This is a genomic window from Lewinella sp. W8 (assembly GCF_004375085.3).
GTDB lineage: Bacteria > Bacteroidota > Bacteroidia > Chitinophagales > Saprospiraceae > Neolewinella.
Genome location: NZ_SNAQ03000011.1, coordinates 1 through 57,671, shown reverse-complemented (window position 1 = coordinate 57,671; position 57,671 = coordinate 1). Strand labels below are relative to the sequence as shown.

Sequence of the window (57,671 nt, the reverse complement as noted above, 5' to 3'; positions counted from 1 at the left end):
CTTGCTCCGCGGATTGGACACCTCCATCGGCACCATCTACACCCACGGAGCGGTGGAAAATACCAATGAAGTGATTCGCCGCCAGGGCATCGATTTACCGGATACGGTTCGCGTGACCCGGGAGATTGATAAAAAGGCCTATCCCGGCAATCTGGTGCTGACCACTCCGGGCTCCATCGGTCAGCCCTGGATCAAGAAGTTTACCGGCGCGGTGGTGGGGTCCGCTTCGGGCTGGATGACCCTCCGCGGCGCCCGGCGCCGCCGGGGCGCCGACCGGGGCTTCGTCTTGTCGGATCACGCCGACTGGTCCGGACTACTTGCCGCCATCGAAGCGACGGGGGCCGAAAACGTCTACGTGACGCACGGGTATACGGCCATTTTTAGCAAGTACCTTCGCAGCCTGGGGCTCAACGCCGTCGAGCTGGAAACGGAGTACGAGGGAGAGGACGTGGCCGAAGAAGACAAACTGGCCGAAAAGGAAGCAGAATCATGAAGCATTTCGCCGACCTTTTCCGCAAGCTTGACCGCACCACCAAGACCAACGCCAAGGTGGAGGCGCTGGCCGACTATTTTCGGATCGCTCCGCCGGACGATAAACTCTGGACCATCGCCCTGCTCAGCCACCGGCGGCCGCGGCGCACGGTGAATTCCCGCTTGTTCCGATCCTGGGCGGCGGAGTTGTCGGGCGTTGACCTCTGGTTGCTGGAAGAAAGTTATCACGTGGTGGGAGACCTGGCGGAAACCCTCGCGCTGGTCCTTCCACCCCCCACGGAGCGGAGTGATCACTCCCTCAGCTACTGGATGGGCTACATCCAGGGGCTGGCCAACTACGACGACGAAGGAAAACGGGAAGCGGTGATGGCTGCCTGGCGTGGGTTGGACACCACCGAACGGTTCCTCTTCAACAAACTCATCACCGGCGGATTTAGAATCGGGGTCAGCCAGAAGCTCATGACCCGGGCGTTGAGCAAGGCGACCGACATCGAAGAAAACAAACTGGCGCACCGCCTGATGGGTAACTGGACACCGGACGATACGACCTTCGAAGATTTGGTCATTAATGCTTCCGAGGGCGACGATGACAGCCGACCCTATCCCTTCTACCTCGCCTACCAATTAGAGCAGGAGTTGGTTGAATTAGGCGAACCTATTGACTGGCAGGCCGAGCATAAATGGGACGGCATCCGGGGACAACTGATCGTGCGGGGGGGCGAGGTATTCGTCTGGTCGCGCGGAGAAGAACTCGTCACGGACAAATATCCCGAATACCACCCCCTGGCGGACCTCTTGCCCGACGGCACCGTGATCGACGGTGAAATTTTGCCGTTTGCGGAGGGGCGTCCGCTGGGCTTCAACGTACTGCAAACCCGGATCGGACGGAAGAAGGTCAGTAAGAAGCTACTACAGGATGCCCCCGTCATATTGATGGCCTACGACCTGCTGGAATGGAACGGGGAAGATATCCGACCGCGGCCCCTGGCGGAACGACGAACATTGCTGGAGCAGCTGGTGGACCAGGTGGATACCGACGGGGTACTTCAACTCTCGCCCGTTGTGGACTACACTGACTGGAACGAACTGGCCGCCGAGCGGGAAACGGCCCGGGAGAAAAACAGCGAGGGCCTCATGCTCAAGCGTAAAGACAGCGCCTACCGGCAGGGAAGGAAAAAGGGAGACTGGTGGAAATGGAAGGTGGATCCGCTCACCATTGATGCGGTGATGATCTACGCCCAGCGCGGCCACGGCCGCCGCGCCAACCTGTACACGGACTTCACCTTCGGCGTGTGGGACGGCGACCAACTGGTGCCCTTCACCAAGGCCTATTCCGGGCTGACGGACAAAGAGTTTAACCGTATCACCGCCTGGGTGCGCCGCAATACGGTGGAGCGTTTCGGCCCGGTGCGCAGCGTGAAGCCCCAGCACGTTTTTGAAATCGGCTTCGAGGGCATCCGCAAATCCACGCGCCACAAGTCAGGTGTCGCCCTGCGGTTCCCCCGCATGCTGCGCTGGCGGGAAGACAAGCCGGTGGAAGAAGCCAACACGAAGGAAGACTTGCTCCAGCTGCTGGAGCAGTATGGGGGCGGGTAATTATTCTGGTAGGTATTCCTTCGGGATTGGGTTGTCTTTCGTTTCTCCCGTCCAGTAGATGTTGATGATCCACCAGCGTTTACCGTCATCCATCAATTGGATGCTGTTGATGCCCCGGGCGAAAGGTTGATCATCTGCTTCACTGCGGTAAGATTCGTAGGTGCTAAAGATTTGGGTGATGTTGCCAAAGGTGTTCTCCACCCGGTGGATTTCCTTTTCAAAGAAGCCGTTTTCCACCAGCCATTTTCCCGCGCGCTCGATGTATCCATCCGGCGTAAGGAAGGTCGGGCGATAGACGCCGGCCTCATTTTTCTGGGTGGGAATCAATTTGGCGTCCGGGTGAAAGAGGTACTTGAAGAGCTCCCAGTTTCTGGCGACTCCCTTCTCCCCGGAGATCACGGCGTAGAGATTTTCGATGGTACTGTCTAGGGTAGCTACTTTTTCCTGGTACATCATTTCTTGATTGGACTGGGCGCGGACGCTAAAGCTTAGGCAGCAGAGCAACATCCCGAGATAGAGGACCTTATTCATTAGGGTATATTTATTTGGATTTACGGGGATGACAAGGGAAAGCTTTACCTAAGGTCGAACATTCCTTTATCTCCGTGTAATTCTTTCGGCAAATTCTTCATAACTGCCACTTTCTTCAAGAATCCTTTCAACCTCTTCTATGCGTATCGATAATTGGTTTCTTCCGGTTGGGAAAAAGGTATCGATGGACAGGTCGTTCCCTCCGAGATGCTGACCATAGTAAGTCACTCCATTTCGCCTGGCCAAGAGTCCCCCGCGCCTTCGCTGCCGCCAACTTTGCCGATCCGTGGGGATAGCTTGAAGAGCGGCCCGGTAGGATTCCTCATCCCGAAAAATGGCTACGTGGGTTGCGTGATCAGTTAGCACGGTTCCGGCTCGCCAAATACCCCTAATGGTGTGACGAACGTCAGCGTGGTTAGCATTAGTGAGGATGCGGTAAGGGCCGTTATTGAGCTGCTGTGCTCCCGGGCGACGCCCCGGAGGAACGTAAGGCGCGGGGCGTTGCCTTTCCAGGAAGGCATTCAGGGCATCCGGACCAAGCGCTGCGGCCATTTCCCTTAGGTCTTCGGGAACCGGAGGTGCTTCTTCGGATGCCTCCTCTTCAGTTTGTTCGTCTTCAACTACTGCCTGGTCCTCCTCTGCGGGGATCTGCCCCGCCAGAAAATCATCAATTGCGGTGGCATTTAGTCCACGGGCCATTTCCACCAGATCCTGGGGTGATCTTTCTTCTTGGTCTGCTTCGTGCCAGTTTTCCAGATTCCCAATTTCATAGTCACCGAAAAAGTGTCCGCCCGGATTAAGCCAGTTCATTAACCGATCAAAACCGGCGGCAAGCAGGTTGGAGAATGGGGCCGCCCATTCTCCCTTGGCCTGAATTGGTGCACCCTTAGTGCTGGTAGGACCATGATTAGCGAGGGCGTGAATTTTCTGCTGCAGCGCGGCCACGGGACGATGGTCTTCAAAGGACGGATAATCCTTCCCTTCTGAATCCTTTGCCCTAGCCTTTCCACCAACGTGATGGGCGGCGGCGAGAGAATTATTTAGCCTTTCTTTTTCTTCAAAGGATTTCACAAGGACCATTTACTGGATACGGAAGATAGTCTTTCCGTGAGGAACTTAAAAGAAGTGGCCGGCCCTCCAGATCAGGGAGCTAATGGATAGCCAGTAATTCTCCTCGCCCGGATACCATGAAAAATTACGGGGACTTAAGCGTATACTTGTTCACGGCGAATACCGCCCCAAGCCGTTATCTCCTCTACCGTTATGCTCACCTCCCCACTTTTTGTGCTCGCCGCCCTTTGCCTCAGTGTGGTCATCTCCGAATACCTTGTCCGGACTACTTTTTTCCGTCACTTCGGAACGGCGCTGGTCGTGATTCTCCTGGTGGCCATCATCGCCAACCTCGGGCTGGTGCCCTCGGCCTCCACCGGTTCCGTCGTGTACGACGGGATTTTTACCTACCTCGCTCCCCTGTCCATTTTTTATCTGCTGCTGGACGTGAACCTTGCCAGCATCCGGCGGGCCGGCGCCCCCATGCTGATCCTATTTCTGCTGGGTAGCATCGGGACGGCCATCGGCGTCATCATCGGCATGAGCATGATCGACGGAAGCCGGCACTTCGGGGAGTTGTATCCGGCCATTTCTGGGATGTTCACCGGAACCTACTCGGGAGGAAGCGTGAATTTCAACGCTGTGGCGATCCACTACGACGTGATGTCGGAGGGCGTGCTCTACGCTGGTATGACCGCCGTGGACAACATCATCACTGCCCTCTGGATGGTGGTGACCATCGCGGCCCCCCTGGGCCTCCGGCGCCTTTGGCCACGAGCCAAACAGGAAACGAAAGAATTATCGGCCGAGGAGTCCGGAGAACGATCCCACGAATCCATTTCCGTTTTTGACCTGGGCGTTCTCCTCAGCCTGGGCTTCATCACGCTGCTGGCCAGCGACGTCCTGGCGGAAATGACCAGTGTTCCGTCCATCCTGATCCTGACCACCATCGCCCTCCTGCTGGCCCAGATTCCGGCCATCCGCCGCTTGTCCGGCGGACACATTCTTGGCCTGTTCGCTGTCTACCTTTTCCTGGCCGTTATCGGTGCCTACTGTGAACTGGCCGCCCTGGGCCAGATCGGTGCCCTCGCCCTGCCACTCTTCATCCTCGTACTGGTCACCGTGCTGGTGCATGGGCTCCTCCTCTTCGGTGCCGCGGCCCTGGGAAAGCTGGATTGGGACGTAGCGGCGGTGGCCTCCCAGGCCAACATCGGTGGCTCCTCCTCGGCCCTCGCGCTGGCGAAAAGCCTCGACCGGATGGACCTTTACCTGCCCGGCATCCTGGTCGGTGCGCTGGGCAACGGACTGGGTACCTACCTGGGCTTTGCCGTGGCGGCCTACCTGGGCGGTTAATCGATTATCCGGAGCATGGCCATGACTTAGGGTGTTCCGTGAATTAACCCTTTGGCCATCAAGTCATTGAATTTTCCAGTAGCGGCAAGGCATGCCTTGTCGCTACCGTTTGCCCCTCTGAACTGCCGCGATTCCGCAGGAATCGCTGATGAAACCTCACGGAACACCCTAGGCCTTGACTTACAGGATTTTGATGTCGTAGCTCATCTCGTACACGCAGTTGGGGTCCAGCTTAATAATCCCTTCCTTATTGATGAACTCCCCGTCGCTGTCGTGGGGGTCACTCAGGCCCATCCAGGGCTCGATGCACACGAAGTCCCCGTTGGGTTTGGCCCAGATACCGAGGTGGGTCCACCCGGCGTAATCCATCTTTAATACTGGTCCTCTTCGCACGGATTCCAGCACGACCGAAATGGAATTGAGGTCCTTGAAAACCAGGGCGTCCTTTTCAAAAAGCTCGTGGCTCAACGGAAGAATATTTCCGTTTTTCCAGGGCACCGGCCGGGTGTTGGGGCCGATGGTGCCGTCGGCCAGTACCTCGTGGCTTTCACTGTCCTCGTCGTTTTCGAAACGGAGTTGATAATCGTCGTATCGCTCTCCCTGGAAAGCCGGAACGCGAAACGCGGGGTGGCCGCCGAGGCAGAAGTAAATTGGCTGGGTGTCCTCGTTGTAAATCTCGTGGTAAACGATCACGTGTTCGTTGCGCAGCCGGTAAGTAACCAGAAATTCAAAGTCGTAGGGGTAGTGCTTCTGCGTCTCCTCATTGCACTTGAGGCGAAAGGTAATGCGGTCCTCCGTCTGGCTGTAGAATTCCAGGTCCTCGTTATGACGGATCATGCCGTGCTTCGGGATGTGATATTCCTCTCCGTTGATGCGCGTTTTCCCGTCCTTCAGTACGCCAATGATGGGGAAAAGCACCGGGGCATGACTGCCCCAAATCGCCGGATCCGCCTGCCACATATATTCCATCTCGGTGGCGATTTTAACGAGGCTGGAGAGCTCTGCTCCTTTCGATTCGACTTCAATACGGAGCAAATGATTTTTCAGACGGTAGCGCATAGGTTTTGCTTGCGGGCTTTCGCGCAAGATAAGAAACTTGACCGTGGCGGCGATCGACAAATTGACCGAAAAAAGATAGTACCTTGTTTGCGTAGTCTATTCCCTGAATTTTGCGCCACCTCCTCCGAATCCCCCTATTGCTGACCTCGTTTTTAGCCATCATCTGTTTTGGCGAGGTCGCAGGTGCCGCGGACGATCCGATGGCCGTGGCCGTCCCAACAATTCAGCCCGCGGCCGGCTTTTACGCCGGCCCCCAACGCATCACCCTGGAGGGAGAAGGCAATTATCATTATACCCTTGACGGGAGTACCCCCACCGCCAAATCGCCCCGCTACACCGGTCCACTCACGGTGGAGACCACCACCCTGCTGCGGGTGGCCGCCTTCGGCGAAGACGGCAAGCGCAGCAGCTACATCGTGGGTGCCACCTACTTCATTGATGAACCCGACACCCGCTTGCCGACCCTCTCGGTGGGTATCGATCCCTGGCGACTGTTCGACCAGAACAGCGGCTGGTTCCTCGCGGGACCGGGGGCCGACCCCGGCCACTGGAAGCAACCCGGCGCCAACTGGTGGACGAAGCGGGAGCACCCCGCTCATTTCGACTACATCGAGGAGGACCGGGCGGTATTTTCCGCTACGGTCGGCTTCCGGATGTTCGGGGGCATGAGTCGTCTGGCCCCCCAGAAATCCTTTTCCGTTTCGGCCCGCTCCCGCTACGGCAAGAAGCGGATTAAGCACCCGGTGTTCGGCGATGAGGGCAACGATTCCTTCCGGTTTCTGGTGGCCCGCAACGCCGGCTCCGACTGGGGCAGGTCCTACATCCGGGATGCCCTCCTGACGGGACTGCTGCGGGACGAGAGCTGGGACCTGGAGCGGCAGGCGGCCCGACCGGTGCAGGTCTACCTCAACGGCAAGTACTGGGGCATTTACCACCTGCGGGAAAAGATCAACCCCCAGTTCCTCGAAGACCGCTCGGGGGTAGATAAGGACTCCCTCGACCTGCTGGAACACCAGGAAAGCGTCAAGCATGGTTCCGTCCGGCAGTACCGGCAGTTGTTGCGTTACCTCAAGCAAAATGACCCGGCCGATCCGGCGGTGTACTACGAGCTGGAAAAGCGTATGGACGTGGATAACTTTCAGCGCCTTCAGATCGCCCAGACCTACTTTGACAATCGGGACGCGGGCGGAAACATCCGCTACTGGCGGCCCCACGGGCCGCACGGTCGCTGGCGCTGGATCCTCTACGACGTCGACCAGGGTTTCGGCCTCCATCAGGATAGTGCCTACCTACGCAACACCCTGGAATTTTACACCGCCCCGGACGGGCCTTCCTGGCCCAACCCTCCCTGGTCAACCTTATTTCAGCGGCGGTTGCTGCGCAACGCGGACTACCGGAACGCCTTCGTCAATCGCAGCCTCGAATATCTGGCCACCGACTTTGCCGCCGAGCGGGTGCTGGAGGCCATCGAGGAGCGTCGGCGGGCGCTGGAGTACGACATGCCCCGCCAGTGGCAGCGGTGGCGGGGAAAGGAGCAACACTGGCGCATTCACCTGGAACGCTTGCGGGAGTTTGCCCGTCACCGGCCCCATCATTTGCGGGAACAGCTGCGGCAATTCTTTGCGGCGGGGGAAGACCGCCGCGTGACGGTCACGGCCGGCGACGGTGGCTGGGTGGAACTGAGTGGAAGCTTGCGGGTGGGCAGCGCTGGACAAACGGTCGACTACTTTTCCGGAATTCCGTTGCACCTGCGCGCCGTCGCAAAAAATGGCTACCGCTTCGCCGGGTGGGAGGGCCTGGACCATGACCGCCCCGAAATCATCCAGGATTTGCGCCGGGACCTACCCTACCGGTTTCACGCCAACTTTGTGCCCCACGAACACGATCTGGCCGATCGGGTGATCATCTCCGAAGTGCACCCCTCTGGTGGTGCGGCGGGGGACTGGCTCGAGTTCCACAACCGCAGCGAGGAAGCCGTGGACCTGCGCGACTGGCTACTCACCGATGGCGGCGGTGGGGAGATGCGGCTGCCGGCCGTGGTCCTGCCTCCCGATGGCTACCTAGTCGTCTGCGAGGATCGAGCCGACTTTTTAAACATCTTCCCCTGGGCCGACGAGGTGGTGGGCGGACTGCCCTTCGGACTGAACAAGCGGCGGGAAACCCTCGGCCTATACAGCCGGCGGGGTGCCTACGTGAATGTCGTCACCTACGCCCTGGACGGCACCCAGCCGGAGGACTTTAGCTACGTGCTGGCCCTGCCCGGACTCGATAATCGGGACGAACGCAACTGGATGGTGCTGGCGGGAGCAGGATCACCCATGGAGGCTAATCCGGAGGGCGTCAGTACCGCCGTCATTACGCCCCGCGACTACTGGACGCGCATCATCGTGGGCCTGAGCGTGCTGCTGCTGATCATCTACTGGCGGGCCCGGCGGACGGAACAGTAGATAATTCGACCAGGGTTTAGAAAAAAAATTGACCCTCAGTATATTTACGTTGATGCAAGACAGCAAAGTAGTACGGCAGATTGCGGCCATGGACGGCCGGGAACGGGAGCGGCTCCGGCAGTTCGTGGACAGTCCCTACTTCAACCGTCACAAGGCCACCCAGCAACTGTTGGCCTTCATCCTGAAGGAGCTGGGCAAGACCCGTCCGCGCATCACCGAGGAGCGGGCCGAGGCGGTGCGCGCCAGGGCGAACACGGGGCAGTCATTGAGTGACCTGCAGTCCGGACTGATGAAACTCGTCAACCGCTTTCTGGCCGTGGAACAGCTCCAGGAAGAGCCCTTCCGGGAAGAGGTGCTCACCCTCAAGCGTACCAAGGAGTTGCACCGCTATCGCCTGCTGGAGAACCGCGGTAAACGGCTGGACAAGCGGGTGGATCGCCACCCCTACCGCGACGGAGACCTGCACCTGGCGGCCTACGAATGGAAGTCCATCAACGGTTACTACCAGGGCAACGTAAACCGTTCGGATACCCGAGAGATGCAGGCCATGTTGAACCACCTGGATCGCTATTTCATCATTGAAAAACTACGGCATGGTTGTCAGTTGACCTACAACATGCTCCTGATGAACACGCAGTATGATTTCTTTCTGTTGAAGGAAATCATGGAATACCTGCGGGGCGAAGAAGGGGCAGCAATGCGGGCGTCAGAGCCCTCCATCGACTGTTACTTCCACATCATGCTGAGCCTATGGGAACCCGAGGAGGAGCAGCATTACGAAAGGATTCGGCATTACCTCCAGGAGGGGATGAGTAAGTTGCCCCTGAAGCAACAGAAAGATATATTTAGTTTCGCCAGTAACTACTGTATCCGGAGAATCATGAGCGGGCACGCCGCCTACCGGATGGAGCTGCTGGAGCTCTACCGCCGTCGCCTGGACACGGGCATCATCTACGACGAAAGCGGCGAGATCAGTGAGTGGGAATACAAGAACATCGTCACGTTGGGCTCGGCCACCGGAGAGTTCGAGTGGACGGAAAACTTCATCGAAGACAACCGCGAACGCCTGCCCGAGAAAAAGCGGGCCAACGCCTACGCCCTCAACAAGGCTCAGTTTCTCTACACCACTAAGCGCCTGGACGAGGCGGCCAAGCTGCTCATTACCGTGACGGACTCCGACGTGAAGTACCACCTGGCCCGGGTGCTGCTGGAAGTCCGGATCGCCTACGACCAGGAAGACCAGGAGTACGCCCTGAACCTGCTGGAGACCTTCCGACTTTACGTGCGCCGGAACCGCAACATCAGCACCAAGGACAAGCGGAGCTACAGCAACTACATCCGCTTCACGAAGCAGCTGGTGAACCTCAAGCACCAGTTCGACTACATCGACCGGGAGACCTACGACAAGAAGATGACCAACCTGCACCAGACGGTGCAGGACACCGAGCTGCTCGTGGCCAGGCAGTGGCTGATCAAGGAGAGCACGCCGATGGCGATGGCGTAGGGGGGGCTAGTTGCTGGTTGCTGGTTTGCTGGGGTTAATTCTCGAGCCTTTGAGAGGGTGTTTTGAGAATAGATTAGTCCTTCAGTTTCCTTAATTACGCGGCTATTTGATTCCGGAGAATCATGCCCAACCGTTGAAACTTTGTGATGGTTAAGATGAACTAGCCCTTAACGGCCCGCCGCACTACCTATCTTTACCCCGATGAAAAAACAGAGAGAGGATCTGATCTACGGTCGGCATCCGGTGCTGGAGGCGCTGGGGAGTGACCGGCCGGTGGATAAGGTATTCCTGCAGCAGGGCACACGGGGCGACTTTGAGAAGGAGCTGCGGCACCTGTGCAAGGAAAAGGAGGTACCCTTTACGATCATTCCGCAGGCGAAGCTGCAGCGGATGGTGCGGGGAAACCACCAGGGGGTGGTGGCCCAGTTGGCGGCGGCCGCCTACCAGAAAACCGAAGACCTGCTGCCCCTGATCTACGAGCGGGGCGAAACGCCCCTGCTGCTGTTGCTGGATGGCGTGACCGACGTGCGTAACCTGGGGGCCATCGCCCGCTCGGCGGAGGTCTGCGGGGCCCACGGCATCATCATCCCCCAGAAGAACAGTGCGGGCCTGACGGCCGACGCGGTGAAGAGCAGCGCCGGGGCGCTGCTGCGGCTGCCCGTCTGCCGGGAAAAGAGCCTCGTCAATACCGTGGAGTTACTGCGGATGAGCGGCGTCAAAGTGATCGCCAGCGACCTCCAGGCGGATAGGTACCTGCACGAGCTCACGCTCACTGAGCCGCTGTGCATCGTGATGGGGGCGGAGGGAGACGGTATCTCCCCGGGCGTAGCCCGGGCGGCGGACGTCACCTTCAAAATCCCGCAGGCCGGTACCCTGAACAGCTTCAATGTCAGCGTAGCGGCGGGTATCCTGCTGTGGGAGGCGATGCGAGCCCGAATGGGGAACTAGGACATTAACTTCCTTTAAACTGCTGGATAATCCATTTCAGGCTACTCCGCTTCTTTGGAAGGAAAGATTTCACCAGGCTGATGAGGGCCTTATTACCCGTTCTCCTGGCCACTTTGAGTGGGCTATCCGCGCTGAAGCCCGCCCGCAGGGTGGGGTCCGCGCCCTGCTCCAGCAGATATTTTGTGATTTCAAGTCGTTCCTGGGTGATGCTCTCCAGCAGGGGGGTAGTTAGGAATTCCGGGTGCTGGTAATTGACGTTCACCCCACCCTCGACGTGGTATTTGACGAGCGCGAGATCGTTCGCGAAGATGGCGTTGAGGAGGTCTTTCCAGTCGCCAGCGGCCATGGAGGGGGAGGGTTAACGGTTTACGTGGTTGGTTTGCAATGATAAGCCATCTCGCCAAGAAGGGGGGAATAGGTGAGGTTCCCTAGTTAAAGGGACCGTGAATCAGCGGTTTGGGGTCTTTTTGGAAAGGTGTGGATGCCGCGGGTCTCGAGAAGAACTTTTTCTGGTGGAATTGACGTAAAAACAGTAACTTTGAAAAACAAAGTACTTTTAAATGATTATTGCCGTCATCATCGCCTACATCCAACGCTACGAATTCGGACACGAGAAGGACTTTGTGCCGCCGATCACCGGTATTCACCTCGCGGCCATCACGCCAGCGCAGCACGAGGTGCGGGTCATTCACCAGCAGGTAGACGCAATTGATTATGATACTGACGCCGACTTAATCGCCATCTCCTTCTTCAGCGGCTTCGCCAATGCGGCTTACCACCTGGCGCGGGCGTTCCGGGAGCGGGGAAAGATGGTGGTGGCCGGAGGTCCCCACGTGACCTATAATGAAACGGAAGCCCTGGAGTTCTTCGACGCCGTCGTGACCGGGGAGGCGGAGAACGTTTGGGAGCAGTTACTGCAGGACGCCGAGTTTGGGGTGTTGCGGAACATCTACCGGGGAACACCCTGCGACATGCAGGATCTTCCCACCCCGCGTTACGACCTACTGCCGGATAAGTTCTTCATCAAAAAGGTACTGCAGGCCACCAGGGGGTGTCCCTTTACCTGTTCCTTCTGTACGGTGCCTTCCCTCAATCCTGGCTTTCGCTTACGGCCCGTAAAGGACGTGGTGCGGGATGCGGCCTACGACGACTTTCCGTACTGGTGGCAGCGGAAGATCGTCTGGTTCTGGGACGATAACCTGACGATCCGGCGACCGTACATTCGGTCGCTGCTGCAGGAAATGATTCCCCTGAAAAAATGGTGGTTGACGCAGGCCAGCATGGACATTGCCAAGGATCCGGAGTTGCTGGACCTGATGAAGGCCTCGGGCTGCATCGGGGTGTTTCTGGGCATCGAGTCGTTCGGCAAGGAGTCTTTGCGGGACGCCAACAAACGACAGAACAAGGTGGAAAACTATCAGGCCGCGATCAGGGCCATCCGGAGCCGGGGAATTGCGGTCATGGCGGGATTCATCGCGGGCTTCGATAACGACGACCGCGAGAGTATCGTGGACATGGCCGACCGGCTGATGGAAATCGGCGTAGACGTCCCCTTCCTGAGCATCATGACGCCTTTCAGGGGTACGAGTTTGTACGAAAAACTGCGGGAGGAGGACCGGATCCTCACGGATCGCGACTGGAACTACTACAACGGCTACAACGTAGCCTTTCAACCCAAAAACTTAAGTCCCGAAGGCTTACTCGACGCCCACCGCACGCTGTGGAAACGGAGCTTCGGGCCGGTAAACTCGCTGAAGCGGATCTTCCGGGCGCTGCGCCTGAGGAGAGGAGCGCTCCTCATGGTCTTGTTCATGAACGCCTTTTACTGCGCCAAGCGTATCCGGGGGAATTACCCGGTGGATATGTCGAAAAAGAGACCTGCGGTTCCCCTTCGGGACTATGCGTTGAGTGGGGAGTGAGTGACGATGAAGTGCGGGGGAATTTTCCTTGGTTTTGGGCAATGAAATCATTGATTTGGATTGCATATCTGTATGGAAAAAAGTACGGCCCTACACCGCTTGCACACCAATCTGATCAATGCGGTAGCGCCGGATTTATCCGGCGAAAGGCCTCTCTTCAAAAAGAAACCCTCACCCCTAACACCTACTTTTTCACCCGGTCCTCATTCGCCTTGATGAAGCCCTCCCAGCCGCTAAATTTCTTCCCCTTCCCGAGGGGGGAGCGACTCTGGTAGTAGTGACACAGGGCGGCGCCGAGGGCGTCGGTGGCGTCTTCCAGGTAGCGGGAGGTGTCGAGGGAAAACTCACCGGAAAGCATGGCGGCCAGCTGCTCCTTGCTGGCGTTGCCGTTGCCGGTGATGGACTGCTTGATCTTGCGGGGAGCGTACTCGGTGACCTCCACCCCGCGGCCCATGGCCGCGGCCATGCACACCCCCTGCGCCCGACCGAGCTTGAGCATCGACTGGGGGTTTTTGCCGAAGAACGGACTCTCGATGGCCATCACCGCCGGCTTATGAGTGTCAATCACCTGGGTGAGGCGACGGTGGATGGTGGCCAGGCGCTCGGCGTGATCCTTGAGCTTACCCAGCTTGAGGGTGCCCAATTCCACCACCCGCCGCGACTTGGGGTGCACCTCCACCACCGCAAAACCCAGCACCACGGTGCCGGGGTCAACGCCCAGGATACGGTAGGTGGGCTCAACGGACTTTTTAGGCTTGGCGGAAGGCAATGTCGTAGTTTTGGGTGAGGAATTAACGGCAGGTTGTCCTTACTGAAAGGCTGGGGTTGAGGGTTACCATTCTGACAATCAAAAGATCATTGAGGTCACCCAAAATGACCGCTTGCGTCCTCGAAGCGTCCGAAAAATCGGAGATTTTGAGGTCCTTTGCGTGTCGCTAAGGCCTAACCCCACGTTACGGGTATTAACAAAGAACCGACGGCGACGCCGAACCAACAAAAAATTTGAGCAAAACCGCGAATAAAATTTTTTTAAACGTCCGTACGTCCACCTGGATGCGGGCGCTGACCGTGGTGGTGATGCTCGGATTCGGGTGGCAATGCTACCACCTGGCCCGGCGGGTGGACTTTGGGGAACTGCTGGCCCGCCTGGGTAGTCCCTCCGTCTGGCCCTGGTTCGTCTTGGTGCTGGCCATGATGCCACTGAACTGGTGGCTGGAGGCCCGCAAGTGGCAACTGCTGCTCCGGCCCTTCCTGGCCTGGCCGTTTGCGAAAACCCTGCGGGCGACGATGGTGGGAGTGAGCCTGAGCGCGGCCACCCCGAACCGCATCGGGGAGATCGGTGGGCGGATGCTGATGGGCTCCCGCGAAGAAGCGGGCAGCATTCTGACCTCCAGCCTCCTGGGCAGTGCGGCCCAGTGGGTGGCCTTCCTCCTCCTGGCCTGGCCGGCCCTGATGTGGACGGCCGGTGATCTCCTGGCCGACCGCATACCCTTCCCCGTCGCGCTGCTCTGGCCCCTGGGGCCGGGGGTATTATTGCTGCTCTGGTTCGGGGGGAAGCCCCTGCTGGTGAAGATCATCCGTTGGGTCAGTCGGCGCTTTTCCTGGAACAATGCCCCCCTGCTGGAAGGTATCCGGGAGGTTAAATTTGGTTTAATGATGCGGGCGGGAGCGTACGCTTGCCTGCGTTTTTGCGTTTACTGTATGCAGCTCCATATTTTGCTGGGCTGCTTCGGATTGGAACTCCCCCTGCTGGAGGGCATGGCCGGCATTGCGGCCATTTATCTCGTGCAGGCCGGGATTCCCCTGCCGCCGGGGCTGAATCTGGTAACCCGAACCGAGCTCGGTTTGTTACTATGGAATACGGAGCCGGGGGCCGGAATCGCAACCGTACTGGCCTTTGGCAGTTTATTTGCCATCAACGTGCTCTTGCCCGCCCTGCCGGCCTACTGGCTTTTGGTGAGAAAAAAGAATTTGAGATGACAACCCTACTTACGAGACTTAGCCTACTCATGGCGCTGGCCCTGACGGCCAGCCTGGCGACGAGCATCGCTCCGGCTACCTCCCCAACCGCATGGCTCTCCCCCGAACGCACGGCACCTGCGACCTCGCCCAACGCCTCCACCGCTCCGGATTTTCATCCCCCCATGTCCCTGCCGGACATCTGCGACGCTGATAACCTGACCTTCAAACCGGGAGAGCGGATCGTCTATAAGATCTACTACAACTGGAATTTCGTCTGGCTGCCGGCCGCCGAAGTGACCTTCCTGGTGCATGATCTGCCGAACTATTACCACGTGATGGTGCGCGGTGAGACTTACTCGAGCTACGAGTGGTTTTACAAGGCGGCGTACAACTACGAAAGCTACCTGGATAAGGAGACGCTGCTGCCCAACATCCACATCAAAGAAGTAAAGGAAAAGACCTATTCGCGCTACGATCGCACCACTTTCTACCAGAAGGAAGGCCGGGCGGTGAGCGAACGGGGTAAGACCCGTGACGACCTCACCGAGAAAACCATCCCCCTGGAGGGCTGTATGCACGACCTGATCTCCATCGTCTACTACGCCCGCAACCTGGAGTACGATGAGATGAAACTGAACCAGGAAATTCCCATCGAAATCCTCATGGACCAGGAAGTTTACCCACTCAACATCAAGTACCTCGGACCGGAGGAAGACAAAAAGGTGAAGGGGCAGGGACGCTACCGCACCCAGAAATTTAGCCCCCAGCTCATCGCCGGAGAGGTATTTAAGGAAGGGGACGAAATGCAGATCTGGGTGAGTGACGACGAGAATAAAATGCCCGTACTGATTGAATCGCCCGTAAGCGTGGGTAGCATCAAAGCCGTGCTGAAAAGCTACGAGGGACTGCGGTATCCGATGACGGCAAAAATCGAATAGCGTATGTTTTCCCGTCTCGGAGTCACCCTGATTGTTGCCGCACTCGCCTTTTTCCTGGGCGGAGCCGTGTTTTGGGGTTTTAACCAAGATAGACACACGGAAAAGGAGTCTTCCACCGTGTTACTGGAGCGAGTGCGCAACGTGCTCAAACTGGTGACCGTGGAGGGGGACGTCAGTGAACTGTATCATTCCGATCAGGCGCGCGAAGTGACCCTGTACCTGCCGCTGCCGGCCCGGTTTTCCTTCCGGAAGCAGGCCTCCGTAGAGGTGCGGGGTACGGTGCTGGTGGGCTACGATCTGGAGCAGTTGCAACTGCGGGTAGACGAAAGCCAGCAACGGGTGTACCTGCAAAACCTGCCCGAACCCGAAATTCTGGCCGTGGACCACGAGCTCATTTACCGGGACCTCAACGAAAGCTGGTTCAACAGCTTCACCGCCGAAGACTACAGCGAGCTCAACCGGAAGGCGAAGGAAAAGCTCCGTGAAAAAGCTCTGGAAAGCAAGCTGCTGGAGGCCGCCCGGGAGCAGGGCGACGGCGTGCTGGAAACGGTAGCCTACCTGGTGGAGGGTGCGGGTTATGAATTGGTGCTGGAAGGCCAGGCCCCGCCGCGGGAAGTGGAGTAATGGTGGGCCCTGAAAGGGTCCTCCTACCTGAGCAAGGTCTGCAGTCGAGGCGTTAGCCACGAACCAGGACCTTGCGGGCACCACCGCAACATCCAAAACCACCCCACCCCCCGCCCAGAAGTTTTATCTTCGCGGCATGGCTGCAAAATCTCCCTTTCCCCGAATCGGTATCCTTGGTGGCGGACAACTGGGCAAGATGCTCTGTCAGGCCGGTGCCGACTGGCACTTACCCCTGCACGTGCTCGACCAGAACCACAGTTTTCCCGCGGCGAATTACGCCAGCGTCTTCGTGAGCGGTGATTTCCGCAACAAACAGGACGTACTGGAATTTGGCCGTAAGATGGACGTCGTGACCATCGAGATCGAACACATCGATACCGGGGCCCTCCACGAACTGGAGGCCGCCGGCGTGAAGGTGTACCCCCAGCCAGACAAGATCGACCTGATCAAGGACAAGGGGCTCCAAAAACAATTCTACGCCGAACACGACATCGCCACGACGGACTTCGAACTCTTCGACGATGCCGATGCCGTGCGGGAAGCGGTGGCAGCCGGTCGCTGGTCGTTGCCCTTCGTCCAGAAGGCCCGTACGGGTGGTTACGACGGGCAGGGCGTGGCCATCATCCGCGACGAAGCAGATTTGCGGGACAAGCTGTTGCCCGTGCCCTGCCTCCTGGAAAAAATGGCCGACATCGATAAGGAGCTGGCGGTCATCGTGGCCCGCTCCCCCTCCGGAGAACTGGCCGTTTTCCCGACCGTAGAAATGGAATTCCACCCCACGGCGAACCTGGTGGAGTTTCTCGTCTGCCCGGCGGCCATCGTGGCGGACGTCAACGCCAGGGCCGCGGCCCTAGCCCGGGAGGTCGTCACCCAAATGGAAATCGTGGGGCTCCTGGCCGTGGAACTTTTCCTGACTAAATCCGGCGACATCCTGGTCAATGAAGTTGCTCCCCGCCCGCACAACAGCGGGCACCACACCATCGAGGCTTGCATCACCAGCCAGTACGAACAGCACCTCCGGGCCATTCTGGACCTGCCCCTCGGGCGGACGGATCTGCTCCGTCCCGGAGCGATGATTAACCTCCTCGGTGCCGAAGGCCACCGGGGACCGGCCCATTACGACGGCTGGGAAAAACTGTTGGCCATCCCCGAAGTCTATCCCCACCTCTACGGCAAAGCGGAAACCCGCCCCTTCCGGAAAATGGGCCACGTGACGGCCCTCGGGGATACCGTTGCCCAGGCTCGCGCCCGCGCCCGCGAGGCGCGCGAAGCCGTGCGCGTCATCAGCCGGTAGTTACTGGCCGGAAATTATGGAACGATTTTGGTGGGAAAGCGTGCAACGGTCCCGGAGGGAGTTCGTCCATCCGGGGTAGAAGCGTACTTTATGGTGCGCCGGGATATTCTTGTCCTGACAAAAACCTAACTTTAACCGGAAGACCGTAGAACACGGCCACGATTTAACCCCACCCAAACGCATACCATGATTACCCGCCTGTTTTGCCTTGGCGTACTGCTGACTTTCTCGCAGCTGCTCCCCGCACAAGGCCCCACCCGCATGTTGTCTCAACCCGCCCTGAGTGAAGACCACGTGGTCTTTACCTACGCCAATGACCTCTGGATTGCGGATCGCGATGGCAAGAACCCCCGCCGCCTGACCATCGACGAAGGAAGAGAAGCCACCCCGGTATTCTCACCCGACGGAAAACTGATCGCCTTCTCCGGAGAGTACGATGGCAACGTAGATGTTTTCACCGTCTCCGCCGAAGGGGGCATTCCCAAGCGCCTGACCTGGCACCCCGGAGACGACGTGGTGTCCGACTTTGCCCCCGACGGTCAGGGCGTCTTCTACGCCACCCGCCGGGCGTCCTTTACCGGCTACCACGCCAAACCCTTTACGGTCGGCCTCAACGGCGGGTATCCCGAACCCCTCGGCGTGCCCACGGCCTACCACGCCATGTATTCTGCCGACGGAAAGTACCTCGCCTACAACCCTCTGCCGGAAGCCTTCCAGCAGTGGAAAAACTACCGGGGTGGCCGCTTCTCCCGGATCTGGATTCAGGACCTGTCGGATAACTCCGTCGAAGAAATTCCCATCCCGGAGTCTGGTGCCAACGACGTCCAGCCCCAGTGGGTCGGCGGGAAGGTGTACTTCCGCAGCGACCGTAACGGCGAGTTCAACCTTTACGTCTACGATCCCGCCACGAAGGCCGTAGAGCAGCTGACCAACTACGAAGATTTTCCCATCCTGGACCTCGGTTCCGGAGCGGGAGCACTGGTCTACGAACAGGAGGGCTTTCTGCACATTTTTGATCCGGCCACCAAGGCCTCCAAACGGATCGACATCAACATCAAAACTGACCTGCTGGAGCGTCGTTCCCGCATCGTCAGCGGACGCCGCCACATCCGCAGCGGAGGAATTTCTCCCTCCGCCGCCCGTGTGGTGATGGACTACCGCGGAGAAATCGTTACGGCGCCCGTTGAGGACGGTGACGTCATCAACCTGACCAATACGCCGGGCGTACACGAAAGCTACCCGGCCTGGTCTCCCGACGGGAAAACCATCGCTTACTTCTCGGATGCGTCCGGAGAACACCAACTGCACCTTTACGACGTGAAGTCGAAACGAGCCCGGGAAATAAAACTGGGCGGTACGGGCTTTTACGCCAATCCCCACTGGGCCCCCAACAGTGAAAAACTGGCGCTGGTCGACAATGGCCGTAACCTCTACGTGGTGGAAACCACCAGCGGAAAAGTCAGCAGAGTGGACGCCGACGATCATTACTTTCCCGGTGCCTACCGGGACCTGTTCGGTAGCTGGTCCCACGACTCACGGTGGTTGGCCTACACCAAGATGACGGAAACCAACTTCGAGCAGGCACTGATCTACGATACGGAGACCGGAACGATCAAGCCCGTCTCGGACGGGCTGTCCAACGTCACCGAACCCACCTTCTCTCCCGACGGGCAGTACCTCTACCTCGCGGCCTCTACGGACGCGGGGCCGGTGGTAAACTGGTTCCAGCAGTCCAGTGCGGACATGCAGTCGTCCAACGCCATCTACCTGGTCACCTTGCGGAAGGATATCGTGTCCCCGCTGAAGCGGAACAATGATCAGGAGGTGATCGAAGACGAAGCGGACGAGGAAACGGAGGAATCCGAAGAAGAAGAGTCTTCGGTGCAGATTGATTTTGCGGGCATTGAGCAACGCATCATTGACCTCCCGATCTCCCCCGGAACCTACTACAATCTGGCCGCCACCAAATCGGGCCTGCTGTTCATCAGCCAGGGTGAAAACGGGGGGCAATTGATGTCCTTTTCCCTCGATTCCCGCGAGGCGGAACCGGTCATGTCCAGCAATGGATTTGAAATTGCCGGTAAAGGGGAGAAAATGCTCTTCGTCCGCAACGGCCGCTGGGGCGTCGCGCCGGTCGGTAAGAAATCTGACGATTTTATTGACCTGAGCGGTCTGCGGGTCAAGGTGGATCCGATGGCGGAGTGGAAAAACATCTTTTACGAAGCCTGGCGCGTCAACCGGGATTACTTCTACGACCCCGGTATGCACGGAGTAGACTGGGATGCCATGAAGGAGAAGTACGAAGTTTTTCTGCCCCACGTCACCAGCCAGCGGGACCTTTACGCCGTCATGCGCTGGATGATGAGTGAGCTCGGGGTCGGGCACCACCGCTTCAGCGGTCCGGCACCCCTGAGCGAAGGCCCGGATCGAGTTTCCGGCGGTATGCTGGGCGCCGATTACGAGGTGGTCAACGGCCGCTACCGGATCAAGAAAATCTACGGCGGACTGAACTGGAACCCGGACATGCGCAGTCCCCTCACCGAACCCGGCGTCAACGTTGCTGAAGGGGAGTACATCCTGGCGGTGGACGGGGAAAACCTGGCGGGATCGGATAACATTTTCCGCCTGTTTGAAGATAAGGCCAACCGCAACGTCACCCTCACCGTAGGGCCCAACCCCGACGGTAGTGGTGCCCGCGACGTGGTGGTCACCACCATCCGGAGTGAGAACGGCCTCCGGAACCGCGACTGGGTGGAGGGCAACCTCCGACGGGTGCACGAAGCGACCGACGGCCGGGTGGCCTACGTCTACGTCCCCAACACGGCCGGTGCGGGACACGCCTACTTCAAGCGGTACTTTTTCCCCCAGGTAGACAAGGAGGCCATCATCGTGGACGAACGCTTCAACGGCGGCGGTCAGATCGCCGATTACTACGTGGAGCTGCTTTCCCGTCCGTACCAGAACAGCTGGACCTACCGCTACGGCAAGGATCAGCACGCTCCCCTGGCGGCCATCCACGGTCCGAAGGTCCTGCTGGTCAACGAAGCGGCCGGCTCGGGTGGTGACCTCTTTCCCTACCTCTGGCGGCAGTACGACCTGGGGCCCATCATTGGCAAGCGTACCTGGGGTGGCCTGGTGGGCGTGCTGGGCTACCCGGAATTCATCGACGGGGGCTCCGTGACGGCGCCCAACGTGGCCTTCTGGGATAAGGACGGCTACCGCGTGGAGAACGAGGGCATCGCTCCGGACATCGACGTGGATCAACTACCCGCAGAAGTGATGCAGGGACGCGACCCACAGTTGGAGCGGGCCATCGAGGAAGTGCTCAAGATGCTGGAGCGTAGTCCGGAGCCCACCTACGAACGTCCGCCCTTCGAGAAGCGGGGCACGGGGCTGCGGAACAACTAAGCTAGCTGGGTGAAGAAAATGATTTTATTTGGCGCGAGCGCGGGTGCAAGGTGCCTGCGCTCGCGCCGTGTTTTGGGTAACCTTTTGCCGTAGCGCCGGATTTATCCGGTGAAGGGATTTCATCAACGGCTAAAGCTGGTATGAATCGAACCCGTAACATCACATCAGACCCGATGTAGTCTTCAAGTGTTCGGACGCCGTTTTACTCGGCTAAGCCTTCGCAAAACAGGCTTCCGACCACGGTAAAAATTCTGGCCGGAAAAGTAAATGACGCAGTCATTGACAAGGAATATCTGGTCAGAATAGTGGATTATTAACGGCCCAAAAAATCCCCGTACCTTAGCGCACCAAATCATCCCAAGAACACAATGCCCTGGACCGAGAAAGACCATGCCCTGCACCGGGAATTCACCTTTGAGAACTTTACGTCCGCCTTCGCCTTCATGACCGAAGTGGCCTTCGCCGCCGAGGCGGCGGGCCACCACCCCGAATGGACCAACGTTTATAACCGCGTAACCATCCGCCTGACGACCCACGACGCCGGGAATACCGTCACGGATAAGGACCGCCAACTGGCCACGGCCATCAACCTGATCTACGCCAAACATGGCTAGAGCCCTGCTGTTTTGCTGCCTGTTTTGCCTGACTACTCCCGCGGTAGCCACGGACTATTACTACGACTTCCACCCCCGGGCGGCGGCGGTCTACGACCAGATTATGCGCCTCGAACTCGACGAGGCCCAGCGGGAGATTGACCGTATCCGGGAGCGTACGCCCACCAATTTGGTAACCCATCACCTGGAGAGCTACCTCGATTTTTTCCGCCTGTACCTGAGTGGCCGGGAAAATTTGTGGTATCCCCTGGAGGCGCGCTTCGAGCGCCGGCTTACGGCCCTGGAGGCGGGCAATCCCGATGATCCCTATTACCGTTACGTTCTGGCGGAGGCTCGCCTCCACCGGAGTCTGGTGCACTTGCGCTTCGAAAAGCATTTTGCGGCGTTCCGGGAGATCAACCGGGCCAACAAGCTCTTGCGGGCCAACGCGAAGGAGCACCCGGATTTTTTACTGACCTATAAAGACCTGGGGTTACTCCATGCCGCCGTGGGGTCCATCCCGCCCCAGTACAAATGGGGCGTTGAGCTTTTCTCTTCCCTCAACGGCACCATCCAGGAAGGCCGCAAAGAATTGCGGCGGGCGGTGAACATGCCCGATAACCCCTTCCACCTGGAAACGGCCGTCTTGTTTGCCTACCTGGAGTTGCACCTGGCGGATGACCCCGAGGGGGCCTTCGCCCTCGTCCGTAACCTAAAGTTGCAACCGGCCACGAATCCACTCCACTGTTTCGTGCTGGCCAACCTGGCCATGCGCAGCGGAAGGAATGATCTGGCCATCAAGTGGCTGGAAGCCCAGCCCCGGGGCGGGAAGGCGGAAGACTTCCCCTATCTGGACTTCATGCTTGGCCTGGCCAAGTTGCGGAACCTGGATAGCGGGGCTCGCCTTCATTTCCAGTCCTTCAATTTCCGGTATGGGGGCCGCCACTTTCGGGAAGAAGCCCACCAGAAAATCGCCTGGACCTACCTGCTGGAGAACGACGAAGCGGGTTACTTCCGCTCCCTGAGCGCCATTGAGGGTGGCAGCCGGGCGGGCGGAGATGAAAACGCCGTGCGGGAAGCCAGCCGGGAACGGGCGCCGCACCCCGGCTTACTCCGGGCTCGCCTGCTCTTTGACGGAAATTATTGCACCCGCGCTCGCGCCACCCTGAATAAAATCGATACGGCGACGCTTTCGGACCCCGAAAGACTAGAATTCACCTACCGTACGGGCCGGGTCCTGGAAGGCCTGGGAGACGCCTCCGGAGCCCTCTCTTTCTACACCCGGACGATCACGCTCGGTCGCGATGAGCCCGAGTTCTTTGCCTGTAAAGCAGCCCTGCAGGCCGGACTGGTGGAGGAGCGACGGGGCAACTACGAACGGGCCAAAAATTACTTCAGGGACTGTCTGTCCATCCACCCCGAAGAGTACAAAACGGGGCTCCATTTACTGGCCAAAGCGGGCCTGAGCCGAATGACGGGGACCCGACCCTAGCGAAGATTGGTGACCACAAGAGCCGTTTATCCACTATATTACGTAGGATTGACTACGATGCCTACTTCCCTCGTTGACGTAGTTTGGAACGACTCACTTGGTTATGAAACAATTTATTCAACTCCTGGTGCTGCTCCTGGCGGCCACCAGCGGTCTGCTTGCACAGCGCGAGGACACGAAAAAGACAGACGAAGTAATGCTCTTTTCCGGGACTACGGAAGAAGGCCACATTATGCGGGACGCCCCGGCCACCCTCAGCCGGGCAGTTCGCCTGAAACGGGAAAACGGGACTGATCCCAGCGTGTACAGTCCCGGTCAGGTCCGCGAATTCCGCCTGGGAAAATCCAACCGCATTTATCGGTCCGTAGACATTGATCTGCCCGACAATCAGCGCAACGGCGTCCTCGTCAGTCAGCGCAGGTTCGGGGAAGTGCTCATCGATGGGCCCATCACCCTCATCAAGGTACATCTGTTCGCGAACGAGTACGATAATTCTGCCCTGGGGAGCCGGGACTACGCCTACTTACTCCAACAGGGAGACGTGGAATTGATGCTTTCCCTGACGAGCATTCAGGTGTACGACATCATGCACGCCAACCCCAGTCGCTTCCGCAATAAGCTGAAATTTTTGGTGAGGGACTGCTCCGAAGCCCTGGAAAAGGCCCGTCACGCGGACTTTACCGACTCGGACATCATGCGGATTATTTCCATCTACTACGATTGTGAAAATCTACCCATCGCTCATCTCGACGAAGATCGCATCCGGCGCGGCTTCGCCCTGAAACACTACGCGAGGGCCGGATACCTTGACTTGATGGACGAAGAATTCAACCAGAACCAGTTCTCCTTCTCCCTGGGCTATCAGGCGGAGGCCAACTTCGACGGTACGCTGGATTGGCTCGGCGTTTTGTTCTCGGCGGACTTCGTTTATCACACCTTTCTCTGGCAGGAAACGTCCAACGTATCTCAGTCTATGTTCAAGGGGAACCTGTCCCTGGCTTTCTACCCCATTAACCGGGAAGACTTCAGTCTTCAACTTACCGGTGGGATGAGTAATTACAATGCCTTCTCAACCAGCTTCAACAGCTTCTTCGCCAATAATTACTTCCTGCTGGATGCCGGCGTACGGGCACGAATCGAAGATTATACGCTGGCCATCAATTATGAACGGATGCCAAATCCCTTCACGCCACGACCGGCGAATATTCTACTGTTTACCGTAGGGTACCGCCTGCCCTTCTAGAGTACTTCCGGTGCTATCTTTGGGCGCGAAAGCGTAACGCAAAAAACTTAGTTTCTTTTTTAAACTAAGTGTAGTTATCTTTGTTCTCCAGCAAAGCCTCCCGTCCTATGAATATCGCCCTGGCCCAAATCAACGTACACGTTGGCAACTTTGAAGCCAACCTCAACAAGATGCTCGAATACACTGCCTGGGCGAAATCCCAGGGAGCAGATATCGTAGTGTTCCCGGAGCTGGCTACCGTTGGCTATCCTCCCCGTGATTTTCTGGAGTTTGATGATTTTATCGACCAGGCGGAATGGGTAGTGGATCGGTTGGCGCAGGCCGCCAAAGGGATCGCCATCATCGTGGGGTCGGTGTCCCGCAACCCGGTGGTTGAGGGAAAGGACCTTTACAACAGTGGCTACTTCCTGGCCAACGGGCGGGTGCAGCAGATACAGCACAAAACCCTGCTGCCCACCTACGATATTTTTGACGAGTACCGCTACTTCGAGCCGGCCCATGAGTGGAAGGTCGTGCGCTATCAGGACAAGACGATCGCCCTGGTCATCTGTGAAGACAGCTGGAACGTGGGTAATGAGAACCCGTTGTACAAGATCAACCCCATGGACCAGATGATGGACCAGAACCCCGATCTGATCATCAATTTGTCCGCCTCTCCCTTCGCCTACGATCACGCTGCCCGGCGGGTGGAGGTGATGCAGGCCAACGTGGCCCGCTACGGGATTCCGATGTACTACGTTAACCACGTGGGGGCCCAAACGGAGATCCTGTTTGACGGCGGCTCACTGGTCCTCAACGCCAACGGCGAGGTGGTGGACGAGATGCCCTACTTCGAAGAGAAGATGCGCATCTACAATACCGAGGAGGTCAGCGAGGGGTCGGACGTTAGCGGAGAGCAGTCCCGGAATAAAATGACCCTCATTCACGACGCCATCGTGATGGGGATTCAGAACTACTTTGGCAAACTGGGCTTCAAGAAGGCCATCCTGGGCTTGAGCGGCGGGATTGATTCGGCGCTGGTGGCGGTGCTGGCCGCCCGGGCCCTCGGCCCGGATAATGTGCGCTGTATTCTGATGCCCAGTCAGTACAGTTCGGACCACAGCGTCAACGACGCCCGTCAACTGGCTCAGAACCTGGGCTGCCAGTACGATATCGTGCCCATCGAATCGATCTACCACACCTACATGGACGTCCTGAAGCCCCACTTCTGGGCCACCCAGGAGGGCCTGGCGGAGGAGAACATTCAGGCCCGCGCCCGGGGAATGATACTGATGGCCTTCAGCAATAAGTTCGGCAACATCCTGCTCAACACCAGCAACAAGAGCGAAATGGCCGTCGGGTACGGTACCCTCTACGGTGATATGTGCGGTGGCCTGAGCGTCATCGGTGACGTGTACAAAACGGAGTGCTTTGAACTGGCCCGCTACATCAACCGCGAGGAGGAGGTGATTCCCGAGAACATCATCACCAAGCCCCCGAGTGCGGAGCTAAAACCGGATCAGTTCGACAGCGACAGCCTCCCCCCCTACGAGGATCTGGACCGGGTACTGTACCAGTACATCGAATGGCATAAAAGTCCGCAGGACATCATCGACATGGGCTTTGACGAGGAACTGGTGCGCAGAACGCTGCGGCTGGTCAACATCAATGAGTTCAAGCGCTACCAGACGGCCCCCGTGCTTCGGGTGAGCCGGAAGGCCTTTGGCATGGGCCGGCGCCTGCCCATCGTGGCGAAATACCTGAACTGACGGTCAGGGCCCGGTTACTTCCCCGTTTCAATGAGTTCTACCAGGGTGCCGTCGGGATCCTGGACCAGTACGAAGAGCCGCTCATTTTCTTCGCTGCCGAGGTTGATGGGTGTCTCGCCGAGAAGGGGAATTTGATGGGCACCGAGGCGTTCCAGAATGGGGCTCACGCTATTGACCATGACGGTAAGGTACTGCACCCCGTCGCCGTCGTGAATGTAGCGTCCGTGTTCCTCGGCTTTGGTGGGTGGCGAAGTCACCAACTTCAGGGTCGTGGCACTGGGGCCTTCCCCGAACGTGAAGGTTTTCACCGAAAGGGGCTGATTGTCCGTCAGGCCGGAACGTCGGCCGAAATCACCGTCGAGATCAAAACCGCCGGTGGGGGTGAGGCCGAGGATGTTCTGGTAAAAATTGATCGAGGCGTCCAGGTCGGTGACCATCAGACCGATGGCAACCGGAATGGGGGCATATTCGCCTTCTGCTTCGATGGCGACGGTCAGCTCGGGACTCTCTTCGGGGACTTCCTCCGGTGCGGCCTCCTGACAGGCCGTAACCAGCAGGGCGAGAAACAAAATGGTAAAACCGTGTTGATCCATTAATTTTTTCATGCTACCAAGATAGTCCCCGCCGCCGATCCCCGCCCGGCAAATCATGTACGCTCACCTAACCTCCCTAAAAACACCCGCTCATGAACCCTATAACTACTGGCCTCCTGGGGCTTTCCGTCGCCGACGCCATTGGCGTACCGGTGGAGTTTAACTCCCGGGACGAACTTGACCAAAATCCGGTCACCGACATCCGCGGCTACGGCACCTACAACCAACCGCCGGGCTACTTCTCGGACGACAGCAGCCTGGCCTTTGGCCTGGCGGAAAGCCTCGCCACGGGAGATTTTGACCTCCTGGATCAGGCGCGGCGCTTGCTGCGCTATAAACACGAAGGATACTGGACCCCGGCGGGGCAGCTGTTCGACATTGGCATTACGACGAGCCGGGCCATTGATCGGCTCCTTCCGCTCGTCACGGCCGGTCGTACGGAAGAACTCCGGCACCTGCGCGCTGCGGCCACGGAATTCGATAACGGCAACGGCGCCCTGATGCGCATTTTCCCCCTTTACGCCTTTCTGAGGAGCCGGCCACTGGGCGATTGGCTGCCGCACATCTGGGAGCATTCGGCCCTGACCCACGGCCACCTGCGCTCGGCCTTATGCTGTTTTCTTTATCTGCGCCTTTGCCATCATCTGGTGGCGGGAAAAAGCCGCGTAGCTGCCCTCGATCGGGCACGGGAAGAACTGAAACATCTCTTTGACCAGACGGAAGTTCCCGCGGCGGAACGGGAAGAATTAAGCGTGTTGCTGGGGGCCGACTTTGCTACTTTGGCGCGAGCGCAGGTGCAGGGAAATGGGTACGTGGTGCGCAGTCTCGAGGCCGCCCTGTGGGCCCTGTTCCGGGGGAGCGATTACCGCTCGGTCGTCCTGGCAGCCGTGAACCTGGGAGAAGATACGGACACCACCGCCTGCATCGCGGGGGCGCCGGCGGCCCTGTGTTTTGGGGCCGCAGATATTCCGGATAATTGGCTGGCGGCGCTGGCCCGCCGCGAAGACATCACGGCGCTCGGTGACCGACTGCACCGTACTTATTCACACTAAAATCCAACACCATGAAAGGAGCCATTTTAGGAGACATCATCGGATCTCGCTTCGAGCGGAGCGGCATCAAGACCACGGAATTTGACCTCTTTACCGTCGAGTGTAGTTTCACCGACGATACGGTACTGACGGTCGCCATCGCCGCGGCCATCCTGGGGCAAAAGGACTACGCGGAAACGGTGCAGGAATATGCCCTGCGCTACCCCGATGCGGGTTACGGCGGGACCTTCAAGCAGTGGATGCGGGGAGACATCCTCGGTCCGTACAACAGCTGGGGCAACGGCTCGGCGATGCGGGTAAGTCCCGTGGGTTGGCTCTTCAATGATCTGGAGTCGGTACGCCGGGAAGCCCGGGCCACGGCGGCCATCACCCACGATCATCCCGAGGGAATCAAGGGGGCCGAGGCGATTGCGGCGGCCATTTTCCTCCTCCGGCAGGGCGCGGAAAAGGAGGACGTTCGGCAGTACGTTCAGGAGACCTTCGGCTACAACCTGCGGCGGACGGTGGAGGAAATTCGCCCGGGCTACGCCTTTGACGTCAGCTGCCAGGGCAGCGTCCCGGAATCCATCATCGCCTTTCTGGACAGCAAGGACCTGGTCGACGCCATCCGGCTGGCCATTTCCCTCGGCGGAGATACGGACACCCAGGCGGCCATGGCTGCCTCCCTGGCCGAGCCATTCTACGGGGGGATTCCTCCCGCGCTGGAAGAAGTGATGGTCGCCTTTCTCCCCAACGAATTCGTCGACGTAACCCACCACTTTGAACGTGCCCTGCAGGTTGGGTAGCCGTTGCCTACCTTGGAGGAATGAAGTACTGGATCGTTTTGCCGTGGTTGCTGCTCACCGCCTGTCAGGCAGGCTCCACGGAGCCGAGCGTAAACGCCTCCCCCACGGCAGCAGACACGGTGGTAGCAGAATTACCTCCGCCCCCTACCCCGCAGCCATCGGTTTCACGGTCGGAACCCTCTTCGGGTGAACCCGTCTTTCCGTGCTCCGGGGCACGGGGGCTGACCGTGGCGCAGGTGGGTGAAATCGAAGAAATCCGGCTGGACCTGAACGGAAGGGATACTCGGCTGCGCGTACTCATCAATGAGGCGGGAATGATCGGCCTGGGAATTGTGCGGCCCGATTCCTGCTACGTGGAAGGTGCCGGAAACCCCGTGGGTGGACAGGCCGATTATCGGGACTTGCGCTGGCTCCATCACTACGAAAAAATACCGGGTGGCACCGTTGTTGAGTCGGCCGTCGTTGAAGAAAACGGAGATATCAGCTACGACGAAGTAGAGCGCTGGACCCTTCCGGCGGACGGCATCCGGTTCTTCCCCGACGAAACGGGTGGTTTTGCCATCCTGTACTTTTCCGGAGATACCCTGAAGTGGTACGCGGGGGAGTGAGCGCGCTAGGGGGTAAGTGCTGCGCGAAGAAAGCTCAGTACTTCTTCTTTGCGCTCATCGAGAATGGGTTGTAGCTCGTCATCTGCCCGCCCCGTAAGTGCGGAGATCATCGGTCGGGAGATGAAAGGGAACACAATGAGGGACATCGTATTCATCATCAGGTGAATGGGGTTAATTTTACGAATCTTACCCGCTTCTCCCTCGGCGATAATCTGTTGAAAAAAGGACATGACCAGGGGAAAAGAATCCTGAGATTTTAGCCGCTCGGTTACGTACCGCCCCTGATTCTGGGAAAGTTCGTGCATAACGAAGAGGGGCATGTGGGGCCGCTCCGTCAGGATGGCAAGATAATTGTGGACAATATCCTCCAGTTTTCCCATCACGTCTTTATCTGACCGCAGGACGCTAAGCATGACCGGCGTAATGGCTTCCAGCGCCTCCGAAAGAATGACCCGAAAAAGCTTCTCCTTACTGCGGAAATAATAATGCAGCATGGCCTTGTTGATGCCGGCCTTATCGGCTACTTCCTGCATGCGGGTGCCGGAATACCCCTTCTGGGTAAAGACGACTTTGGCGGCTTCCAGAATTTTTTCTTCGGTAGAAATGCTTTCGGTAGACTGAGACAAGGTGGAGGTATTTTGGAGTAAAACGCAGCCATTAACCGAATGGTTGGACTTTTGGTTGACGGCGTGTTTTCAATTATACACTCCCGATAGAATACGGTGGCCATTGGAGTGGAGCCTTTAAGAGGCACGATAATTACTTTTAAACATAGGCTGTTCCGTGAGGTTTCATCAGCGATTCCTGCGGAATCGCGGCAGTTCAGAGGGGCAAATGGTAGCGGCAAGGCATGCCTTGCCGCTACTGGAAAATTCAAGGACTTGATGGCCAAAGGATTAATTCACGGAACAGCCTACGTTCAAACAACTTTAATGGCTGAGGGTGCTGCTTCGAAAAGCCTCTCTGGACCTTATCTTCGCGCTCCTTCCACCAACGCACAGCAGTTAGTTATGCACATCATTCCCGCCATTGACCTGATTGACGGTAAATGCGTTCGCCTGACCCAGGGGGACTACGATCAGAAAACCGTCTACAACGAAGATCCGCTGGCCGTCGCCCGGGAGTTTGAGGCCGCCGGCATCCGGCGGCTCCACGTGGTGGACCTGGACGGCGCCCGGGGAGGGGGCATCGTCAACCATCGGGTGCTGGAACGGATTGCCGGAGGAACTAACCTACACATTGACTGGGGCGGTGGCATGAAGAGCGACGAAGACCTGCGCGTTGCTTTCGAGAGTGGGGCGGCTCAGGTGACGGGCGGTACCATCGCCGTGAAGCAACCGGAGATTTTTCTGGGCTGGCTGGAACAGTACGGAGCGGAAAAGATCATCCTTGGCACGGACGTCCGGGGCGATAAAATTGCCGTTTCCGGTTGGGAAGAAGCCAGTGACCGGGAGTTGTTCGAGTTCCTGGCCGATTACGTGGCCAAGGGAATTCGCTATACCATCTGTACGGACGTCAGTAAGGACGGTCTTCTGCAGGGTACCGCCCGCGAGCTCTACGCCCGTATCCGGCGGGAACAACCCACGGTGCAACTCATCGCCAGTGGCGGGGTAACCGACGTGCAGGATCTGGAGGCGCTCCGGGCCATCGACTGCTTTGGCGTCATCGTCGGGAAGGCCATCTACGAAGGACGGATCAGCCTGGAGGAGCTGGCGGGGTTTGATGATTGAAGGAATGAGGGAATGATGGATTAAAGGAATGAGGGAATGAAGGATTGAAGGAGGGGCAGCGGGATTGGTACCCGGGCCATGGCTCCTTCGGGGGATGGTTTGGCACCTGCCCTCCGGGCCCTGAGTGATGACCGTCCCCAATTGACCTTCCTGGGTAAGATGGCAAACATTTGGTCAGGCTTTCCTACCTTGGAGAGATGAAGCTCTCTCTTCCCCGCCCACGGTTCTGGCTGCCGCTTTTGCTGGGGCTTACCTTACCCGGATTTGCGGTTGCGCAGAATGTACTGGAACAAATTATTGACGCCAACCGGGAAGATTTTGGTCCCTGGGTTAAGCATCCGGACAGCTTCGAGGTGCAGGTGTTGTTTACCCAAATTGACCGGGACGAAGCGGGGCGGATTCAGTTGACCAGCCACCGCTGGGGCACGACGTCCAACGAATACTTTTACCCCGCCAGTACCGTTAAGATGCCCGTGGCGGCGCTGGCGCTGCAGCGCATCAATGAACTCGGCATCGTCGGGCTCGACGCCCGGACCCCCATGCTGACCGGCCGGGGAATTCTACCCCAGGCAGCTCCCCAAACGGTCGCCATGACGGACACCAGCAGTACCTCGGGCCTGCCGACGGTAGAGAACTACCTCCGGAAGGTTTTCCTGGTGAGTGATAATGACGCCTACTGCCGCCTCTTTGAGTGGCTGGGCCCAAACTACATCAACGGGGCTCTGCGGGCAGTGGGCATTCATGGCGCACGCATCCAGCACCGGGTGGGGGTGGGTGGTTTTGACACCGAGACCCACCAGTACCTCAACCCGATTCGCTTCGCGGAGGGCTTTCGTACGCTCTACGAAGTCGGGGAGCGGCACCATGACTACTACGATCCGTTGCCGGCGCTGAAGGGACAATTCCGGGGGGTGGGTTACGTGACCAACGATGGAGATATCGTGGAGGAGCCCTTTGACTTCTCCCACAAAAATTACCTCTCGATTCAGCACCTCCACGATATCGTGCTGCGCCTGGTACTTCCCGAAGCGGTACCGGCGGAGCAGCGGTTTAAGCTTTCCGAGGAGGATTACGCCATGATCCGTCGGGCGATGAGTGAGCGGCCACGGGAAAGCAGCTCTCCCCGTTACGACAAGGCCGATAACTACGTGAAGTTCTGGATGTACGGTGACCAGCCGGAAGAGACCGAAATTCCGACGAGCCTGCGGATTTACAATAAAGTGGGTTGGGCCTACGGATACCTGACGGATGCCGCCTACGTTATGGAGGAGACCACGGGCACGGAATTTCTGTTGGTGGGGGTGATTCACGTCAACGCCAACAGAATTTATAACGACGGTAACTATGAATATGAATCCATAGGACTACCTTTCTTCGGTCAACTGGGCCGGGCGGTCATGGCCTTTGAACGGGACCGTAGGGCCCGCGGGCGGTGACTTTTTGCCGGCTCATCGTCTTATTCCCCGTGGTGGCTACGCCACCGGAAAGGGAACATTGAAGTAGATAAACCACTTATAAGAGTTAAGAAAAACCAACCAGCATGATCAAAATACTCAAGCATAAACTGGCCATCGGACTCGTGGCCGTCTTTGCGCTGCTCAACGTTCAGAGTTGTGCCGTCAACCCAGTGACGGGTAAAAAAGAAATTTCCTTCATCTCCGAGCAGCAGGAAATTCAGATGGGGCAGTCTTACGACCCACAGGTGGTCGCTGAATTTGGCGTATACGATAACCCGCAAATGCAGCAGTTCCTGACGGAGAAAGGCATGGCGATGGCCCGTGAGTCTCATCGTCCGAACCTTCCCTGGTCTTTCAAGCTGGTTGATTCACCGGTAGTGAACGCCTTTGCCGTTCCGGGAGGCTTCGTTTACTTTACCCGGGGCATCATGGCGCACTTCAACAACGAAGCACAGTTTGCTGGCGTACTGGGCCACGAGATTGGCCACGTAACTGCCCGGCACACCGTACAACAGCAAAGTAAGCAGACGCTCGCGCAGATCGGTTTGATTGGTGGTATGGTCCTCTCTCCGGAGATTGCCAGCCAGGGAGAAAGCCTGATGCAGGGCATGCAGCTGCTTTTCCTGAAGTTCGGCCGTGACGCCGAAAGCCAGTCGGATAAACTGGGCGTGGAGTACAGCACCCAAATTGGCTACGATGCCCGGGAGATGGCGGGATTCTTTTCCACCCTCGACCGCCTGAGCGGAGGTTCTGAGAACCGGGTGCCAACCTTCTTGAGTACCCACCCCGACCCCGCTGACCGCGAGGTGCGCGTAGGGCAGTTGGCGCAGCAGTACCAGGCCGCCGACCCGAAAACGAATTACTCCGTAAACCGGGACAGCTACCTACGAATGCTCGACGGGATGATCTACGGAGAAGACCCCAAGCAGGGCTTCGTGGAAAATGGTGCCTTCTACCACCCCGAACTGCGGTTCATGTTCCAGATTCCCCGTCAGTGGAAGCTGTTCAACTCTCCCACCATGGTACAAATGGTGAGCCCCGATCAGAAATCCATTATGCAGATGCGCCTGCAGCAGGGGACCGATACCCGGGCTACGGCCCAGCAGTTTATCCAGGAGACCAACCTGCAGGTAGCAAGCTCCAGCGACCGCGCCATCAACGGTAACCCCGCTACGACGGTACTGGGCGACATTACGCAACAGGATCAGCAGACCGGGCAGTCCCAGACCATCCGGGTGGTGGCCAGCTTTATCGCCTACAACGGCAATACCTACATGCTGCTGGGCATGGCCCTGGCCCAGGATTTCAACCGGTACCAGCGAGATATGGAAGGCTGCATCGGTAGCTTCCAGGAGCTGCGGGACCAGGATAAGCTCAGCCGCCAGCCCGAGCGTCTGAAAATTGTGAGTAACCCCCGTAGTCAGACCCTCCAGCAGGCCCTGATCAACAGCGGAGTACCCAGCGACCGCCTGAACGAATTTGCCGTCCTCAACGGTATGGAACTTCGTCAGAGCCTGCCCGCAGGGATGCTCTTTAAGTCGGTAACCGGCGGGAAGTAAATCCTCGTCCTTAGCCCGAAGACAAACAACGGCCCCGGCGCATACTTGCGCCGGGGCCGTTGCTTTTTATTTCAGAGGTCGAAGAAGTGGCGGTGCTCACGGACCTTGGTTCAACCGGTTCTTTCTCCGCTAACTTACTGGTGCGCAGGAGCGAAAGGAGACACGCAACCTACCGTTACCGGAAGTGGGGCGTTAACCGGATTACGCGAACAACTCCTCCAGCTGGCCGAAGAGCTCGGGATGGTGAATTTTCAGGAGCTCGTGGTGGGTGTGGTAGAGGACCATCGTGATGGCGGGCAGGTCCAGAACGTCGAGGCCGATGAACTCCAGCAGGGCCTTTTCGGAAAAGCCGGTGAGTTTTTCGATGGCGGGGTAGTTGAGACAGACGGGGCCAATTTTTTGGCGGAGTTCCGGCTCCAGGTGCATCAGTGCCCGACTGTATTCGTAGAGGCCCAGATGAAGGAAGCTCTGGGGTTCGATGCAGGAGCGCAGGAAGACGTTGAGGGTCCAGATGATGGCGCCATCATCGTAGTGCAGTTCGGAACAGTGCAGGACGTCGTGCTGGGGACTGGGGAAGTAGTGCCGGTAGAAGATGATGGTTTCGAAGTCGCCCATCAGAAACTCTTCGCGGTGAAAGCCGACCGTGGCTGCGGAGGCGGCCACCATTACCCGGATGTCTTCCGGGATTTCTTCGATGGCCTGGCCGTGGACGTGGGTAGCCTCCCGGAGCAGGAAGGTGCGGCGGCGAAATTCCCGTTTGCCGGCGAGGTCCAGTCGGCGGTAAAGATCAAAGCGGTCCAGGAGCGGAGCCAGGTCGGTGGGTAGATCGGGCGGATTGCGCTTCCAGTGCCACCAGCGAAGCTGCGGAGCCAGGCTGTAGGCGCCCGCCGCCACGATGGCCGGCAGGATGAAGAGTTCGGAGTACACGCGGTCGCCCTGCCAGGTAAGCGCTGCTCCCAGGGCAACCAAACAACCACAACCCAAGAAAATGGCACGAACGGGATCCAAAATATCTGCTTTGTGGACCTAACGTCCGCAACCGCTGGTCCGTTGTGCCCGGGACGAAAATTAGGGATGGTCTGGTGTTTGCCAACGACAAATGCCGCTCCCAAAAATGGAGTTGACTTTCGCCGAAAGGCAACCAAACCTACTTCCTTCGGAGTAGGCTGGCAATCTCGTTTGGAAATAGCGCCATTTGGGTTCTATCGCTCAAAGGATTTTCCGTTCCGCCCGGGTTGAATATTAGGGTGGTTATGGTGACCGGTACAACCCTCAAAAGAATCGTTTGACTACGTCAGGACGGCACACTTCAAGGTCGTGAAATACCTGCCCTTTGATTGTCAAAACGGGCCTCCGCTTCGCGTTAGGGGTAGAGTACGGGATTGAGCGGCGTGTCAATCTCCTCCCCCACTACGGCACCGGGGCACCAGGTTTCCCAATCCTTTTGCTGGTTGTCGTTTTCGGGGGCTTTGAGTTGCATGGACCGGTCCATGTAGATCACCGTCATGACCTTGCGGATGCGGTCGGTCACGTTGGCGCCAGCCCGGTGGAACACCCAGCCGGAGTGAAAGCTGATTTCTCCGGCGTCAAAAGGTTCGATGACGTGGGGGAAGTCGGTTACCCGCAGCTTTTTGGTCAGGATGGCCTCGCTCTCGTCGCCGATGGCCAGCTCCCGGCCCTCTTCGATCCGGTGGCTGCCCGCACTGAATTCCAGGGGGCCCATCTCGAGCGGGGTGGCCTGGAGTGGAATCCAGGCGGTGATGGTCTTGTCGGTGGTCAGGGGCCAGTAGTACTGGTCGGCGTGCCAGGGGGTAATACCGCCCCCGGCTTCTTTGAACAGGGCCTGATCGTGGTATAAACGAACACCCTCCGTTTCCATCAGGCCGGCGGCAATGCCGGCGATCCGGCGTGAAAACACCAGCTTTTTGACTTCCTCGTCTTCCCGCCAGAGGTTCATCAGCTGGAGGAAAGCTTTGCCGTAGGTATCCCGATCCGCCAGGGGGATATCGTCGGTGCGCATTTGGTGGACCCGCTCGGTGATGACCGCGTTGAAGTGGGCCAGGGTCTCCTCGTCCAGCACTTGTTTGAGCTTGATGTAGCGGTGTTCCCGGTAGAAGCGAATCTGCTCTTCGGTGAGCGGATAGGGATGGTCGAGGAGGGAAAGGTCCATAGCAGAGGTAATGACTGAAGGATGGAGGGAATGAAGGATGGAATAGTGGAAGGGAAATTCATTCCCTCATTCCTTCGATCATTCAATCCCTTACCCAAAGACACGGCACCTGCGCTTGCGCCCTTACTTAGAGCATTCCTCCGGGGTTTTCGGTCTCGCTCAGGAACTTCTCCGTCTTGGCTCGTTCCACCTTATTGTAGAGGCGCTCAGACTCGTGGCGGTCGCGGACAACCTTGGCGAGGGTGAAGCAGGAGCTTACCGTGAAGAGGAAGCCCATGGCCAGGAAGCCCTTGATGGCCAGCGTTGCCGGCAGCAGGACGATGCCCACCATGGTGCCCAGGGTGGCCAGGACGAAGGCGATCCAGGCCATGCTGTAGAATGACTTGCTGTTGGTGTGGTCAATGATGGAATGCGACATAGTCGTTGGGTTTGGTTGGGCGCAAACCTCCGACCAGCAAACGTTAAAACGGCGATTCCTTCGATTAAGAACAGGAGCGAATAGACCAATTCTAGCGAAATTTCGCTGGGCTTAGTCCACGATCATCGTTTCCCGGTCCAGTTCCTGCTGGCGGATGTTTTCCGGGAGGTCGCGGTATTCGTACTGCTGGGTACGCAGTTGCGGACGGAAGCCCGCCTCGCGGATGGCCTCCTGGATGCCGTCGGCGGTAAACCGCCAGCGGGCGCCGGCGGCGGAGACCACGTTCTCTTCGATCATGATGGAGCCGAAGTCGTTCGCCCCGGCGTGCAGGCATATCTGGGCGACCTGCTTACCGACCGTCAGCCAGCTGGCCTGGATGTTGACGACATTGGGGAGCATGATCCGGCTCAGAGCGATCATGCGGATGTATTCGTCTCCGGTGACGGTGTTGCGAGCGCGTTTGATCTTCTTCAGGATGGTGTCTTCGTCCTGGAAGGGCCAGGGGATGAAGGCCAGGAAGCCCTTGGCGTCGGCGGGCTTTTCGCTCTGTACCTGCCGCAGGCGCACCAGGTGATCCATCCGTTCCCAGTTCGTTTCGATGTGGCCAAACATCATGGTGGCGCTGGTGGTGATGTTGAGTTGGTGGGCGGCGCGCATGACGTCCAGCCACTCTTCTCCACCACACTTACCCTTGCTGATCAGACGCCGGACGCGGTCACTAAGGATCTCGGCTCCCGCACCGGGCAGGCTGTCGAGGCCCGCTTCGTGGAGGGCCTTGAGGACGTCGTAGTGACTCATGCCCTCCAGCTTCGCGACGTGGGCAATTTCCGGCGGCCCGAGGGCGTGCAGCTTCAGGTTGGGGTAGAGTTCCTTGAGCTCGCGGAAGAGTTTGCAGTAGTAGTCGAGGCCCAGATCGGGGTGGTGCCCGCCCTGCAGCAACAGCTGTTCGCCGCCGAAGGCAAAGGTCTCTTCAATCTTCTGCTTGTACTCTTCGATGGTGGTGATGTAGCTTTCCTCGTGCCCCGGACGGCGGTAGAAGTTGCAGAACTTGCAGTTGGCGATGCAGACGTTGGTGGTGTTTGAGTTCCGGTCGATGATCCAGGTCACGTCCTTAGCCGGCACCGCCTGAAAGCGGAGCTGATTGGCCACGTACATAAGGTCCGCCGTATCGGCGTTTTCCAGGAGGAACACCCCTTCTTCGGCCGTAAGCCATTCTTTGTTGAGGCCCTTTTCGAGGAGATCGGCTACATTCATAGTTAATACTTGCGTAGTGGTATGGGGAAAACGCGTAGGGGGTGGTGGGGTTGTGTACTTTCAGTAAAAAATGAAAGTTTTTGGTGGTGAGGCCGTTTGGCCGTGCTCGCGAGGCCCTGGCCGTTCTGCGAACGGACTGCAGGCCTCGCTCGTGGAGGAGGACCCCTCCGGGGCCCTGGGTTTTCTGCATTCTAAGGGTTCACCTTTTCCCGTTTTCGGGATTTATGTTTTGGAATTTAGAAGGCTTGCGTTTGTGATTGAGGAGGTTTGTCAAGGGAAAGGCGATGTCCGCGATGTCCTGGCCCGTTCGCAGAACGAGCCAGGACATCGCTTTAGTAGGAGGACTCTTCCAGGGCCCTAGTTTTCCACCCGCCAATTCTTGACGGTGAGCCAAATGGTCAGGAGGAAGAGACCCGGAATCAGGTAGAAGCCCAGCTTGGGGTCCCAGTTTCTAATCGGGAGGGGAAACACCATCATCGTGACGAAAAATGCTGTGGCCGCCCCGGCGAGCATACACGAAAGGATCATCAGCATTCTTCGGACAACTTTACCCGTGAGCGAGGGAACAACCACCCAAATTAGCATGCAGGGCAGGAAGACCGTCGCGTAGTCAAAGAAATTCCAGACGTACTGATTGCTCCACTCCTTGTGCGTTGCATCGGCCACGAAAGTGGCGGAAATCGGCACGGACAACAGCAACAGGAAGTATCCAAAATGGAGGTAGCGCAGGATGAGTTTTGAATTCATTGGTGTTGGGTTTGGCCGTGATCGCGAGGCCCCGCCTTGAAATCCCGGCGGGCAAGCCTCCGGCTCTCTAGGTCTCAGCCTTCTCCTTAGCCTCTTAAACCCTTGATCCTAAAACCTAAATCCTGAACCCTAACGATCCAGCTTCTCCCGCTCACTCACCTTCCGCATCCTTTCCCAGAAGGCTTCCTGTTGGCGTTCCTGGCGGGTTTTGGAGAAGGTGTCGGGATCGAGGAACTGTTCCTTTTCGCGGGGTTGGTGGCGCGCCGCGTTCCGGCGCTTGGTTTCGATTTCGTGGTCTTCCAGCTGACCGCGGAAGAGCCAGCCGCCGAAGGCGCCCATGACGAGGCCCAGTAGGTGGCTTTCCCAACTGATGCCCTCCTGCCCCGGCAGGATGCCTACCACCATGCCGCCGTAGTAAAACAGCACGACCAGAGAGACGACCACCGCCCGGAAGTCGCGGCGGAAAATGCCGGAGAAGGCCAGGAAGGCGGCCAGGGCGTAGACGACGCCGCTGGCACCGATGTGATAAACATCCCGGCCCAGCAGCCAGACGAGGGTACCCGTACCGATCCAGAGGGTGCTCAGGACCCGCGGCCACAGCCGCGGATAGAAGAAGACCAGCAGTCCGGAAAGCGTCAGGAAAGGAAAGGAATTACTCAGCAGGTGGGCCCAGTCGCCGTGGAAAAGGGGCGAAAGGAAGATGCCGAAAACCCCAGATAGTTCCCGTGGGTGTAGAGAATACCAGTAGGACCACTGCCCGCCCATCACGGTGAAGTTGATGATGGAAATGGCCCAGATGATCGCTAGCATGGCCAGGGGCCAAACGACGACGTTTTTGAGGTTGCGTTTGCTGATCATGGAAAGCGATTTGGTCGGTCCCTAAAATACGCTTTGGCGCGCATTAGGTTGTGGCCAATCGACCACCACCGGAGAAAAGCCGACTGAATTATGGGCTTAAACCCCATCATCAGAACGGCACTTCGTCGGCAAAAAGCCACCATCAGCCAGCCAAGATCACTAACTACAGTACTAAAAGACTAACGGACCAAAAGACTAAGACGCTACTCCTCGTTCGGCATCTGATCCTCACGGTAGAGGCGGTCGAAGAGGTTGTCAACCCGGTGCATTTCGTCCAGGGTTTCGTCGATGTAGAAGCTGATGGCGGGAATACGGCGGATGTGCCGCTTGAGGCGGTAGGCCAGGGAAGACTTCAGGCGCTGGTGTTCCTCTTCCATCTGCAGCAGCACGGCCTGCTTGTTGTCGGTATTCCAGATGCTGAGGTAGATCTTGGCCTGGCTCAGATCGGGGGTGGGGTGCACTTCGGTCACGGTCACCAGGGGTTCGGGACCGTAGATGTACGAACCTTCCTGCTGCAAGACGAGGCTGAAATTGCGCTTGATCATCTCGGCTACCTGTCGCTGTCTTTTGGATTCCATGGCTCGTCATATTTAGGGGTAAACAATACTATCCGCATCCGGATGGGGTAGAAACGCAGTAGCCCCGCCGCAGGTTGCACCCGGAGGCCTAAAGTCACTTTCTCCCTAAAGAAAAGACTATTTGGCGGATTGAGGTGGTTAAATAGGGCGTCGTTGCGCAGGTGCTGTGTCATCGGGTGCGGTAGAGACAAGGCATGCCTTGTCTCTGCTGCATGCCTGTCTCTGCATAACCAAATAACACGGCACCCGCGCGCCGTCGCCCTCGAACTATTATTTGCCTTTTAACGTATGCATTCGGGTAGTATCTTTCCCACTTCCCCGCAACCATTAAACCCCGCATTCTCCATGGACCAAATCACCATTCTCTGGGCCGACGACGAAATCGATCTGTTCAAGCCCCAACTGATGTTCCTCAATAAAAAGGGTTACGAGGTCATTACGGTCACCAACGGCCACGACGCGCTGGAGGAAATCGGGGAGAACAACAACATTGACGTGGTCTTTCTGGACGAGAGCATGCCCGGCCTCACCGGCCTGGAAACCCTGAGCCGGATCAAGGACATCAAACCCGGCATTCCCGTGGTGATGATCACGAAAAACGAGGCGGAGGACGTCATGGAGGAGGCCATCGGTAGCCAGATCACCGACTACCTCATCAAACCCGTCAACCCGATGCAGATTCTGCTGACGATGAAGAAGATCGTCGACGAAAAGCGCCTGGTGAGCGAGAAGAACAACAGTGACTACCAGCGGGAATTCCGGCAGCTGCTCATGCAGATCAACAGCGGCCTGAACAAGGAAGAGTGGGTGGATGTGTACAAGAAGATCATCAACTGGGAGCTGAAACTGGACGAGAGCCAGGGCGACGAGATGAGCGAGATTCTGGCCATGCAGAAGCGGGAAGCCAACGCGGAATTCAGCAAGTACATCGAGCGTAATTACCTCGACTGGGTCGACGGAAAAGACGCCCCGGTGATGTCCCACAACCTGATGCGGGAAAAAATCTTCCCCCACCTGAGTACGGAACGGCCCACCGTGATGGTGCTGCTGGACAATATGCGCTACGACCAGTGGAAGGTCATCGAGCCCCTGCTGTCGGAACTCTACCGCGTGGAGGAGGAGGACTACTTCTACAGCATCCTGCCCACGGCCACCCAGTACAGCCGCAACGCCATCTTTGCCGGCATGATGCCGAGCGAAATCGCCCGGCACTACAAAGACTGGTGGAAAAACGACACCGACGAAGGCGGCAAGAACAACCACGAGGCCGACCTGCTCGGCACCCAGATCGAACGCATCCTGCGCCGCGGCGACATCAAGTGGGACTACACCAAGGTGACCCGCACCAACTTCGCCCGGCAGATGCAGGACCGCGCGCTGGACTTCCTCAACAACGACTTCAGCGTCATCGTCTACAACTTCATCGACATGCTGAGCCACGCCCGTACGGAGATGGAGGTGCTCAAGGAACTGGCCGGCGACGAAAAGGCCTACCGCAGCCTGACCCGAAGCTGGTTCGAGAACAGTCCGCTGTGGGCCACCCTGCGCAAGCTGGCCGAGCGCGACGTACAGCTGATTGTGACCACCGACCACGGCACCATCCGGGTGAACACCCCCAGCCGGGTCGTCGGCGACCGCGACACCAGCACCAACCTACGCTACAAGCTAGGCCGCAACCTGAACTACGAGGAGCGGGACGTCCTGGAAGTACGGGACCCCCAGAAGGCCAAACTCCCCCGCCCCAACATCAGCTCCACCTTCATTTTTGCCAAGGAGGATAAGTTCTTCCTCTACCCCAACAACTACAACTACTACAACAACTACTACCGGGATACCTTCCAGCACGGCGGCATCAGCCTGGAGGAGATCGTCTGTCCGGTGATTCGGTTGGTGAGCCGGTAGGGAGGGGCTTGAGGATTTAGGCCTGAGGATTTAGGACGAAGGATTCGGCGCTCCTCGGAGGCATCTTCGCGCAGCGAAGTTCCTCCGGGGTGTCGCCAGATGGTCCGGTCGGGCTTCCTGGCGCGAATACAACCCAGGTCGGTCGTCCGACGTGCACGAAGTACTGCGCAGCAAATCCTTATGTCCTGACGCAGTCGGACATAAGTTCGTCTGACGAATAACATTTTGGGTAAGTATTGCACTTGTGTTTTGCCGCCTACGGAGCATCCTCGGATACGATCGCGATTTCCCCGAAATTGTAGCTTATTGGCTTTCTAAGTACCATAGGACCAGTTCGTCCCCGGCGTGGCGGGTATCATCGCCCATCAGTCGGTCAACGAGCGGGCACCACTAGTGTTGCGCCGTAGTGATGCCTACATCGGGGTACTGATTGATGATTTAGTAAATAAGGGCACCCAGTCACTGTTCTTCGGCTATTCTTTTTTAGCCGTTTCAATAAGATTAGCAACAAACCCAGGTAGATCATCTATACTGTAGTAAATGGTGCCATCTACGATGATGGCGGGAGTAGAGAATCTGCCTCCAGGAAAACCACTAGCGAATAGATACTGGTGCATTTCTTGCAGGTAGGTTTCGTTTTCAATGGGTTTGTCTTGAAAAGCAATTTTGTTTTTTTCTAACTGAGCCGCAGTGAAATCACAGCGGCCACAGCCTTTTTTGGTGTACACAATAATGCCTTTATGGTCGGGTAGGACAAGAGGATTTCCTCCTGTATTGACCGCTGGCGACTGGCTGGGATCAGGTAGTATCTGGTAACTAGAACTGTATTTGTAGCTCCATTTTTTGTTGGGCTGTGGCTCTAGCACAATGAGAGTAACCGTTTCCTTTGCCGAAATCTCTTGAGTGAAGGTTTTATTTTTCTCTATCCCCAAACCCTCTGAAGTCAGGTCCAGGGTCAGGCGGATTGTTTGTTCTAAAGTGTTGCTAGCCTTGAGGGTAACCTTGTGCTCTTCTTTTTCTTCAAAAATCTGTATTGGGTACTTTTGAGCAATTGCTGACAAAGGGAGTATTCCGATGAATAGGGCGAAAAAGTAGGATAATGTTTTCATAACGCGTTATTGTATAAGCGAATCTAAGAAGCTTAAAAAATTCCACTAATTTAAGGGTGAAGTTGCCAACTATCTCCACCTAAGACTAGACTATTTTTGCTAAAAGAAAAAGTCTCACTGTTCAAAGTTCCGGTAACCTGCCGGCTTTTCTTGACCCATTAGAGGAGTGGCGAGTTGCAACTTTGTAGAACTGCAGAGGTCCTCAGCCCCGTTAATCCGAAGGTAATCCACTTCGTGTACGGTAAAAGCGAGGCGGGCGACCCTTCCGTAGGGAGGGGGCCTTGGTTCGAATACAACCCTGGTCGGTCGTCCGACGAATCCTTATGTCCTGACGCAGTCGGACATAAGTTCGTCTGACGAATAACATTTTGGGTAAGTATTGCACTTGTGTTTTGCCGCCTACGGAGCATCCTCGGATACGATCGCGATTTCCCCGAAATTGTAGCTTATTGGCTTTCTAAGTACCATAGGACCAGTTCGTCCCCGGCGCCGAGACCTAGAAGCAGCAGTTCGGGCCTACGGCCCGGTAAAGACGGCTCCGAGGACCGGCTACTTCAGCACGCTTCAGCGGCGAACATTATCCAGCAAACGGGCGTCTACTTCGGTCTGGCCGTCTCCGTGGAGGACGGAGATATCTCCGGTGGTTTCCAGCACTACGGCCTTCACTTCCGTGAAGGCGATGACGTTGGCCTCCCGGAGTTTGGCCATCAAATCGGCCTCGGTGACGTTCCCGGCGGCCAGATTGTCGTACAGGATGTCCGGACCCTCCATGAGCAGAAGTGGCTGGTTTTCCACGGCGGATTCAAAACGGTCAGAGAACCGTTTCAATCGGGAGAACAACTGCTGAAACCCGATGACGGCCACCATCGCCACCGCTCCCTTGAGGAGGGATTGGTCCCCGTTCATGACCACGCTCGCCAGAATGGTGCCGATGGCGATCGTGGAAGCAAAATCGATGCTGGACATTTTCGCGAAGGTCCGCAGGCCAAAGATGCGCACAACGATGATCATCAGCGTCAGGATGACCACGGAGGAGGCCAAGGTTTTCGTCAGGACGGGGAGTGAGGTATACAACCAGTTTTCCACGGAGCTTTTCTCTTTACAGCACCGGCCGAGGTGAAATGTTCTTTGGGGAGCAGTTATCGGACGAACTCGTCCGCCGAGACGTGACGCAGGAACTGGCTCGTCGGCCGAGTGAGCTCCCAAAAACACCGATTCTTGGAGGAGAAAACCTTTTTAGTTGGTCGTGCCCGGCACTCCAGCGCTCCTCGGAGGCATCTTCGCGCAGCGAAGTTCCTCCGGGGTGTCGCCAGATGGTCCGGTCGGGCTCCCTGGCGCGAATACAACCCAGGTCGGTCGTCCGACGAATCCTTATGTCCTGACGCAGTCGGACATAAGTTCGTCAGACGAATAGCATTTTTGGTAAGTAGTGTACCTGTGTCTTGCCGCCTACGGAGTATCCCTGGAAACGACCGCGATTATGAGAAATCGCGATTGATTAGCTTACTTCTTATGGTTTGAGTCGGCTCGTCCCTGCCGCCGAGACCTCGGAGCAGCATTTCGGGCCTGCGGCCCTCTATAGACGGCTCCGAGGACCGGCTACTCCAGCGGTTCTCGAGGGTGTCGCCAGGCGTGTTTACCCTACTTAGTACCACCAGAAACTGCCCCGGTCGGGAGACTCCCCCCCTCGTACCGCGCGTTACGGCCGGCTACCTCCTGAAAACACAAACGGGCGACCCTTCCGCAGAAGAGCCGCCCGTTTTTTGGACTAAAAACCCTAAGGGTGCTTAGTGCTTGTGGTCGTGTCCGTCGCCATGATCGTGGTCATGGTCGGCGCCGTCACCGTGGTCGTGATCGGCGACGCCGAGCAGTTCGTTGGCTTTGGCGATGGCGGACATGATGTCAGACTCCACTTTGGCGATGTCGGCCGTTTCTTCCTTCAGGTAGGTGATGATGGCCTCGTTGTTCATGCTGGCGCGGAGTTCGTCGAGGGGCTTGATTTCGCCCATCCAGGTCATCATGCCATCGTGAGCGTCTTCGAGTTGCTCGTAGGCGGCCGTGAGGAGGTCCTTGCGGGAGGCCTCGATGCCCTCGGTATCGATCTGCTCCTGTAGCGCCTTCTGGGCGGCCGTGATTTTACCCATCATGCCCATGGCGCGGTCGTGGCCCTCCATCATGAGGTCGTGTGCCTCCTGCTGGGCGGCCTGCGCGGCTTCCACGGCGGCTTCCTCCACGGCGGCGGTGTTTTCTCCGCCGCAGGCGGTGAACAGACCAAGGCAGAAGATCAGAAAAAGAGATAATAAACGCATCTGTTTGTTGGTTTTGTGGCCGCAAAAATACGCTTTTTCAAAAGTAGCGTATTCACCAGGCGGTAAATTTTATCGCCACACGATGCGGTAGCTGAGCACGGGGATCATGCCGAGCTGGAAGCGGTTGTCGAAGGTTTCCAGCACCGAATCGTAGTAGGCAAAACCGTCGTTCTCGATGTTGGCGACATTCTGGATGTCGAGCGCCAGGGTGGTCGTGGCCCGCTTGCCCTCCACGCGCTTGTAGAGGCGCAGGTCCGGGCGCAGGTAGACCGATCCGTCGTTGATGAAGGGGCCGGCCAGGGAGGTACCTCGGAAGTAAGAAGCATCGGTGGTGAGGGCGGCGAAGCGTTCGCCGCCGTGGGCGGTGACGGCGAGGTTGAGTCCCAGGGCCCGCTCCTCTTCCTTGCGGTTGGTGCCCCGCCATTCGCGGCCAAGGGTGAGGTTGCCGGTGAAGCCCAGGTCGAAGCGACCTTCCACCATGCCGGTGCGGTTGCGGTCAAACAGCGAGCGGAATACGCTGGCGTTGGCCCGGTAGTAGAGGCCGCGGGTCAGGCGGCCACCGGCCGCCTCGACCTCCACCCCGTAGCGCAGCGTGGCAATCTCCTGGCTGTTCGTAAAGGTGAAGCTGGTGTACTCCAGCAGGTTACTGGCCACCATGGTGCCCTCGGCGGAATTTTCGTTGGGCGTGTACTGTACGAACCCCGTCGTCGAGACCGTAGCCCCCAGGAGCGGGTAGCCGTATCCCAGGGCCAGTTGCCAGGTGGTGGGGGCGTTGGCTTCGCCGTCCACGAGGTGGGTGAAAATGGGCGCCGCCACCGTACCCTCCAGGATGGCCTGCACGTAGCGGTTACCCAGATTTCGCTTGATGCTGAAGCGGGGCTCGAACAGAATATTCGTCCAGTCGTCCGCCAGCCGCACGTTCTCGAAGGAGATCGAACTCAGCCGTAGACCGGCCTCCACCTCCGTTGCCGCACTCCGCAGGCGGTAACCGCCGAAGAAGGCGTAGGAGGCCGTGGATTTCCGACTGACTTCCTGCGCCAGGCGGTTGAGGCCAAACGTCAGGGCGGCCTCCCCGTTGAGGGCGTAGCTGGCCTTCAGCTGGAGGTCGCTCTGGAAGAATTCCAGCCGGACGTCTTGAGGATTTCCCGGCCCCTGACCGGTCACCAGCCGCTCGCCCACGATGTCGGAGAGGGCGGCACCGCCCGTTACCGTCCAGCGGTCGCCCAGTTGGTGGGTGAATTGCAGGCCGTTGATGACGTTACTGCCCGTGAAGTCGATGTCGTAGAGGCCCTTCTCGCTTTCCAGCGGCTCGTCTTCCGGCTGGCGGAAAATGTTGCTGCTGGAGCCCAGGATGCTGAAGAAGCTGATGGAGCCCCGGTCGGTTTTGTGGTGGAGGTGGAAGTTGAGGTCCCCGAAGCGGATTTCTTCGCCGCCGAAATCTACCCCCATGTCGGCCAGCAGTCCGGTGAAGCTGTAGCGGCCGTTGGCCAGGAAGCTCGTCCGTCCGCCCTTTCCGATGGGGCCTTCGGCGGCCAGGTCAAGGCCGATGAAGCCCAGCTGGGCCTGGTAGCGCATGCGGTCCTTGTTGCCCGGGCGCAGGCGAAGGTCGAAGGTGCCGCCCGGGGCGGCGCTGTATTCCACGGGGAGTCCGCCGGCGTAGAAATTACCGGCCTCCAGCATTTGGGCGCTGATGGCGTTGACGCCCCCGCCGTTGAAGGTGGGCGTGTCGCCGATGGTGCCGGCGTTGCTGGTGTGGTTGGGGTTGGCGATGGCCAGTCCGTTGATCCGCCACAGGTTGGCGTTGGGGGTGTTACCGCGCACGCTGAGGTGGTTGGCCTGGTCGTTGGTCTGCACCACGCCGGGCAGCAGCGCCACGAGGCGCGCGGGGTCGTAGAAAGTGCCGGGGAGGCGGTAGACCTCCTCCACCGTAAAGCGCTGCGCCAGGGGACTGACGGGCACGTAGGTGGCCCGGACTTCCGCTTCCGGCAGCTCATACACGCCCCCGAAGGAGATGGTGTCCTGTGCCGTCAGGGGCTGCACCGCCAGCAGGAGGAGCAGTGCCGCAGTGAGGCAGATGAAGTTACGGGCAATAAAAAATCGACTGAGCACGAAAGTCCCGACCTTTTGGCGTGGACGCAGGTGCCGAGAAATCGGTATGGCAGTGGATAATCTGGAGGAGCGCATGAATCTCTTACTTTTTTGAGCGGCTGAAGGTAGAACGTTTCGGCCCTGACTTTTGTCCCGACGACGTAACTTCTTGCCCTCCCCGATCGGCGGGCGGGAAAAAAGGTGTTGGAAATCCGGTGGCGGGTGCTCCTCCCCCATCCGTTTTGCTCGCCGGCTCAACCGCCCACTACTCTTCCTTACCTCGACCGAGGCCGCTATCCCCCCTCCCTTCCCACCCTCCCCGTCAAATAAATTTTTTCTCAGCGCAACTTGCAAAATTGAAAGCGGCGTTACTATCTTTGCGGTCCCTTAAACGAAGGGCGGTTAGCTCAGTTGGTTTAGAGCACCTCGTTTACACCGAGGGGGTCGGGGGTTCGAGTCCCTCACTGCCCACACTATTTTCAACATTTGTTGGCTAGAATGGCCCCAATCCAGTAACTATCTGGGTTGGGGCTTTTCTTTTGCGGTCTAAATTTAAAACAATTTGCGTTTTATTTGCGCTTATTGTACCTTAGTGACACCCTTGTTTGAATTATGTTTGACCCGCAAAACACCGTTTGACCTTGACCGTCCGCGCCCAACTTTGGAAGTACAAGCCCCGCAAAGACGGGAGCTGCAATATCAAAATTTACATCCAGTCGGGTAAGACGAAGCGATGGAAGAAAACTCCCTTTTATTGCAAGCCCAGTGAGTGGGATTCTCGTGCCGGAAAAATGAAGACCAGCGTACCGCTGGCCAATAAGATTAACGCAGCGCTCGCTAAACTCGTCAACGAAGAAAAAGGGAAGTTGATTGGATCCAATAGCTCCCTTATCGAACTTATCAACCGCTACATCGAGGACTGCAAAGCAGGGCGCGAAGACCTGCGCCCGGGCACCTGGAAAAAGTTCATCACGCTACGGAACCATCTGAACCGGTATGCAGTCAGTAAGGGGCTCAACGATATCTCTTTCGAGGACATTGATCTTACCTTTTACGATGCCTTCACCCAGCACCTCCGGGAAAATGGTTGCGGTCGTGCCGGTGTTGGGGGAGTGATCAAGGTGCTGAAGAAGTTCATGCACCTGGGGTTGGATCGAGGGTTACACGAAAATCGAGCCTTTCAAACCAAGTCTTTTGTAGCCGAGAAAGTAAGGCCGGCTAACAAAATTTACCTTACTCCGGATGAAATCGAATCCCTGGCCAGGCTTAACCTGAAGGGCCGCCCTGGGCTTGCCAGAGAGCGGGACCGCTTTCTGGTCAGCTACTACCTGGTGCTGCGGTACAGCGACTCCGTTTTGATCAACAGGGGCTCCATCATTAACCACGACGGAACCGCGTATTATCAAAATACTGCAGTTAAGACCGGGACGACTTCAATCGTACCAATTAAGCCCGTTGCCCTGGAAATCATTAAGCGCAACGACTACGACCTCAGCGGAGACACTAACCAGGAGGCCAACCGAAAACTAAAGGTGCTGTCGGCTATGGCGGGAATTAATCAGGATATGAGTAAGCCCGGTGAAGGGCACCTGCCAAAATCTGCCCTGGTGACGACCCATACAGCGCGCCGGAGCGCCGCTACCAATCTTCACCTTGCGGGAGTGCCCCTAAGCGAAATTATGCAACTCGGAGGGTGGAAGTATGAGGCGACTTTAAAGCAGTATCTACTTGCCGGCGGGATCAGGCTGGCTGAGCTAAGTGCTAAAAGGGATTTTTTTCAATAGCGATAAAATTTCAATTCTAGTTTTATGGCCCCCCTTAGACAAAAAAAATTCTGCTGAAAATGTTAAACCCTCCGGAGCAGGGACTGTTCGGAGCCGAAGATTAGTTAATCAAATTACAAAACATCTTTCGAGACTACGCTTGTAGACTCATAACCCTTAAATCATCTTAGATGAATTTCCGTATATTCCTTTACACCCTATTGTTTTTTCTCACTTTCTCCTGTGATACTGAGGAAAGCTTTGAACCTGTTTCTCCTACCGCCACTCCCTCCTCCGAGTTGAAAAGTGCGAATTCCCAGGCAATTCTTACTTCAATATCTGGGAATAATCTACTCACAGGCATAAATACCAGTAACCTTACAGAAGTAGAAAGGGTTAATTTCTCTGGTAAACAGGGAGGTACTAAAACCTACGTTTCTTTCTCTACAGGAATTCAGCCAAACAATGAGGAAGAAATTGTGTCAGTGGTCTTAGATGGTTCCACTACAAGTTCAGTTACCCGAGCAAAACATGATCACACATCGGATCTGGTGTATATAATGGCCGGTGATTATGGACAGGTTCCAGTAATTGAAATAGACCCTGTCAATGGGACTACCACCGTAATAAACGCAGCGCCGACTGGTGGAATTATCCAGGACATCCTGTGCATCTACAACCATACAGTATTGTTTCATTACGCAAATTGCGAGCGTGCTGATTCTGACATATGGTACGGCGATACGTGGATACCTTGTTATAGCGTAGCTGCATATGTTTATGCAGCTGCTCAAGCCATAGATAATTGTCTGTAGAATAATTGCCTTTCAGGAAATACACCTCTTTCTAGAACCAAAATGTATAAAGAAGTGTAATTCCTGAAAGGTAAATTTCTATTGTTCATGCTGCTACGCAACCTAATTGGGATAATCTTAATTTTTCTTTTACTGCCTGCTTGTCAGGAAGAGGAAGTTGAGTTTTATCGCCGTCATGCCCAAGATGAAGACGGCAAATATTTAAAAGATTCATTAGCTTACCTTGGCAACCATCCTCGTGATGAGAATGGTGTACTCCAACCTCAACCTGTTCGCGATTGGGAATTTATTGATCAATTAAGTCGAAAGATCAGTAATCAAGACTTAAAGGGGAAGGTTCATGTTGTTGACTTTTTTTTCACTTCTTGTCCAACAATTTGCTTACAGGTTAAAAATCAAATGCTACGTATTGAAAAAGAATTTAAAGATTATCCAGACTTTTCATTAGTATCATTTACTGTTGATCCCAAAAGAGATACTCCTGAAAGGATGAAAGATTATGCAAATAAGTTGGGGGTCGAAAATATGGACCGCTGGCGTTTTGTCAATGGAGACAAATTCGAAGTTTACGATTTAGCTGCTGATTACTTAAGCATTGCTTTAGAGCAACCCGATGCACCAGGTGGTTTTGATCATTCTGGTTATATAGTTCTTGTTGACAGGAAAGGTTTTGTTCGATCCTATGCGACAGGGACAATCCCTGAAGAAGTTGATTACTTAATGGACGACATTAGGCTATTATTGAATAAAAATAAATAGCTAGGGCTAGATTCTAACGCCCAACTCCAAGAATATCTTTAGCCACCTTGAGAAATACTTCTCCACAGCATCCAGGTGCTGACGGATCATCCCCGCGTGGATTTCCACGTAGTCCAGATGATCCGCCAGCTCCTGAAGTTGTTCGGTGGTCATTACTCCTCTTCTTCGGGGGATAGGCCACCAATCAGCTGGATATCAGCGTAGATACCCTTGCTTTCCTCGATCACGTAGCTGCCCAGGCGGTAGACCCGGCTGGCCACCTGGAAGGACTGCGTAGCAACCTGCTCTACCTTATCGCGGGGCGTGCCGGTGCGGGCGCTCAGCTCATCGAGTACCCGGACGCTTTCTTCTGGCGTCAGATCGAGGAACTGACGAATGAAGGTGTTCCGGTCATTGAAGACTTCCATGGCCAGCGGGTAGGCGTCGTACAGGGCCAGGATGTCGGTGAACTGCAGCCCGTCCTCGAGGGGCGTTTTGATTTTGCGATAGATTTCGATGCTATCGCCGAGGGTGTCGACTACCTCATCGTAGCCATACTGATTAGACTTATTCATTGCGCATGAATTTGAAGGTGATAAATGCGCAATCGTCCGGGGGAGAGCCAACTCCATATTCTTAGCGGGTCAGGTAGTAAATGCCGCCCACCAGGGCCAGTACCGGGAGGATCCCGGTACGGCCGGTGGCGGCGCTTCCTACGCCAAAAAGCCGCTGTTCGTTGCGGGCCGCTTCCTGTACCTGATCGTAGGAGGAAACGAGGCCCTGGTATTCAATACGGGTACGCCGCAGGGCGCGCTCGATCGGTTCGGTGATCCTGGCCACGTCGGCGGCAGTAGCGCCCCGGGCGGTCAGGTTTTTGATCTTGGTCTGCAGTTCCTTATCCAGCTCCTTGATCTGCTTCCGGGCATCTTCCAGCCGCTGGTTGTACTGTCGCTCCACCGGGGAGAGCGTGACGGCCGACTGGATGTTGAGCGATTCTTCCAGCTTGCCGAAGGTGGTGCGCCGGTTGATGATGCTTTCCAGGCGTTTGAGGAACTTTTGCTCGCTGTTTACCTGGCCAGCACCGGAGCCGTAGCCCTTACGCATGACCAGCCACTCGTAAAGCTCGTTTTCGTGAAAGTCGGTCAACTGCGGATTTCTGCGGCGAGCATTGCCGATCCAGCGGCCGACGGCCTTGATGATGGTCCGGCTGTCGGCCTGGCCATCGGCCAGAGCTTGGAGGGCCGCCCACGTCTTTCCCGTGGGCGATAGGAAGCTGAAGGCCAGGATGGTATTGGCGTTACGCCCTTCGAGGCGCTTTGCCAGGCTCAGCATGGCACCCGCGCGCTCGCGCCCTCGTGCTGTGCCGGGGTCCGCGCCTGCTTCCCGTTGCCGACGATAGAAAGTCGCCCGCTCCAGGTCGGTTTCTTTGGTGCTCAGGGTATTGCTTTCGAGGGCCAGCTTTTTGGCCGCTTCCAGGCTCCCGGTGAAGGTCTTGGCCGGGATGGCACAGAAGTCGCGCCCATCGACCTTAATGCCAGCCTCGCAGAGCTGGCGGAAAGCCTCGTGCCGGCTGTGGCCGGAGAGCACGTAGCGTTTGCGATCAGCGGGATTGCGCCATACGGTAATGGCGTCCAGGTTGGCCCACTTGAAATTACCACTACGGGCGGCCTCGACGATGTTCTGCACACTGCGCAGTGAGTAAGGTGCCGCCCGGTTTTGGAACCACTGGTGGGCGACGTGAATACCCCGCAGCGGGATCAGCTCCACATCCGCGGACTGCCCGCCCCGGCGGTTGCCCAGCTTGACCGGATCGGTTGTCTTCAGCCCACCGTGCCAGTTACAGGCACCCCGACGTTTGTGCGTCGAAAAGGTGCCGTCACGGCAGCGGTAGAGCTGGCGGGGTTTACGTCGTAGGATCATCAGCGGGTAATTGCGTAGACGATCAGGCCGACGATGAGCACTGCAGTGGTTCCGCTGGCCGGTCTGAAATTGAAGCTGGCCATCCGGTTGAGCCAGACCGGCAACCAGACGTTGCGCATCTCCGGACGGCGGGTAGACAGCTCGTGGTAAAACTGAATGCGGGCGGCCTTGTAGGCATCAAAAACGGCCTTGGGGTCCGCACCGTTGAGGGCCATCAAGCTAACGGGGCCGAAAACCCCGTCGACGATCACCCCGAGAACCCGCTGCATGATCCGGATGCCGGTACGGCCGTGGTTGACGTGGCCATCAAAAAGAAAGTTGGCCAGCTGCTGGGAATGAATGAAGTCCCCCTGAATGGGGTCCCAAAAATTCTTTTTGAAAATCTGACGGGCCTCCGAGCGCGACATCTGCCGCATATCCGTTTCCGTGGGTGGCCGGCCGATCCAGGATTCGTAGACCGGTGCAGAAATTCCCCAGTTGGTGCCCACCAGCTCCCGGCGACTATTGTAGTTGCCCGGATCGGTAGCAATCTTCTGATAGCCGCCCTCGTGCCGGGCGACGATGTTGTACGCGACATCAAAGGAGGCCATGACAATTTCTTTTGGTGGTTCAATTTCGGGTAAGGGCGTTACCGTAATGGTGTCCAGCACTTCGGCCACGATTTCGGGCTCCAGTTCCGGTTCTTCCTCCACCACCGAAACCGGCGGTGCTTCCCAGGGCCGAAAGGCGATCAGGGCCATGAGCAGGACGAGGGCGAGGATGATGAGTAATACGGGCATGGGTTATCGTTTGGGGCGTTTGCCGTTGAGCACGTAGCGGCAATAAGCCATGATGGCCGGCCGCGCCTTCTTCAGCATGGCGGTGGTGGGGTAAATACCGTGGCCGTAGCCACGATGGACCAGCAGATCGTTACGCAGACTTTTCTTGCGCAGCTCCATGCCCACGAAGGCCTCGAATGTGCGCGCCCAGATTTCGTTGCGCTGCTGATAGTAGGGGCTGTAATCGTAGAGCTTTTGCCGCCAGTTGCTCGTCTCCCCGTTCTTATCCAGGATCAGCGCGGCCAGGGCCCGCTCCATCATTCCCCGGGGGGACTTCTCACCCATGTGGGGCAAAACGGTACTGGTGGTTTGTCCACCGGAAGGTGCGCGGTCCTTGACGGCCATGCGGTAGTCCAGGGCGTGACCGTATTCGTGGGCCAGCGAACCGATGCCCTTTTCCCGGTTCAGGTTGATCAGCACGTAGCCCGGCCAGTAAGTGGCCAGGGCCCGGCCGCCGCGTCCCCGGGCACCGTAGGCGATGGCCAGCTCACGACCCAATCCGACCTTATTTTGGGCAACGCCGAAAACTTTGGCCAGATCAGCCAAAGATTCGTCCAGGCCAACGAGGAACTGCTGACGCTCATCCTGCGGCACCCAGTTACCGAATTCGATGCTGTGCAGTCCGTAGCGGTCGACCAGCTCCTCCACGCCGACGGAGTAGCGATAATTCACCTTCCGTTTTTTGCGGCCGGTAAAGTCTCGCGGGGCAATGCTCGCATTATCCTGCCAGTATTCCGCCACCCGGCTGCCCGGTTTGATGGGCCGGTAGTCGGTGGTCTTTCCTACCTCCGGTATCGGCATGGCCCCGAAGGAGGGAAGCAGGCGCCGCTCCTCCGGCGGCAGGCTGAAGTATTTGGTCGCTCCCGTGAGCGCGATCGCTCCGTAGCCGACGCGGCCCAGGGTGGATTTGGCGTCCAGCGCCTTTTTGGCCGCGTAGGCCGTGCCCAGCATCAACAGCCAGGGCGGTAGGCGAAGCATACCGAGTAAGGACTGCTCCCCTTCTCCTTCACCTCCCGGTAGATTGCCGTTGGAGCAATCGAAGTCCACGATGGGCGGCAGGAGCGAGAGCTGCCCCAAGTGGGTGAGGATCTGCGCCCGGCTTAATCCCCGGGCCGATACGTCGCGGACGTGGCGGTAACAGGCCTCCCCGTTGGCCTTTCGGCCGGTGACGGCCAGGAACACCAAACGGGGAAAGCTGGTTACGTTGAGCGTAGCCGGATCGATCGGACAACCGTAGGGGCTACCGACGACGCACTCGAAAATCCGATCCACGTTCGGGTGGCCGGAAGTAGCAAAGGTTTGCAAGGCCTGGTTAGCCATGCGGTCACCGTTATTGAAAAGGAGCAGGAGGAACTTCATCGGTTACGCTTTGGGGTGGTTTACCAGCTGGCCGGCAGCGTGGATACGCTGCTGATGTCGACGCCCGTATTTCCGGGCACTTCCTCATCGGCGTGCTCGGTAGCTACCGCGATCGCTTCTGCCTCCGTGATGCCCAGGCCGGGCTCCTCCTCGGTGATCTCGAAGGTGATGTACTTGTGAAAGCCGACACCCTTGGGCAGCGCCAGACCGCCGACGTTGGGCAGATGGACGCGGGCCTCGATGAGGTAGCGCGTCAGCTCGTCGGTAGACTCAATGGCCGCAGAATGCAGCTCAGCGAACTTCTTGTTGAGGAATTTGCGCAGGCCGGAGCTCAGCGTGATTTCTCCCTCCTTATTGGTCTTGTCAATGGTTTGCGTAGTATCAGACATGGTACTTGAATTTGTTCCGGACTGCTCCGGAAGTGGTTTAGTTTTTGATTTCGTTGATGGCATCTTCCCGGACGGCTACCCCGCCGACACCAATCACCTGGTTGGTGGCATCGCGGATGGGGTACTTCCAGGAGTGCCAGGCGATGATCTCGCCGCCGATGCGGGCATATTCCACTGAATGAATCACCCGGTTTTGTTGGATCACCTTCAGATCATTTTGCCGATAGCTTTCGGCCAGGTCTTTGTCCTCCCATATTTCCAGGTCCGTACGGAATAGGATCGAATCCGGATTTACTCCGGCGGGCATGGCCACCCACTTATCGAAGGCATCATTCTTCCATTGATAGTGTCCCGTGAGCACCTTGGCCCATTCCGGCAGTGGGCTTTCGCGGCGGGAAGCGGAGAGGAAGTAAAAGCCCTTTTGCAGCGCCGTGATTTCCCGCGCTTGGTTCTCGATCGTTTCTAGGTAGGCCGCCTCCCGGTTCTCGGCCCGTTCGAGCTGATACTGATAGTCCAACCGGTTTTCTACCTTCCAGGACTGCCATGCCCACAGGGCAACCACGGCCAGGGCCCCGATACCGCCCTTGGCGATATAGTCCAGGATCTGTTTGGGAAACTTGGTGGGTAGGCTCATCATCAGTCCAGGAAGGTTGAGGAAGTGATGTATAGCCGTCCGGCAGCCTTGACGGCAATGAAGGTCTTCGTTCCGGAAGTCGTGTAGAGTGCGGCCGTACTGCCTTCATAGGTTATCCCCTCCCCCGTGCTGGCCAGCAGAATATTACCGGTGCCGGACTTGGTGCAGTTGATCACGATGGACTGCCCGTCAATCAGGTTTACCCCGTTGAAGTTGACCGTCAACTGGCTACTTCCGGAATTGCTGAGGTTGTAGACCGATCCAGAGGCTACCGTGAAGGTGGTATTGGAGGTAGTACCAAAAGTCGTGCCTTCCGGCCAGGCTACGGCGTCCTGCCCGGCAATGTTGCCCGCAGGTTGCCAGACGGTTCCGTTGTATTTCCAGATGTCACCTTTATCTCCGCTACCATCATCTTCGGTCTGTAAGTGGAGGTCATTGACATTCGCCACAAAGGCCGGAGAAGTCGTGGAAATTGTCCAGGTGGCACCGCGCTCCCCCTGGGCTCCGGGTGTTCCCTGAATGTTGTGGACAATCACCCACGTAGTTCCGTTGTAATGCCAAATGTCACCGGCTACCCCCGGCGAATCATCTGCGGTCTGAAGGTGCAGATCTCCTACCGTTTCCCCAACGGAGGGAACAGAATTTGATACCGTCCATTCATTGCCATCATCGCCAGCGGGTCCAACGCCATTCAGTTCCAGCGTGTACTGATACACCCAGTTCCCGGATTGCTTTTCGTAGACGTCGCCGGGGGCCGTCACGTCAGTTTGCAGGTATAAATCGCCGTCTTCTCCCAGGCCCGCAGAAGGGATTCCGCTACCCAAAAACCACTGCTCTCCGTTTCGGCCGTCGGTGCCATTGGTGCCGTTCGTCCCGTTGGTTCCGGGTGGACCGACCAGGCTGTTCAGAAAGTCAGCTTCCGTGCCGCTGTTGCCGTTATCGAGCCATATTTCGTAGGCCGACAAACCATCCTGACCGTTGCTGATTTGTGGGGCCAGGCTTTCCAGTAGCACTACGTTCAGGTAGCTTTCGCCGGGAAGGGTGTTCACCACGGCCGAGATGGTGTTTTCTTGATCGACCAGTATCTCAAAATAATCCCCTTCATTCAGATTGATAAAGTAGTTCCAGGTAAGGGTCGTTTCGTCCTGACCACTAGCCACGCGTATGTATCCAGTAGCCGACCGCATGGGCTCCACGGTACTTCCGTTGATTCGGAGTTTCACTCTGCCGTTATACCGGCTATTTCCCACGGTACTGGTGGCCGTAATGCCGCCCGAGACGTAGTAAAGACCAGCTGAATCTACCTGAATGCGGGTGTCGGTCGGGCGGCTAAAGAGCGGGTCGCTGAAGTCCGTAGTCTCCCAGGGGATCAGGTTATCTACCGTTGAGGCATTGATATCCGTTACGACCGTATTCCTAGCCCGTAAAGCTGCCATGTTCTCCCGGGGAGCGGGAGGACCAGGAGCGCCGTCGGCTCCCTTCAGGCTTTCCAGGAAGTCGGCTTCCGTTCCTACGTTGCCATTGGCCAACCATATTTGATAGGCAGAAAGGCCATCATCTCCCCTGATTTGTCCGACGTTGATCCATACTGAACCATCCCAGGCAAATCCGTTGCGCGTATCATCAGCAACAAACACGTCGCCCACGTTGCCCGTGTAGGCGGGATCGAGGCTGGCCGAATCGGCCACGCTGCCAATCAGCTGAATCCCAAAGCCATCTTCTCCCGCTGGTCCCGGAGGGCCGGGAACTGTGGAAGCGGGGCCGGGCTCCCCTTGCTGTCCCGGAGGGCCAATTGGTATGGTGATTTGAGTAGCTAC

The 57,671-nt window shown here is 57.5% G+C and carries 52 protein-coding genes and 1 tRNA gene (1 of these 53 running past the window's edge); 27 read left to right on the top strand and 26 right to left on the bottom strand.

The features are described 5' to 3' along the window. Together E1J53_RS13375 and E1J53_RS13370 are read left to right on the top strand one after the other, a co-directional pair. A protein-coding gene (locus E1J53_RS13375; RefSeq protein ID WP_134272955.1) for a ligase-associated DNA damage response exonuclease crosses the window boundary here: on the top strand, positions 1–493 show its 3' end. The gene continues 533 nt to the left of window position 1, outside the view; only the last 493 of its 1,026 coding nucleotides appear in the window; the start codon falls outside the window, past its left edge; it ends in the stop codon at positions 491–493. Beyond that, a complete protein-coding gene (locus E1J53_RS13370) occupies positions 490–2,088 on the top strand; it encodes an ATP-dependent DNA ligase (RefSeq protein WP_134272954.1) in 1,599 nt (532 codons plus the stop codon). The genes E1J53_RS13375 and E1J53_RS13370 overlap by 4 nt, the downstream gene beginning before the upstream one ends. Here E1J53_RS13370 and E1J53_RS13365 read toward each other — a convergent pair whose 3' ends face one another. Both E1J53_RS13365 and E1J53_RS13360 read right to left on the bottom strand, forming a co-directional pair. Continuing rightward, positions 2,089–2,619: a hypothetical protein gene (locus E1J53_RS13365; protein WP_134272953.1), complete on the bottom strand. Its 531-nt coding sequence runs from the start codon at positions 2,617–2,619 to the stop codon at positions 2,089–2,091. 66 nt (positions 2,620–2,685) lie between these two features. Next, positions 2,686–3,690: a hypothetical protein gene (locus E1J53_RS13360; RefSeq protein WP_134272952.1), complete on the bottom strand. Its 1,005-nt coding sequence runs from the start codon at positions 3,688–3,690 to the stop codon at positions 2,686–2,688. Between the two features lie 192 nt (positions 3,691–3,882). Here E1J53_RS13360 and E1J53_RS13355 point away from each other — a divergent pair, with 192 nt between their 5' ends. Then, on the top strand, positions 3,883–5,022 hold the full coding sequence (locus E1J53_RS13355) for a DUF819 domain-containing protein (protein WP_134272951.1): 1,140 nt from the start codon (positions 3,883–3,885) through the stop codon (positions 5,020–5,022). Between the two features lie 180 nt (positions 5,023–5,202). Here the strand turns inward: E1J53_RS13355 and E1J53_RS13350 are convergent, their stop codons facing one another. After that, positions 5,203–6,081 (bottom strand): aldose 1-epimerase family protein, encoded by an 879-nt coding sequence (locus E1J53_RS13350; RefSeq protein WP_134272950.1) that lies wholly within the window; start codon positions 6,079–6,081, stop codon positions 5,203–5,205. Between the two features lie 110 nt (positions 6,082–6,191). Here E1J53_RS13350 and E1J53_RS13345 point away from each other — a divergent pair, with 110 nt between their 5' ends. The 3 genes from E1J53_RS13345 (at position 6,192) to rlmB (ending at position 10,980) form a co-directional block, all read left to right on the top strand. Further along, positions 6,192–8,528 (top strand): CotH kinase family protein, encoded by a 2,337-nt coding sequence (locus tag E1J53_RS13345; RefSeq protein WP_134272949.1) that lies wholly within the window; start codon positions 6,192–6,194, stop codon positions 8,526–8,528. 52 nt (positions 8,529–8,580) lie between these two features. Continuing rightward, a complete protein-coding gene (locus tag E1J53_RS13340) occupies positions 8,581–10,032 on the top strand; it encodes a hypothetical protein (protein WP_134272948.1) in 1,452 nt (483 codons plus the stop codon). A gap of 201 nt (positions 10,033–10,233) precedes the next feature. Further along, complete coding sequence (gene rlmB / locus E1J53_RS13335) at positions 10,234–10,980, top strand: 23S rRNA (guanosine(2251)-2'-O)-methyltransferase RlmB (RefSeq protein ID WP_134272947.1); 747 nt, start codon at positions 10,234–10,236, stop codon at positions 10,978–10,980. Between the two features lie 4 nt (positions 10,981–10,984). Here the strand turns inward: rlmB and E1J53_RS13330 are convergent, their stop codons facing one another. Continuing rightward, positions 10,985–11,326, bottom strand: coding sequence for an ankyrin repeat domain-containing protein (locus tag E1J53_RS13330; protein ID WP_134272946.1), 342 nt, complete (start codon positions 11,324–11,326; stop codon positions 10,985–10,987). A 214-nt stretch (positions 11,327–11,540) separates the two neighbouring features. Here E1J53_RS13330 and E1J53_RS13325 point away from each other — a divergent pair, with 214 nt between their 5' ends. Further along, positions 11,541–12,899, top strand: coding sequence for a radical SAM protein (locus tag E1J53_RS13325; RefSeq protein WP_134272945.1), 1,359 nt, complete (start codon positions 11,541–11,543; stop codon positions 12,897–12,899). Positions 12,900–13,083: 184 nt separating this feature from the next. Here E1J53_RS13325 and ruvC read toward each other — a convergent pair whose 3' ends face one another. After that, positions 13,084–13,668, bottom strand: coding sequence for a crossover junction endodeoxyribonuclease RuvC (gene ruvC / locus E1J53_RS13320; RefSeq protein ID WP_134272944.1), 585 nt, complete (start codon positions 13,666–13,668; stop codon positions 13,084–13,086). A gap of 233 nt (positions 13,669–13,901) precedes the next feature. Between ruvC and E1J53_RS13315 the strand changes: the two genes are divergently transcribed. The 9 genes from E1J53_RS13315 to E1J53_RS13275 all read left to right on the top strand — a co-directional run bounded on the left by E1J53_RS13315 (position 13,902) and on the right by E1J53_RS13275 (position 26,201). After that, positions 13,902–14,879 carry a lysylphosphatidylglycerol synthase domain-containing protein gene (locus tag E1J53_RS13315; protein WP_134272943.1) on the top strand — a complete coding sequence of 326 codons (978 nt, stop codon included), beginning with the start codon at positions 13,902–13,904 and terminating at the stop codon, positions 14,877–14,879. Continuing rightward, positions 14,876–15,799 (top strand): DUF3108 domain-containing protein, encoded by a 924-nt coding sequence (locus E1J53_RS13310; protein WP_134272942.1) that lies wholly within the window; start codon positions 14,876–14,878, stop codon positions 15,797–15,799. Before E1J53_RS13315 ends, E1J53_RS13310 begins: the two co-directional genes overlap by 4 nt. A gap of 3 nt (positions 15,800–15,802) precedes the next feature. Then, positions 15,803–16,423, top strand: coding sequence for a DUF4230 domain-containing protein (locus E1J53_RS13305; RefSeq protein ID WP_134272941.1), 621 nt, complete (start codon positions 15,803–15,805; stop codon positions 16,421–16,423). 136 nt (positions 16,424–16,559) lie between these two features. Then, positions 16,560–17,717: a 5-(carboxyamino)imidazole ribonucleotide synthase gene (gene purK, locus E1J53_RS13300; RefSeq protein ID WP_134272940.1), complete on the top strand. Its 1,158-nt coding sequence runs from the start codon at positions 16,560–16,562 to the stop codon at positions 17,715–17,717. A 186-nt stretch (positions 17,718–17,903) separates the two neighbouring features. Further along, on the top strand, positions 17,904–21,125 hold the full coding sequence (locus tag E1J53_RS13295) for a S41 family peptidase (RefSeq protein ID WP_253931694.1): 3,222 nt from the start codon (positions 17,904–17,906) through the stop codon (positions 21,123–21,125). A 368-nt stretch (positions 21,126–21,493) separates the two neighbouring features. Further along, the gene (locus E1J53_RS13290) at positions 21,494–21,739 is read left to right on the top strand and encodes a 4a-hydroxytetrahydrobiopterin dehydratase (protein WP_134272939.1); all 246 of its coding nucleotides are present in this window, start codon (positions 21,494–21,496) and stop codon (positions 21,737–21,739) included. After that, positions 21,732–23,210 (top strand): hypothetical protein, encoded by a 1,479-nt coding sequence (locus tag E1J53_RS13285; RefSeq protein WP_134272938.1) that lies wholly within the window; start codon positions 21,732–21,734, stop codon positions 23,208–23,210. Before E1J53_RS13290 ends, E1J53_RS13285 begins: the two co-directional genes overlap by 8 nt. Positions 23,211–23,313: 103 nt before the next feature. Further along, positions 23,314–24,453 (top strand): hypothetical protein, encoded by a 1,140-nt coding sequence (locus E1J53_RS13280; RefSeq protein ID WP_134272937.1) that lies wholly within the window; start codon positions 23,314–23,316, stop codon positions 24,451–24,453. Positions 24,454–24,560: 107 nt separating this feature from the next. Continuing rightward, on the top strand, positions 24,561–26,201 hold the full coding sequence (locus tag E1J53_RS13275; protein WP_134272936.1) for an NAD+ synthase: 1,641 nt from the start codon (positions 24,561–24,563) through the stop codon (positions 26,199–26,201). 14 nt (positions 26,202–26,215) lie between these two features. On the opposite strand, the gene E1J53_RS13270 is transcribed toward E1J53_RS13275, so the two are convergent. Further along, positions 26,216–26,806, bottom strand: coding sequence for a VOC family protein (locus E1J53_RS13270; RefSeq protein ID WP_173021477.1), 591 nt, complete (start codon positions 26,804–26,806; stop codon positions 26,216–26,218). Between the two features lie 80 nt (positions 26,807–26,886). On the opposite strand from E1J53_RS13270, the gene E1J53_RS13265 reads away from it, so the two are divergent. From E1J53_RS13265 to E1J53_RS13255, 3 genes are read left to right on the top strand one after another with little or no spacing between them, the layout of a single operon-like run. Beyond that, entirely contained in the window at positions 26,887–27,846 is a 960-nt protein-coding gene (locus E1J53_RS13265) for an ADP-ribosylglycohydrolase family protein (RefSeq protein WP_134272934.1), read from the top strand. A gap of 11 nt (positions 27,847–27,857) precedes the next feature. Further along, on the top strand, positions 27,858–28,631 hold the full coding sequence (locus E1J53_RS13260) for an ADP-ribosylglycohydrolase family protein (RefSeq protein ID WP_134272933.1): 774 nt from the start codon (positions 27,858–27,860) through the stop codon (positions 28,629–28,631). Between the two features lie 20 nt (positions 28,632–28,651). After that, a complete protein-coding gene (locus E1J53_RS13255; protein ID WP_134272932.1) occupies positions 28,652–29,239 on the top strand; it encodes a hypothetical protein in 588 nt (195 codons plus the stop codon). A 5-nt stretch (positions 29,240–29,244) separates the two neighbouring features. On the opposite strand, the gene E1J53_RS13250 is transcribed toward E1J53_RS13255, so the two are convergent. After that, the gene (locus E1J53_RS13250; RefSeq protein WP_134272931.1) at positions 29,245–29,865 is read right to left on the bottom strand and encodes a TetR/AcrR family transcriptional regulator; all 621 of its coding nucleotides are present in this window, start codon (positions 29,863–29,865) and stop codon (positions 29,245–29,247) included. A gap of 384 nt (positions 29,866–30,249) precedes the next feature. On the opposite strand from E1J53_RS13250, the gene hisA reads away from it, so the two are divergent. From hisA to E1J53_RS13235, 3 genes are all read left to right on the top strand, one after another. Further along, positions 30,250–30,969, top strand: a complete 720-nt coding sequence (hisA, locus tag E1J53_RS13245; protein ID WP_134272930.1) for a 1-(5-phosphoribosyl)-5-[(5-phosphoribosylamino)methylideneamino]imidazole-4-carboxamide isomerase — start codon at positions 30,250–30,252, stop codon at positions 30,967–30,969. Between the two features lie 197 nt (positions 30,970–31,166). Further along, the gene (locus tag E1J53_RS13240; protein ID WP_134272929.1) at positions 31,167–32,405 is read left to right on the top strand and encodes a serine hydrolase; all 1,239 of its coding nucleotides are present in this window, start codon (positions 31,167–31,169) and stop codon (positions 32,403–32,405) included. A 104-nt stretch (positions 32,406–32,509) separates the two neighbouring features. Next, complete coding sequence (locus E1J53_RS13235; protein WP_173021476.1) at positions 32,510–33,985, top strand: M48 family metalloprotease; 1,476 nt, start codon at positions 32,510–32,512, stop codon at positions 33,983–33,985. A gap of 201 nt (positions 33,986–34,186) precedes the next feature. Here the strand turns inward: E1J53_RS13235 and E1J53_RS13230 are convergent, their stop codons facing one another. From E1J53_RS13230 to rbfA, 7 genes are all read right to left on the bottom strand, one after another. Continuing rightward, the gene (locus E1J53_RS13230) at positions 34,187–34,993 is read right to left on the bottom strand and encodes a hypothetical protein (RefSeq protein WP_134272928.1); all 807 of its coding nucleotides are present in this window, start codon (positions 34,991–34,993) and stop codon (positions 34,187–34,189) included. Between the two features lie 355 nt (positions 34,994–35,348). Beyond that, on the bottom strand, positions 35,349–36,155 hold the full coding sequence (locus tag E1J53_RS13225) for a phytanoyl-CoA dioxygenase family protein (protein ID WP_134272927.1): 807 nt from the start codon (positions 36,153–36,155) through the stop codon (positions 35,349–35,351). 127 nt (positions 36,156–36,282) lie between these two features. Beyond that, positions 36,283–36,573 (bottom strand): YiaA/YiaB family inner membrane protein, encoded by a 291-nt coding sequence (locus E1J53_RS13220; RefSeq protein WP_134272926.1) that lies wholly within the window; start codon positions 36,571–36,573, stop codon positions 36,283–36,285. Positions 36,574–36,684: 111 nt separating this feature from the next. Beyond that, complete coding sequence (mqnC, locus tag E1J53_RS13215) at positions 36,685–37,827, bottom strand: cyclic dehypoxanthinyl futalosine synthase (protein ID WP_134272925.1); 1,143 nt, start codon at positions 37,825–37,827, stop codon at positions 36,685–36,687. A 357-nt stretch (positions 37,828–38,184) separates the two neighbouring features. Beyond that, the gene (locus E1J53_RS13210) at positions 38,185–38,574 is read right to left on the bottom strand and encodes a hypothetical protein (protein ID WP_134272924.1); all 390 of its coding nucleotides are present in this window, start codon (positions 38,572–38,574) and stop codon (positions 38,185–38,187) included. A gap of 129 nt (positions 38,575–38,703) precedes the next feature. Beyond that, positions 38,704–39,432, bottom strand: coding sequence for a rhomboid family intramembrane serine protease (locus tag E1J53_RS13205; RefSeq protein WP_134272923.1), 729 nt, complete (start codon positions 39,430–39,432; stop codon positions 38,704–38,706). A 203-nt stretch (positions 39,433–39,635) separates the two neighbouring features. Next, positions 39,636–40,010, bottom strand: a complete 375-nt coding sequence (rbfA, locus tag E1J53_RS13200) for a 30S ribosome-binding factor RbfA (RefSeq protein WP_134272922.1) — start codon at positions 40,008–40,010, stop codon at positions 39,636–39,638. 345 nt (positions 40,011–40,355) lie between these two features. Between rbfA and E1J53_RS13195 the strand changes: the two genes are divergently transcribed. Further along, positions 40,356–41,912: a bifunctional response regulator/alkaline phosphatase family protein gene (locus E1J53_RS13195; protein WP_134272921.1), complete on the top strand. Its 1,557-nt coding sequence runs from the start codon at positions 40,356–40,358 to the stop codon at positions 41,910–41,912. A 473-nt stretch (positions 41,913–42,385) separates the two neighbouring features. Here the strand turns inward: E1J53_RS13195 and E1J53_RS13185 are convergent, their stop codons facing one another. The 4 genes from E1J53_RS13185 to E1J53_RS13170 form a co-directional block, all read right to left on the bottom strand. Beyond that, positions 42,386–43,021 (bottom strand): glutaredoxin domain-containing protein, encoded by a 636-nt coding sequence (locus E1J53_RS13185; protein ID WP_134272919.1) that lies wholly within the window; start codon positions 43,019–43,021, stop codon positions 42,386–42,388. A gap of 564 nt (positions 43,022–43,585) precedes the next feature. Next, positions 43,586–44,107, bottom strand: a complete 522-nt coding sequence (locus E1J53_RS13180) for a YetF domain-containing protein (RefSeq protein ID WP_134272918.1) — start codon at positions 44,105–44,107, stop codon at positions 43,586–43,588. 701 nt (positions 44,108–44,808) lie between these two features. Then, positions 44,809–45,330, bottom strand: coding sequence for a hypothetical protein (locus tag E1J53_RS13175; RefSeq protein ID WP_134272917.1), 522 nt, complete (start codon positions 45,328–45,330; stop codon positions 44,809–44,811). Positions 45,331–45,399: 69 nt separating this feature from the next. Further along, positions 45,400–47,439 carry a hypothetical protein gene (locus E1J53_RS13170; protein ID WP_173021475.1) on the bottom strand — a complete coding sequence of 680 codons (2,040 nt, stop codon included), beginning with the start codon at positions 47,437–47,439 and terminating at the stop codon, positions 45,400–45,402. Positions 47,440–47,814: 375 nt separating this feature from the next. On the opposite strand from E1J53_RS13170, the gene E1J53_RS13165 reads away from it, so the two are divergent. The 4 genes from E1J53_RS13165 (at position 47,815) to E1J53_RS13150 (ending at position 50,755) form a co-directional block, all read left to right on the top strand. Then, positions 47,815–47,889 (top strand) — tRNA-Val (locus E1J53_RS13165). A 164-nt stretch (positions 47,890–48,053) separates the two neighbouring features. Next, positions 48,054–49,202, top strand: coding sequence for a phage integrase SAM-like domain-containing protein (locus E1J53_RS13160; protein ID WP_368671754.1), 1,149 nt, complete (start codon positions 48,054–48,056; stop codon positions 49,200–49,202). Positions 49,203–49,372: 170 nt separating this feature from the next. Further along, the gene (locus E1J53_RS13155) at positions 49,373–49,996 is read left to right on the top strand and encodes a hypothetical protein (protein ID WP_134272915.1); all 624 of its coding nucleotides are present in this window, start codon (positions 49,373–49,375) and stop codon (positions 49,994–49,996) included. 87 nt (positions 49,997–50,083) lie between these two features. Beyond that, the gene (locus E1J53_RS13150; RefSeq protein ID WP_134272914.1) at positions 50,084–50,755 is read left to right on the top strand and encodes an SCO family protein; all 672 of its coding nucleotides are present in this window, start codon (positions 50,084–50,086) and stop codon (positions 50,753–50,755) included. 6 nt (positions 50,756–50,761) lie between these two features. On the opposite strand, the gene E1J53_RS13145 is transcribed toward E1J53_RS13150, so the two are convergent. From E1J53_RS13145 to E1J53_RS23980, 8 genes are all read right to left on the bottom strand, one after another. Further along, positions 50,762–50,908: a hypothetical protein gene (locus E1J53_RS13145; RefSeq protein ID WP_154640198.1), complete on the bottom strand. Its 147-nt coding sequence runs from the start codon at positions 50,906–50,908 to the stop codon at positions 50,762–50,764. Continuing rightward, positions 50,908–51,309 carry a hypothetical protein gene (locus tag E1J53_RS13140; protein ID WP_134272913.1) on the bottom strand — a complete coding sequence of 134 codons (402 nt, stop codon included), beginning with the start codon at positions 51,307–51,309 and terminating at the stop codon, positions 50,908–50,910. The genes E1J53_RS13145 and E1J53_RS13140 overlap by 1 nt, the downstream gene beginning before the upstream one ends. 61 nt (positions 51,310–51,370) lie before the next feature. Then, positions 51,371–52,654 (bottom strand): hypothetical protein, encoded by a 1,284-nt coding sequence (locus tag E1J53_RS13135; protein ID WP_134272912.1) that lies wholly within the window; start codon positions 52,652–52,654, stop codon positions 51,371–51,373. Next, positions 52,654–53,433 carry a glycoside hydrolase family 108 protein gene (locus E1J53_RS13130; protein ID WP_134272911.1) on the bottom strand — a complete coding sequence of 260 codons (780 nt, stop codon included), beginning with the start codon at positions 53,431–53,433 and terminating at the stop codon, positions 52,654–52,656. The genes E1J53_RS13135 and E1J53_RS13130 overlap by 1 nt, the downstream gene beginning before the upstream one ends. A gap of 3 nt (positions 53,434–53,436) precedes the next feature. Next, positions 53,437–54,831, bottom strand: coding sequence for an LPD1 domain-containing protein (locus tag E1J53_RS13125; protein WP_134272910.1), 1,395 nt, complete (start codon positions 54,829–54,831; stop codon positions 53,437–53,439). Positions 54,832–54,851: 20 nt separating this feature from the next. Continuing rightward, the gene (locus tag E1J53_RS13120) at positions 54,852–55,220 is read right to left on the bottom strand and encodes a hypothetical protein (protein WP_134272909.1); all 369 of its coding nucleotides are present in this window, start codon (positions 55,218–55,220) and stop codon (positions 54,852–54,854) included. Positions 55,221–55,257: 37 nt separating this feature from the next. Beyond that, positions 55,258–55,857: a PAS domain-containing protein gene (locus E1J53_RS13115; RefSeq protein WP_134272908.1), complete on the bottom strand. Its 600-nt coding sequence runs from the start codon at positions 55,855–55,857 to the stop codon at positions 55,258–55,260. Next, positions 55,857–57,671: collagen-like protein (locus tag E1J53_RS23980; protein ID WP_173021474.1), on the bottom strand; the 1,815-nt coding region annotated here is incomplete at its 5' end. The genes E1J53_RS13115 and E1J53_RS23980, both read right to left, overlap by 1 nt.

Excerpts from the sequence above, each read along its gene's own strand:
- E1J53_RS13370 (WP_134272954.1), top strand. The coding sequence starts at position 490 with ATGAAGCATTTCGCCGACCTTTTCCGCAAGCTTGACCGCACCACCAAG.
- E1J53_RS13365 (WP_134272953.1), bottom strand. The coding sequence starts at position 2,619 with ATGAATAAGGTCCTCTATCTCGGGATGTTGCTCTGCTGCCTAAGCTTT.
- E1J53_RS13355 (WP_134272951.1), top strand. The coding sequence starts at position 3,883 with ATGCTCACCTCCCCACTTTTTGTGCTCGCCGCCCTTTGCCTCAGTGTG.
- E1J53_RS13350 (WP_134272950.1), bottom strand. The coding sequence starts at position 6,081 with ATGCGCTACCGTCTGAAAAATCATTTGCTCCGTATTGAAGTCGAATCG.
- E1J53_RS13340 (WP_134272948.1), top strand. The coding sequence starts at position 8,581 with ATGCAAGACAGCAAAGTAGTACGGCAGATTGCGGCCATGGACGGCCGG.
- rlmB (WP_134272947.1), top strand. The coding sequence starts at position 10,234 with ATGAAAAAACAGAGAGAGGATCTGATCTACGGTCGGCATCCGGTGCTG.
- E1J53_RS13330 (WP_134272946.1), bottom strand. The coding sequence starts at position 11,326 with ATGGCCGCTGGCGACTGGAAAGACCTCCTCAACGCCATCTTCGCGAAC.
- E1J53_RS13325 (WP_134272945.1), top strand. The coding sequence starts at position 11,541 with ATGATTATTGCCGTCATCATCGCCTACATCCAACGCTACGAATTCGGA.
- E1J53_RS13310 (WP_134272942.1), top strand. The coding sequence starts at position 14,876 with ATGACAACCCTACTTACGAGACTTAGCCTACTCATGGCGCTGGCCCTG.
- E1J53_RS13305 (WP_134272941.1), top strand. The coding sequence starts at position 15,803 with ATGTTTTCCCGTCTCGGAGTCACCCTGATTGTTGCCGCACTCGCCTTT.
- purK (WP_134272940.1), top strand. The coding sequence starts at position 16,560 with ATGGCTGCAAAATCTCCCTTTCCCCGAATCGGTATCCTTGGTGGCGGA.
- E1J53_RS13295 (WP_253931694.1), top strand. The coding sequence starts at position 17,904 with ATGATTACCCGCCTGTTTTGCCTTGGCGTACTGCTGACTTTCTCGCAG.
- E1J53_RS13290 (WP_134272939.1), top strand. The coding sequence starts at position 21,494 with ATGCCCTGGACCGAGAAAGACCATGCCCTGCACCGGGAATTCACCTTT.
- E1J53_RS13285 (WP_134272938.1), top strand. The coding sequence starts at position 21,732 with ATGGCTAGAGCCCTGCTGTTTTGCTGCCTGTTTTGCCTGACTACTCCC.
- E1J53_RS13280 (WP_134272937.1), top strand. The coding sequence starts at position 23,314 with ATGAAACAATTTATTCAACTCCTGGTGCTGCTCCTGGCGGCCACCAGC.
- E1J53_RS13275 (WP_134272936.1), top strand. The coding sequence starts at position 24,561 with ATGAATATCGCCCTGGCCCAAATCAACGTACACGTTGGCAACTTTGAA.
- E1J53_RS13270 (WP_173021477.1), bottom strand. The coding sequence starts at position 26,806 with ATGAAAAAATTAATGGATCAACACGGTTTTACCATTTTGTTTCTCGCC.
- E1J53_RS13265 (WP_134272934.1), top strand. The coding sequence starts at position 26,887 with ATGAACCCTATAACTACTGGCCTCCTGGGGCTTTCCGTCGCCGACGCC.
- E1J53_RS13260 (WP_134272933.1), top strand. The coding sequence starts at position 27,858 with ATGAAAGGAGCCATTTTAGGAGACATCATCGGATCTCGCTTCGAGCGG.
- E1J53_RS13255 (WP_134272932.1), top strand. The coding sequence starts at position 28,652 with ATGAAGTACTGGATCGTTTTGCCGTGGTTGCTGCTCACCGCCTGTCAG.
- hisA (WP_134272930.1), top strand. The coding sequence starts at position 30,250 with ATGCACATCATTCCCGCCATTGACCTGATTGACGGTAAATGCGTTCGC.
- E1J53_RS13240 (WP_134272929.1), top strand. The coding sequence starts at position 31,167 with ATGAAGCTCTCTCTTCCCCGCCCACGGTTCTGGCTGCCGCTTTTGCTG.
- E1J53_RS13235 (WP_173021476.1), top strand. The coding sequence starts at position 32,510 with ATGATCAAAATACTCAAGCATAAACTGGCCATCGGACTCGTGGCCGTC.
- E1J53_RS13225 (WP_134272927.1), bottom strand. The coding sequence starts at position 36,155 with ATGGACCTTTCCCTCCTCGACCATCCCTATCCGCTCACCGAAGAGCAG.
- E1J53_RS13220 (WP_134272926.1), bottom strand. The coding sequence starts at position 36,573 with ATGTCGCATTCCATCATTGACCACACCAACAGCAAGTCATTCTACAGC.
- mqnC (WP_134272925.1), bottom strand. The coding sequence starts at position 37,827 with ATGAATGTAGCCGATCTCCTCGAAAAGGGCCTCAACAAAGAATGGCTT.
- E1J53_RS13210 (WP_134272924.1), bottom strand. The coding sequence starts at position 38,574 with ATGAATTCAAAACTCATCCTGCGCTACCTCCATTTTGGATACTTCCTG.
- E1J53_RS13205 (WP_134272923.1), bottom strand. The coding sequence starts at position 39,432 with ATGATCAGCAAACGCAACCTCAAAAACGTCGTCGTTTGGCCCCTGGCC.
- rbfA (WP_134272922.1), bottom strand. The coding sequence starts at position 40,010 with ATGGAATCCAAAAGACAGCGACAGGTAGCCGAGATGATCAAGCGCAAT.
- E1J53_RS13195 (WP_134272921.1), top strand. The coding sequence starts at position 40,356 with ATGGACCAAATCACCATTCTCTGGGCCGACGACGAAATCGATCTGTTC.
- E1J53_RS13185 (WP_134272919.1), bottom strand. The coding sequence starts at position 43,021 with ATGAAAACATTATCCTACTTTTTCGCCCTATTCATCGGAATACTCCCT.
- E1J53_RS13175 (WP_134272917.1), bottom strand. The coding sequence starts at position 45,330 with ATGCGTTTATTATCTCTTTTTCTGATCTTCTGCCTTGGTCTGTTCACC.
- E1J53_RS13155 (WP_134272915.1), top strand. The coding sequence starts at position 49,373 with ATGAATTTCCGTATATTCCTTTACACCCTATTGTTTTTTCTCACTTTC.
- E1J53_RS13150 (WP_134272914.1), top strand. The coding sequence starts at position 50,084 with ATGCTGCTACGCAACCTAATTGGGATAATCTTAATTTTTCTTTTACTG.
- E1J53_RS13145 (WP_154640198.1), bottom strand. The coding sequence starts at position 50,908 with ATGACCACCGAACAACTTCAGGAGCTGGCGGATCATCTGGACTACGTG.
- E1J53_RS13140 (WP_134272913.1), bottom strand. The coding sequence starts at position 51,309 with ATGAATAAGTCTAATCAGTATGGCTACGATGAGGTAGTCGACACCCTC.
- E1J53_RS13135 (WP_134272912.1), bottom strand. The coding sequence starts at position 52,654 with ATGATCCTACGACGTAAACCCCGCCAGCTCTACCGCTGCCGTGACGGC.
- E1J53_RS13130 (WP_134272911.1), bottom strand. The coding sequence starts at position 53,433 with ATGCCCGTATTACTCATCATCCTCGCCCTCGTCCTGCTCATGGCCCTG.
- E1J53_RS13125 (WP_134272910.1), bottom strand. The coding sequence starts at position 54,831 with ATGAAGTTCCTCCTGCTCCTTTTCAATAACGGTGACCGCATGGCTAAC.
- E1J53_RS13120 (WP_134272909.1), bottom strand. The coding sequence starts at position 55,220 with ATGTCTGATACTACGCAAACCATTGACAAGACCAATAAGGAGGGAGAA.
- E1J53_RS13115 (WP_134272908.1), bottom strand. The coding sequence starts at position 55,857 with ATGATGAGCCTACCCACCAAGTTTCCCAAACAGATCCTGGACTATATC.